Below are 57,671 nucleotides of genomic sequence, written 5' to 3' on the forward strand. Positions count from 1 at the left end.
CACCACCCACCGCAGGAATCGCATCAGGCGTACCGGTATGCCAATTGGCAAGGTCGCCATTGGCCGCCACTTGGAATGCGCCCAATACAGCAATATCCAGATGTCCACCACGCATCATGGCAAAGGAATCACCGTGATGGAAAAACGAACCACCCGTTAGCATGGTGACATATTCTTTGCCTGCATTAATCAACTCAGGATCTTCTTCACCTTTGGCGGGTGGAGGACCAAAAGCCAATAAACCATTTTCAGAATGCAGGAATACATCTTTATCTGTTGGCAGATATTTTGAAATCTTGGTCGGTAAACCAATGCCTAAATTGACATAAGCCCCATCRGGAATATCTTGGGCAACACGTTCAGCAATTTGGTCACGGCTTAGTTTTTGGTAGCTCATTGTTATTCTCCATTACCATTGGCTGCATCAACTGCAACCACATGCTGAACAAAAATTCCTGGGGTAATAATGTGTTCAGGATCGAGTTGACCYAATTCAACCACCTCTGAAACCTGYGCAATGGTGACATCTGCAGCCATCGCCATGATTGGACCAAAGTTACGTGCTGATTTGTTATAAACCAAGTTGCCCCAACGGTCGCCTTGATGTGCTTTAATCAGTGCGAAGTCTGCTTTAATTGGATATTCGAGCACGTAGTCTTTGCCATCGATATGACGGGTTTCTTTGCCATCTGCCAATAAGGTGCCAAAGCCTGTTGGGGTAAACACTGCACCTAAACCCATTCCTGCGGCTTGAATACGACACGCGAGATTACCTTGAGGAACCAGTTCCAGTTCGATCTTGCCCGCATGATAGAGTTCGTCAAATACCCAAGAATCAGACTGACGTGGGAAAGAACAAATGATTTTACGGACTGCACCYGATTTAAGCAGTTTAGCCAGACCGTAATCGCCATTGCCTGCACATCTGCAGCCATCGCCATGATTGGACCAAAGTTACGTGCTGATTTGTTATAAACCAAGTTGCCCCAACGGTCGCCTTGATGTGCTTTAATCAGTGCAAAGTCTGCTTTAATTGGATATTCAAGCACGTAGTCTTTGCCATCGATATGACGAGTTTCTTTGCCGTCTGCCAATAAGGTGCCAAAACCTGTTGGGGTAAACACTGCACCTAAACCCATCCCAGCAGCTTGAATACGACACGCGAGATTACCTTGAGGAACCAGTTCCAGTTCGATCTTGCCCGCATGATAGAGTTCGTCAAATACCCAAGAATCAGACTGACGNGCTTGAATACGACACGCGAGATTACCTTGAGGAACCAGTTCCAGTTCGATCTTGCCCGCATGATAGAGTTCGTCAAATACCCAAGAATCAGACTGACGTGGGAAAGAACAAATGATTTTACGGACTGCACCTGATTTAAGCAGTTTAGCCAGACCGTAATCGCCATTGCCTGCATTGTTATTGACAATCACCAGATCTTTAACGCCAAGTTCAATCAGCCCATCGATCAGCTCTGCGGGTTGTCCTGCTGTTCCAAAGCCACCAATCATAATGGTTGCACCATCTTTGATNAAGAATCAGACTGACGTGGGAAAGAACAAATGATTTTACGGACTGCACCCGATTTAAGCAGTTTAGCCAGACCGTAATCGCCATTGCCTGCATTGTTATTGACAATCACCAGATCTTTAACGCCAAGTTCAATCAGCCCATCGATCAGCTCTGCGGGTTGTCCTGCTGTTCCAAAGCCACCAATCATAATGGTTGCACCATCTTTGATGTGGGACAGAACCTCAGACAACGAGAGCTTACTTTTATCAATCATAAGACGAACCTTTTATCCATGTTTTTAAATTTCTATACATACCGCATTAGCAAAGATAGACATGTATAGAAACTTAAAAAAACTGTGAGAAAGAACTTATCTCACAGTTATTTAGTCAATGAATTTACACCCGCTGCTTAATGGTCATCTTCTCGAATTGAAGACGGATGACGGTTTAAGGCAGTCACTTCGATATTCATATAAGGATATAAAGGCAATCCCTGTAAAATATTGTGGAGTTCTTCATTGCTCTCTACATCAAAAATACTGGTGTTTGAGTATTGGCCTGTAATACGCCAGATATGACGCCATTTCCCTTGACGTTGTAAATCTTGTGAATAAGCCTTTTCAATTGCTTTAATTTCATTGGCTTTTTCGACGGGCATATCGAGGGGGATGTGTACATCCATTCGTACTTGGAAAAGCATGTCAGCTCCTTGAATTATTGACGACGTAGGTTGTCGATTTTGTCTTCATCTAGTTCAATGCCGAGGCCCGGACCAGTTGGAATTTTGAGCTCAAAATTGCCATATTGAAGCGGTGTTTTTAAAATTTCTTCAGTCAGTAGCAGTGGGCCAAATAATTCAGTTCCCGCTGCGAGATTGCTAAATGTAGAGAAGGCATGTGCTGAGGCAATTGTTCCAACAGGACCTTCAAGCATAGTGCCACCATAAAGATCAATACCTGCCAGATTGGCGATTTTACCGACTTCGCATGCTTCAATCAGACCACCAGATTGCGCAACTTTTACCGCAAAGACTGAGGCTGCATTGGTTTTTGCCAAGTTATAAGCACTTTGTGGACCTGTTAACGACTCATCTGCCATGATCGCGATATCAAACTTACGGCTAAGACGTTGCATGGCATCAATATTATGTATTGCGCAAGGCTGTTCAATCAGGTCAACGCCACCATCTTGAAGCATTTGAATCCCTTTAATTGCATTCAGTTCAGACCAAGCACGGTTAACGTCTACACGAATTGAGATGTCTGCACCCAAGGCTTTTTTGATTGACAATACATGCTCAACATCTTGTTCAACAGGACGTGAACCGATTTTTAACTTAAAGACATTGTGACGTTTTAACGCAATCATTTTTTCTGCTTCGGCAATGTCTTTTTCGGTATTACCCGATGCCAAAACCCAAAGCACAGGAATACTGTCACGTAAGCGACCGCCTAGAATCTCACTCAGGGGTTGACCTAAACGTTGTGCTTGAATATCTAATAATGCAGTTTGAACAGCACATTTCGCAAAACGATTACCGTTGATATTACGATGGATCACTTGCATTGTTTGGGCAATATTGGCACCAGACAGTGTTTTTAACAATGGCGCAAAATAGGTTTCGATATTGGTCTTTACACTTTCAGGACTTTCTTCGCCATAACCTAAACCGCCAATTGTGGTCGCTTCACCCCAGCCAATTAAACCATCTTCAGTCGTGACTTTAATCAGGACCAAGGTTTGGGTTTGCATTGTCGCAACGGCCATCTTGTGAGGACGTATCGTTGGAATTTCGATTAACAGCGTTTCTATGGACTTGTACATCGTGGTTATTTCTTAAGTATCAATCTATTTATATACCCTAATTTAATGTAATATCTTTAACTAGGCCGATTTTGGTATTTTTAGATACTTAAAAGGTATATAAAAGGGATTTAGAGAGATGGAATTAAGATATCTTCGTTATTTCGTTACGGTGGTCGAAGAGCAGAGTATTACCAAAGCTGCAGAGAAACTATGTATTGCTCAACCGCCATTGAGCCGTCAGATTCAAAAGTTAGAAGAAGAACTCGGTATTCTTCTATTTGAGCGTGGCACACGTCCAGTAAGAACAACTGAAGCAGGGCAATTCTTTTACCAACATGCGGTACAAATTTTGACTCATACTGCGCAAGCCACCTCTATGGCGAAGCGTATTAGTTCAATGAATACAATTGTCCGTATTGGTTATGTCAGTTCATTGCTATATGCATTACTGCCTCAGGTAATTTATTTATTTCGTCAAAATAACCCTGACATTCAGGTTGAGCTGATTGAGCACAGTACCAAGGATCAAATCGAAGCACTCAAACTCGGTAAAATAGATTTAGGCTTTGGTCGTTTAAGAATTAGTGATCCATCGATTAAGCGCATTTTATTGTACAAAGAGAAATTAAAATTAGCCGCGCATAAAAATCATCATTTAACCAGTTATATTGATAAAGGTATTTATTTATCGCAAATCATCAATGAACCTATTTTTTCTTATCCAGCCACACAGAAGCCCAATTTCTCAACCTTGATTCAATCCATTTTTACCGAATTAGGCTTGGTACCGAAAGATATGGTTGAAGTTCGAGAAATCCATATGGCTTTGGGTTTGGTGTCGTCAGGGGAAGGGATATGCATTATTCCTGAAAGCGCCAGTGAAATAGGCATGAAAAATCTGGTCTATATTCCGATTTTGGATATAGAGGCCTATAGTCCTATTTCATTAGCCGTGAGAAATATGGATCAAAGTCCTTATTTACCTAAGATTTTAGAATGTATTCGACAGGTCTTTGAAGAAGAAGGGATTCCACTTCAACTGGACGGGGATTAATCGAGTATAGGTCTGAGCTGAGATCAATATAAAATCCCCTCATCCTCGCCTTCTCCCAACGGGAGAAGGGACTTTCAATACCAATATGATTCACTCAACATGATCATTTTTTTGATTTATGCATGAGATCTATTGAGTTAATGATTTGAAAACAATGATTTTAAAATGACATTTTCGGTGTTTATCCTTTCATTCTTAATGAATTCGCAATGTATTGTAGTTCCTGTTCGTCATTGATTAAGCCTTGCTGGATGGTGGCAATTTGCTCTTGAAGATTGCTTAGCAGTTCTTGGCATTGTGCAATAACTTCATCGCTATATTGATCAAGCTTTTGCCACAAACTATGTGAGATCTCGCTATATAAACGGTCATGCCCAATGGCCAAGATCTCGGTTGCATCATCAGCATAAATCACTTCATACGCCAGATGCTCAGCAAACTGTAACGGACTGAGAGGGGCATATTGCAGTTGATAATCCGATAAAGTATTTGCAATATGTTGTAATAGAAGCTGTTGAGCCTGTTGGGTCAGTGCACTATACAATTCATCCACCGCTTGCTGCTCGGCATGTTGCTCTAATAAGCTTGGCAGGGTTGCAATCATACTGCGCCATGTTTGCGTAATGATCTGCTGTTTATGTTGCAGCAAAGCGCTTATAGCATTGCTGAGCTGCTGCTGTAATTGATGCAGTTGTGGCACAACCTCAAGTTGTAAAGGCGTTAGAATTTGTTCTTGTAAATGATGTAACAAGGCTTCCGCAGGTTTACGCTGTTTATAAGCCAGAGCAGGTTGGATCAAATGTAAAAGTGCATCAAATAAACGATTAAAACCTGTCATTTGCATAGCCTGATCATTGAAATCCGCATTTTTCAACATCTGAGAGGAGGTTGAAATTGGCGATTGCAACAGCACAGGATCAACTCGCATTGCGATCAGTTGGTCAATAGCACGGGTTTGAACATCGGTTTCTTGCAGATAACGTTGGTCAGAGGTTTTATTGCATAGAATCTGGCAAATGTCGCCATCGACTTCATCTTCTTCAAAATAATCACTTCGTGTAAGCACTGGCAATAACGGTTTATGTCGGCGTAATTCCTGCCCCAAAGCCGCTAATTCTTTGACCTGACCGGGTGAGGAGGAACTACTGAGCCAAAGGACACCATCCGCACTATCCATAAAGCGTTGGGTCAATGTGGCATTTTCTGGCGTAACGGAATGGAGTCCTGGCGTATCCAGCAGGATGAGATTATTCGCTAAACAAACGCCTTGTAAGCGTGTGGTGGTTTCTGTGGCACCTTCTTTAAAACGCTCCTGACTATGGATAATTTGACCTGAGTCGAGATAAAAATATTCAACGCTTTGCTGGCGTCTGTGAAAACACTCTGCCAATACATTACAGAATGAACTTTTACCCGCATTGAATTTTCCGAAAATCAGCAAAATAATCTTATCGTCAAAATGATCTGCGATGGATTGTGCCGCATGTAGGGTCTCTAATTGTGTTTCCCAATGGCTGAGATAGCTTTCAAGCTGCGAATTGAGTACTGCGATGTCTTGGGCAATCTGACAATGTGATGTCAGTCCAATGGGATTGATACGTTGTTTATTAAGATTGATCGCCAGTTGTTGATGCCACGTGTGCATCTTATTTAAATGCAGGATGATGTCCTGTTCATGCTGATCAAAAGCTTTGCTACTCGCAATCAGCGTCTGAATCGAATCATGCGAATCATGGACGGTCATTATACCTGCTCCAAAGTGGTTGATGCCTGTTGGGCTTGTATGATGAGCTGCTGTTGCTGCTGCAAATTAAGTAATTGCTGTTGCAACTGCATTCGATCAGAAGACAATTCAAAATAATGGGCAAATTCACCACGTAAACGCTGACGACCTGATTCTTCGACAAAAATAAGATTGAGATCCTTACGCAGTTTGACCGAGACACCCATCACCGCAACCATGACCGTATCTAGACTGCGTACATTACTTTTTTGCGTATCAGGTAAACCCACCACACCATAGCGCACCAGATGGCTATTGATTTCGATACAGGCACGAGAATAAGCCACTTGAATACGGTTACGATCACGTTTGCCTGCGGTTACTTTATACATATTGGCAAAAGAATCTGGTTCTAGCGAATTATCCTGCCCAGAGACATGTAGGACCGATTGTAAATCTTGACGCACTTTATCTAATATTTGATTGAGATCACGCTCAAAATTTTGGCGTTGTTGCTGTAAGGTTGCTGTAAGTTGCTGAATGTTGCTTTGAATGGTTTCTAGGTGCTGGGATAAGCGCGTTTTTAGATCAACAATGATCTGTTTTTTTTCAAATTGACGTATTGCGGGGACTTGCTCAAGCATCCGATGAAGTGTGTGTTGTAGTTCGGGGATACCACTGCGTTGTACCAGTACGGGTTTGGAATTTTCGATACCTTGACGGTGCCGTGTAGCTGATACAGGTAGTACAGTTGCAGTTGGTGCTTGATTTTGAATGCTGCCAATAATCTGCGCTAAAATGGTTTGATCTGGAATCTGGTCAATTTGGGTAAGCAGCAGTAAGCTTTGTCGTTGGGTTTGCTTTGCATCTTGCTCGAATTGCTGGAATAAGTGTAATTCATAAGGATCAAACTCACCCTCACGTACCGAATGCACCATTAGGCGAATATCTGCTTTATTCCACATCGCATCTTGAGCAAGTTGATCATCGATTGTCGCCACATCAGCATCCAAACCCGGTGCATCTAACCAACGGATATGATGTTGCAGATGTTCGGAGAGGGCCACCGTTTCTCGTTTATCCGCAACTGAGAAAATATCTTGACCAATAAGCTCATTTAACAGCCGGCTTTTACCATGATTATATTTGCCAATCACTGTAACCGTCGGAAATTGACCTGCCTGTAGAATGGCACGCAGTCGAGCCAGAGCTTTCGCATCTTCAGGAACAACGGTCAAAATAGTATTGCGTGCTGCATCAAAAGTATGAATATCCATCTAAATATCTTTTCCATAAAATAAATCAGGCTAAACCGTTACAGCTCGCCTGATTTCTAGATTCACAAAATGACTTTTAGCTGAATTAAGCTTGTAGGCGAGGGCGGTCAACCACATGGTTATCAACACCATCTACAAGGCGGCTAAGTCTGAGGTCAAATACCATTTCGGCAAATGGACCTTCAACACCGTTGGCTTGGATCGCTGCTGCATCTGTATGTTCGATTGCGTCAACCACAAGGCCTTCACGTGTTGCGTAGGCGAAGTCATCATAAGTGTACGGGTCGCCAGCAACGTTAATTTGCGTGGTTAGTTTGCGATGACCATCTGCAGATACAAAGAAATGAATATGTGCAGGACGATTACCATGACGGCCTAATTGATTTAACAATTGTTGAGTTGGGCCTTCTGGTGGACAGCCATAACCTGCAGGCAGAATCGTTTGTACACGGTATTGACCTTGAGCATCTGTCATAATGGTACGACGCATATTAAAAGGCTGTTGTTCGCCAGTTGGGTCAAAGTGTGAATAAAAACCTTTGGTATTGGCATGCCAGATTTCAACTTGTGCATTTGGCAGTGGTTGACCATCTGCAGCGTAAATTGTACCGTGCAAAATCAGGGTATGACCATTTGGATCACTGCCATCATCCATACGAGCAAAACCTTGGGCAACAGGTGCACCTGCGACATAAAGTGGGCCTTCAATGGTACGCGGGGTTGGGTTCTCAATACCCAAAGCGGCATCAATTGCATCCATACGCATATCAAGGAAGTGGTCAAAGCCTAAACCAGGAGAAAGTAAGCCTGCTTCATGACTGGTACCTAACTGGTTTAAATATGCAATTGCAGCCCAATATTCGTCAGAAGAAATCTCTAAATCTTCAATGGTCTTAAATAAGTCAGAAACCACCCGATGAATGATTTGCTTAGTACGAGGATTTCCACCGTCTTGCTCAAGTCCGCTGAGTAGGTTAATGAAATTCTGTACTTCTTCCGTCTCGAAAATTCTAATATTATTGGCTGTCATGGCTATCTCCTTAATCTTGCCATAATGCTGGCTTGCGTCATATCTTTTAAGATATGTTGTGCGTTGAGCCAGCATCATTCCTAATCTTGCTTGGTTCATAAATCCTTCTATATACCTTAATTGAATGTAATCCCCTTATCTAGACTGAATTCGGTATCTTTAAATACTTAAAAGGTATATTTAACCTACTCAAATGATAAAACTGTGATGCTGTCATGCTATAGCTAGAAAATAACAATGTTGTTAGATCATTAAAAAACAGTAAAAATATTTATTTTTCAATATCTTAGCTTGGTTGTTATACAGCCAAAAATTGTTTATCTAGGTTTAAAATAGCAGTGGTATGACTGAAAAGGTATAAACATATACCACATTATACATGGAAAATTACATTAATAATTCTGATAATGAGTGATGCTGATGTATTCCCTTAATTATATCATTTTGAATTTATTTATATTTTAAGGAAGTGCAAAAGTTTTTGTCTGGAGGATAAGACAAAGAACACCCTAGAACTTACACAACAAGAATTTCAAAGATTCAGGAAAGGATTTCCCATGTTAAAGCTAAATCTGCTTTATAGAACTCAACGAGTTGCACTTTATACGCTGTTCGGATGTCTGAGTATAGATGCCGCTTATGCCGAGTTTTTAGAAGAGAGTAACACCAGTATTTATTTACGTAATTTCTATAATGAACGTGACTACGAAGATACCAAACATGACCTCGGCAGTTGGTCGCAGGCGGCATCTGGGCGCTTTGAATCGGGTTATAGCGACACTGCGCTACAAGTCGGTTTGGATTTTGGTTTTCAATATGCCCTACGTTTAAATGATCGTTATGATGAACGTTTAGATACCGTTTTTAAATATGACAAAAGTGAAGCCCAACAAGCACGGGATTATTTAAAATTAGGGGCCACCTTAAAACTTAAATATCAAAATACAGAGCTTAAAGTGGGGGAGCTTTTTCCAAAAACACCAGTTTTATTTATTGATGATTCTCGACAATTGGTGACAACCTATGCTGGGGTAATGTTAGAAAGCCAAGACATTCAAAATTTAAAACTGTCCGTAGGCCGTTTTACTCATGTCAATGCCCGAGATGATGATGAATATAGAAAATTCACTTTGGGCAACTCCACAGATCCCAACAAAAGAAGTGATGGTTTAAATTTTATCGGATTAGACTATAAGCTCACCCCAAACTTCACTGGTTCATACTGGTTTGGTCAGTTGGAAGATATTTACCAACAACACTATTTCAATGCGGTTTATACAGAAAAAGTCAATGAGACCAAGCTAAAAGTAGATGCACGCTATTTTAATTATAAAGAGGATGGCGATGCTTATTTTGGAAATATCGATGTCCAGTCTGTAGGATTACAAGCGAGTGCACAACATGGGCCAAATACCTTTTTAGCGGGTGTGCAAAAGCATATGGGTGAGGACAATATTCCACTTTTAAATGGTTATGTCCCGCAAGGATATTTACAAACTTGGTCTGCAATTGCATTTTATAAAGCGAAAGAGTTTACTTGGCATGCCTTATATAGTTATGACTTTAAAGATCATGGCGTACCAGGCTTGAAACTGACCTTGCGTTATTTGAATGGTAGTGACATTTATCGGGCTGGCTTTAAGGATAATAAAGAAACCGAGAAAAATTTGATTGTAAACTATACTGTTCCAGAAGGATGGTTAAAGGGACTTGGAGTGGAATGGCGCTATATTGATGCTGATATTAAATATGGTGTTGGAAACCTTCCAGGTAGAGATTTTGTGGAAAATCGTTTTATCACAACCTATACCTTTAAATTCTAATTTTTGCTTAATCCGATAAATCGAATGATGCCTCCTATTAAAAATAAGGGGCATCATCTTTAGCAGTCAGGATATTTAAGAGTCCAAATATAGTTAACCTGTCAAAAAACTCAGGCACAAGAATATAATTTCTCTTAATTAACATTTTTAATTAAATCAATTGTATGAGGAAAATAAATTGTTTGATTCTAAAAAGCTAGCAATGCCACACATTACATTCAAAGTTTAAATATCTTTGCGTAGGCGATGCCTCCCTTTTTAGAGATAAAAAGGGACAAAAATCTTTTATTGAGCGAGGGGTGCATCCTATACCCCCGCTCAACGGCGACATCCTTGTCGCCCCACGGTAGGATAACCATCTATGATTCAAAAGCACAAAAAGCGAATTGATAACCAGCAGTTTCTAAAAGTTTATACAAATACTTAAGCTTCATTTCTGATCAATGACTTGATGAAAATCAGTTGTATAAATAATTAGGTGGTTTGGCTATAAATAAGGATAAGCATAGTTAAATGCTTATCCTTTCTTCGCTAGTCAGATCATCAACAGGTATATGCCTAATAGGCAAAACTAAGCATTAATCTAAACAACCCCGCAATTAGAGCCAATGCTGCAAAACCGAAACACCACAACAAAATAAACCATGTTGCAGGGTTGAGTTGTTTGATGTATTTGTTCATCTAAAACTCCTTGATCAATGGTAGCCTTCATCACCAATACGGACTTTGTCTCGGAAAACCCAGTAAGACAAGAAGGTATAAGCGATAATAATTGGGATCAGAATTGCCGCGCCGACCAAGGTAAATTTAAGACTTGATTCTGGTGCAGCGGCTTGCCAAATTGAAACTGAAGGTGGAATGATATTGGGCCATAAACTAATTACAAATCCAGTAAATGCTAGAAAAACCAATGCCAGCGTATAGACAAAAGGTTTGACCTCGTGTCGTTGCTTACAAGCATGTAAAATTAAACCAGAAAAGAGTACAACTAAAATAGGCACAGGGCTGAAATATATAAGGTTTGGTAATGCAAACCAGCGCTGGGCAATTTCAGGATGTGTGATCGGGGTATAGATACTGACGGCAGCAAAAATAATCATTAACGTAATTAACAGCTTTGGCATCAGCGTATACATGATATCTTGTAAACGCGCTTCCGTTTTTAAAATCAACCAGCCACAACCTAAAGTGGCATACATGACAACAACACCTAAACCAGTGAAAAGTGAAAAAGGGGTAAACCAATCCCATACACCGCCACTATAAATACCCGCAGTGGTTTGAATACCTTGGATATATGCACCAAGGATAACCCCTTGGAAAAAGCTAGATAAGATCGATCCCCAAATAAAGGCTTGATCCCATAAGTATTTGGTTCGAGTTGCTTTAAAGCGGAACTCGAAGGCAACACCACGGAAAATCAATGCGACCACCATAAATATAATGGGAAGGTATAAAGCGGAGAGTACCGTAGAATAGACCAGCGGAAAGGCTGCAAATAATCCCGCGCCGCCAAGCACCATCCATGTTTCGTTACCATCCCAGACAGGGGCGACCGTATTCATCATGACATCACGTTCTTGTCGGTCTGGAATAAATGGAAAGAGAATTCCAATGCCTAAATCAAAGCCATCCATCACTACATAAATCAGTACACCTAAACCGATAATGCCGACCCATATTAAAGCGAGATCAATCATGATGTTTCTCCTTATTTTGATCTAGCGGCGCTTGTTGTCCATCGATTGGATCATCCACAGCACTGAGGGGGCGTAATGGGGTTTTAAAATGCCCTAAACCGGTTATTTCAGGATCTAAATGAGTTAAAAACTCAGGTCCAGATTTCATGAGTCTGAACATATAATAAATCCCTGCACCAAATACAACGGTATACACCAGTACAAAAATGATCAGACTGAGTCCCACTTGGTCTGCTGTTACCGTATGCGATAACGCATCTTTGGTACGTAATACGCCATAAACCACCCAAGGCTGTCTTCCTACTTCTGTTGTAACCCAACCTGCGAGTAAAGCGATATAACCCGTTGGGCCCATCACAATGGCGAATTTATGAAACCATGTAGACTCGTATAGCCGATTCTTTTTGCGTAGCCATAAGGCTGTTAAAGACAGCAATACCATTAACATGCCAAGACCCACCATGACACGGAAGCTCCAGAACACGATGGCTACATTTGGACGATCTTCAGCTGCAAAGTCCTTTAATCCAGTGACTTCGCCATCTAAGGAGTGGGTTAGAATCAAACTGCCTAAATAGGGAATACCGAATTCAGTTGTATTTTTTTCTTGTTGCATGTTTGGTGTCGCAAAAAGCAGAAGTGGCATCGCATGGTCACGGTTGGTCTCCCAGTGTCCTTCAATTGCTGCCAATTTCGCTGGTTGGTGTTTTAAGGTATTTAAACCATGGTTGTCGCCAATAACTACCTGTAAACAAGAAGTTACCAGTACCATCCATAAACCCATAGAGAATGATTTTTTAATTAATTCATCACGACGACCTTTAAGCAGATGCCAGCCAGCTGTGCCCACAACCAATAATGAAGACACTAAAAATGCAGCTGTTGCCATATGTGCAAAGCGATAGGGGAACGATGGGTTAAATACAATTGCCCACCAGTCTGTCGGGACAATGATGCCATTTTCTATTGCAAAGCCTTGTGGTGTTTGCATCCAACTGTTGGAGGACAAAATCCAGAACATTGAAATACAGGTTCCAATGGCGACCATGAGTGTGGCAAAAAAATGGGCTTTTGCGGTGACTCGGCCCCAACCAAAAAGCATGATTCCTAAGAAGCCTGCTTCTAAGAAAAATGCGCTTAAAACCTCATAGGTGAGCAATGGCCCCGTCACACTCCCTGAGATACGCGAGAACTCACTCCAGTTGGTACCAAACTGGTAGGCCATGACAATGCCTGAAACAACACCCATAGCAAATGCAACAGCAAAAATCTTAATCCAGTATTTGAATAGGTCTTTGTAAACAGGGTTTTGTGTCCGCAACCACTTCCATTCCAGCAGTGCAAGGAAACAGGCTAAACCAATAGAGGTTGCAGGGAAAATAATGTGAAAAGACACAGTGAAAGCAAACTGAATTCTTGCCAGTTCTAGTGCAGTTAATCCGAGACTCATTGCATGCCCCATCGTTGCTTGAGGCATTGGACCACTATAGACCCATGACCGTCATGATTAAGTTTGGAAAAAACCATAGATCGTTCCATAAAAACTACCTACTTAGAAATAATTATTATGATCTTGCACCATTATTTAGTTGGGATGTAGGTACAGAAAATGAGGAGAAAAAATATAACAGATTTTTAAAATATAGCTGAACTGTTATATTTTTATCGGCTGATTTTGTAGCTATTTTTTTTCTTTAATGCACTGCAAACTACGGATATATCACTCAATTTCAAGTTGAAAAAAGGTATGTACCGTTAAATTTAGCTTGAGTCATGATGAATATACGGATGTAAATGACAGTGTTTTATACAATATCTGAGTTAACCACCATTAAGCGCGCGAGCTACCAAATCAGCTTGATTATAGCGATTTGGGGTTTTGCATATATGTTGCAAAAACTGTTGAATTTACCCATTGCATCAGGTGTTTTAGGTTTTTTTATATTGCTGATTTTATTGCAAATGCAATGGCTTAATTTGGAAAAGGTGAGTCTAGGTGCCGATATTCTGTTGGGTGAGCTGTTGCTGTTTTTTATTCCACCAGTGGTCGGTGTGATTCAGTATCAGCAATTGCTTTTGATCAGTGGTTGGAAAATATTTCTGGTGATTTTACTCAGTACCGCTTTGGTGATGGCAAGCTCTGTGTTGATGGTGAAAATATTCTTGCAACAGGATGATATGGAATGACGGAGTTGTGGGGAATTTTTTACTTGCTTTGGACGGTACTGTGTTACTTCTTGGCAAAGCGCTTATTTGTTTTTACCCAGAAAATATATTTTTCTCCGATTATTGTAGTGCCGAGTCTCAGTATTATTTTGATCTTTATATTTCAGCATCGCTTTCAAGACTATTACCAATACACCCAATATTTGGTTGTCATGTTAGGATCAATTACAGTGGCATTTGCGATTCCTGTATTTCGTTATAGAGCGATCGTCAAACAGTATTTTTTCGTTTTAATCGTCAGTTCTAGTGTGTCTATGCTGGTGGGGATCTTAAGTAGCTGGCTATTGGCAAGTATGTTCAATTTCGACGAAATTTTGAAAAATAGTCTTTTGGCACGTTCGATTTCTATTCCATTTGCTTTGGAGTTGACTGAAAAAATTGGCGGCTCAATCAGTTTAATTCCCTTGTTTACGGTCATAACAGGCTTAGTGGGGATGTTATTTGGTGATTTTTTACTGTTATGGATGCGCTATAAAAACCGTATTGCACAAGGCGCTGCTCTAGGAAATGCCGCTCATGCGATGGGGATTGCGCGAGCAAGACAACGTCATGAGTTAGAAGGGGTGATTGCCAGTCTATCCATGATTATTTCAGGAATCATCATGGTGTTATTTGCGCCCTTTATGATTTCATTGATTAAACATATTGTTTGATTTCATTTTATTTAGATTGAAAAATAACATTTAAGAATGAAGTCTAGACTGCATTTAAAGACAGTATGCAATGTGTAATATAATTGATTTACATGAGTATTTATTTTAAATCTCCGTATGGAATTTTGTGATGGTGCTGGTTTTGCGCTACATATTTAATTGTATTTAGCCCTTGTCATATTCTAGAGAGGGTGATTTTATATTGGGATCATCAAAGGGATGATCGAAAGCAACTGCTGGATTTGGAATAGGCTTATGGATGGGTTATCTGAATTTTCTTGGCAAAATATTAAATATAACTTTTACAATACTGGCGAACTGCCAGAGCTTGTGCAACGAGATTCACCCATCTTACAGCTTTGGGAAAGTGCGAAAAATTCAGGCTTAAGTCCTTTCTCAAAAATCACTGACTTAGACGAGTTTCCTGTCGCTGACCTTTCACAGGGCGATATAAAATTAGCCGCATTGGCTGAAGGTGTATTAAATGATGTCTGGCGCTTATTTGGGCAACAGGATGTTATCGTTTTCTTAATTAATCATCAGCTTAAAATTATTGCTGAACGTCACAATCCTGATTTAGATGACCAATATCATTATTTATGCACGGGTCGTATTATTGAGCCCTCTGTGTTTGGTGCGATTGCACCGACATGTAGTGTGATGTCTAAACAGCCTATGATCATGACAGGGCATCAACATTATCTCGATGAATTTTCAAATTATTCATGTGCATCGGTTCCGATATTTAATGGCTGTGGTGATGTACTCGGTGCTTTAGATATCACTTCACCACAAGGGCTTTTGGCGAGCAATTGGTTGCGTCACTTACTTTACCAAAGTTATATTTTGGAAAATAAGATTATTCAGGCAGCACTACAACCTGATCAACGGGTCCTTTATTTTCAACATTCCAAAGATTTGCTGAACAATGCCTATACGGGCATGATCGTACTGGATCAATCAGGAAAAATCCTCAAAGCCAACCAAATGGCGTTGAAATTGCTGAATTGTTCTATTGAGCAATTGTTGCAGCAACCAATGGATCATTTTTTGCTAACCGAGCATTTGAATCCATTAAATTCGAGTGATTGTTTTTTAATTCAAAGTTTTGACCATGCATTTTTTTATGCCCAGCTACGTAGTGTGAATGGGCAGTTGCAGAATAAAACAAGCAAAATCACGACACAGCATTTGCTTGATCAGGCGCTGAAAGCATTAAAAGCCGATATTCCTGTATTGATTACCGGAGAAACCGGCACAGGTAAGGATCATTTTGCTCAGCAGTTACATCAGAAGCTCGATGTAGATTTACCTTTTATTTCGATTAATTGCGGTGCAATACCAGATCATTTGCTTGAAGCAGAATTATTTGGTTATGAAGGCGGTGCTTTTACAGGTGCTAAACGGCAAGGCGAAAAAGGTTTAATTGAACTGGCAGATCAAGGCATACTCTTTCTTGATGAGATTGGTGATTTGCCTTTACATTTACAAGTGAAAATTTTAAGAGTGTTACAAGATCAGCAGTTTTATCGGGTCGGAGGACGTAAACCGATCAAGTCAGCATTTAAACTGTTATGTGCAACACATCAGGATTTAAAAAGTAAAATACAACAGCAGTCATTCCGCCGTGATTTATATTATCGTATTTGCGGTTTTCAGGTACATTTACAACCCTTACGCTTACGTCAAGATAAACAGATCATTTTACATCACATTCTGGATCAATTTGGCATAGCGCAATGGTCGAGCCATGTAGAACAACAATTTGATAGGCACACATGGGAAGGAAATATTCGTGAATTAATTCATGTGGTGAAGCTATCCGCAGCGTTTAAAGACAGTGAAATTTTAAATCATTTATATTTACCTGAAGCTGATTTAGCGATTCAGCAGCAAAGTAAGCAACTGATATTAGATGAAAATAAAAACTTAAATAGCTTGACCAAGCAAATGATTGTGCAGGTGTTACAAGAAGAACATGGCAATATCGCAAGGACAGCGAAGCGCTTAAATATTTCAAGAACAACGATTTATAAATATATTGGCAATTAATACTGATTTTATTGCAACGTTTACTCCATCCAAAACTTGATCTTGAGACTGTATATTAGGTCTTGTCGGAACAGCTTGGGCTTTTTTCCTGATTGTTCATCATGCTAGGGCAACTCAACGTTGCCTGAATATACACTTATTACGTACACATTATTTTTAAACTTAACTAACCCTTATTCTCGTTTTTAATCCTTATTCATATTTAACCCTCATCCTTGTTTTAGGCTCTCAGTGATTGTCCATTGATTGGACAGTGTATTCTTAATGCTGTCCATTTATTGGACATTGGAAAGGTAAAATTGTTTTAAGTCTATGATTATTAATTATAAAAATATTGGCACGCTAACTGCAAATATTCTGTGGCTCATATTTGATTAAAAATTTAAACAAGTTCAATGAGCAGTGAAAAGGATGCTTGAAACTAAAGGGAATAGATGATGCGTTTTAGCAATAAAAATAGCCTGCTTCTTATGTTGAGTGGCATGTTTGTACAGTATAGCCATGCGATAGATGTAAATGTGGGGGATTATACAGCGTTGCCAAAAGGCACCAATGCAGGTGTGTTCTATTATCAACATAGTCAAATGGAGGGTTATTACCAAAATGGCGATAAAACCAGAGCTGAATCTAAATCGGATATCGCTATCACGCGCTTAATTCATTACACCGATATCGCTGGTTTACGTGCAACACCTCAAATAATTTTACCATTTGGAACAATACGGCATACGCAAATTGGCGATACTGATTTGAACAATGCCTCAGGTTTTGCAGATCCAGTGATTGCTTCTGCTTTTTGGCTGATTAATCAACCTGAACAAGGTTCATCGGGTCGTTATCTGGCATTTACCCCATTTATTTATCTGCCACTTGGGCAATATGATCGAAATGACGCGGTGAATTTAGGCGAAAATCGATTTAAGTATGATCTTCAACTGGCATGGGTACAGCCGCTATATGGCAAGCTTGCTTTTGAACTTTATCAAGATGTGATTTGGTATGGAGACAACGATGAAGCGGGAAAGGGCGATCAAACACTTTCACAAGCGACCAGCTATCAAACTCAATTTAACTTACGTTACGACTTGAATTCTAAACAGAAAATCGCCCTCGGTTATGCCGCAAATTATGGGGGTGAACAACAATTGGATGGAATCAAACTGGATCAGAACATGGAAAAGCAACAAGCGCGATTGGAGTTTCAGCAAATGCTGAATGCCAAAACTCAATTAAGTGCACAGTTGCTTTCAGACACACGAACAGAAAGCGGATTTAAGAAAGATTACGGTCTAAATTTTCGTGTGTTTTACATTTTTTAATTTAAAGCAGGTGTAACACATTGATTGCGTCATTTTTACAAGGATGCAGTTGGAACAGTAAAGCAATTGTCTAAATAAATTTTGAAGAGGTCATCATGTCTATATTCACAAAAGAGCTTTGGGATAAAAAATTATTTAACGGTTCATGGCAGTCAGCCCAAGACACCTACAGTGTGATTGAGGTTGCAACAGGTCAAGTGCTTGGTGAAATCGGTTATGCCACTGCCGCTGATGTGGTGAGTGCTGCACAACAAGCCAAAGCCGCTCAACAACAGTGGTGGGCTTTAAATTATCAAGAGCGTCAGGCAGTGTTTGAGCGAGCTGCTGCTTTACTGACAGAAAATCAAGCGGAAGTGATTGAGTGGCTGGTTAAGGAAAGTGGCTCATTACAACTGAAAGCAGGCTTTGAAGTGAGTATTGCGATTCAAGTGCTTAAACATTGTATTGCTTCACCTGCAATTGAACAGGGCACATTATTACCTACGCAAAATGGCAAACTAAGTATAGCGAAACGCTTGCCCTTAGGTGTTGTTGGGATCATTTCTCCATTTAACTTTCCACTGTACTTAGCTTTACGTGCTGTGGCACCTGCTTTGGCCTTTGGTAATGCGGTGGTGTTAAAACCTGATGAGCGTACAGCAGTGTGTAGTGGCTATGTGATTGCACGGATTTTTGAACTTGCAGGATTGCCAAAGGGGCTGCTGCATGTATTGCCAGGTGGGGCCGAAGTTGGTGAAGCACTGACTTTGGATAAAAATATTGCCAGTATCCAATTTACGGGATCAACCCAAGTTGGACGGATTGTTGGGGCGAATGCGGCAAAGACATTAAAGAAAGTCTCTCTAGAACTGGGTGGGAAAAACTCACTGATTATTTTGGATGATGCGGATATTGAGTTGGCAGCAGAAAATATTGCATGGGGTGCATTTTTACATTCTGGGCAGATATGTATGACCTCAGGCAAGATTTTGATTCACCAAAAAATTTATCAACAGGTCAAACAGCGTGTAATTGAAAAAGTGCAGAATTTTGTGGTAGGGAATCCTTGTGACAAGAATGTCACCATTGGGCCATTGATCAATGCCAAACAAGCGCAACGTGTAGAACAATTGGTCAGTGCTGCGGTTAATGAAGGCGCAACATTGGAAATCGGCGGGCATGCCGATGGGGTATTTTTTCAACCGACTGTACTGACAGATGTGACTGCAAACAATTCGATTTTTAGTGAAGAGATTTTTGGTCCTGTTGCGGTATTGATCCCGTTTAGCTCAGATGAACAGGCCATTGAATTAGCCAATGACGGCGATTATGGGCTTTCAGCAGGCATTATTACCTCCAATGTGGGACGAGGTATGCAACTCGGTGCGCAGCTCAAAGTGGGCTTGCTACATATCAACGATCAGACCGTAAATGATGAAACGGTCAATCCATTTGGTGGTTTTGGTTCATCAGGTAATGGTACGCGTATTGGCGGCCCTGCCAATGCCGATGAATTTACTCAGTGGCAATGGATTACAGTACAGGCTCAAGCGCCACATTATCCTTTTTAAACAATTAAATAAATCATGACAGGACGTTATACCATGAGTGAATTAAAAGATATTATTGCCGCAGTGACCCCATGTAAAGGTGCTGACTTTGAGCTGCAAGCTTTAAAAATACGTCAGCCGCAAGGTGATGAAGTATTGGTAAAAGTGGTTGCTACAGGAATGTGCCACACCGATTTGATTGTACGTGATCAATATTATCCGGTACCGCTGCCTGCCGTCCTTGGACATGAAGGGTCAGGAATTATTGAGGCGATTGGCCCTAACGTAACCGAGCTTCAAGTCGGCGATCATGTGGTTTTAAGCTATGGTTATTGTGGGAAATGTACCCAATGTAATACTGGTAATCCTGCCTATTGTTCAGAGTTTTTTGGACGAAATTTTAGTGGGGCAGATTCAGAAGGGAATCATGCGCTTTGTACCCATGATCAAGGCGTGGTAAATGATCATTTTTTTGCCCAATCCTCCTTTGCAACCTATGCTTTAAGTCGTGAAAATAACACGGTTAAAGTGACTAAAGATGTACCAATCGAACTATTAGGACCATTAGGTTGTGGTATTCAAACAGGTGCTGGTGCCTGTATAAATGCTTTAAAAGTGACACCTGCCAGTAGTTTTGTGACTTGGGGTGCTGGTGCTGTTGGTCTGAGTGCTTTGCTTGCGGCAAAAGTGTGTGGTGCTTCGATCATTATCGCTGTTGATATTGTTGAATCTCGTTTGGAACTGGCAAAACAATTGGGTGCAACTCATGTGATCAATAGTAAAACTCAAGATCCTGTGGAGGTGATTAAAGAGATTACTGATGGTGGAGTCAACTTTGCATTGGAATCTACTGGGCGACCTGAGATATTAAAACAAGGCGTTGATGCGCTGGGGATTTTAGGCAAAATCGCCGTGGTAGGTGCACCTCAATTAGGCACAACTGCACAATTTGATGTAAATGATCTGTTATTGGGTGGGAAAACCATTTTAGGTGTTGTTGAGGGGAGTGGTTCACCCAAGAAATTTATCCCTGAGTTAGTCCGCTTATATCAACAAGGGAAATTTCCCTTTGACCAACTTGTAAAATTTTATGCATTTGATGAAATCAATCAAGCTGCGATAGATAGTCACAAGGGCATTACACTCAAACCGATTATTAAAATTGCATAATCTTGCATGGCATGCTCATTGATGAGCATGCCATTTCTTTGATTTTAAGCATTTTGGGGTTTAAATTTTGGGTTTAGTTTTTTAAGGTGGTAGGATGAGTTTAGCGCTTTCTTCGCTTTTCCAGTAATTTTCCAAACAATAAACCCAGCTCAAACAATAACCACATTGGGATCGCAAGCATAATCATGGAAATTGCATCAGGTGGTGTTACAAACATAGCGATAAAAAAACAGCCCACTATAATAAAGCGGCGTTTTGCAATTAAACTCTGAGTGCTAACCACACCAATTAAAATCAATAAAAGTGTGATCATTGGAATTTCAAAAGTTACCCCAAACACCAAAAATAACTTTAAACAAAAGCTGAGATAACTATTGATATCGGTCATGGGTGCGACGGTTTCGGGAGAGACGCTGATGAAAAAGTGCAGAATAGAAGGCAGTACAATAAAGTAAGCGAAGGCAATCCCTGCGTAAAATAATAGGATGCTACCTAACAACAAGGGAAGTGCCAGTGATCTTTCTTTTTCATAAAGTGCGGGTTTAATAAAGCTCCAGAGCTGATAAATAATAAAAGGCATTGCCAGCAGAATCGCCACAAAAAAGTTAAGCTTAAATGGCGCCATAAATGTTGCGGTGACATCTGTTGCAATCATGGATGAATTGGCAGGAAGTTGTGCTCTTAACGGTTCTGAGAGTAGTTGATACGTTCGATTGGCAAAAGGCAATAAACAAAAAAATAGTGCGAATAGAACCCCTACCGTTTTAAACAAATGTTGACGAAGCGCCACCAAATGTTCAATCAGTGGCATTTGCTGTAGTTCTTCAGATGGTAGGTCTTTTGCAATCACAGCGGGTGATGAAGATTGAGGGAGCTGTGTATTCATGCGATCACCTTTAATTTTACCGGAGATGAGGCTTTAGGCTCTGTCTGATAATCATTAGATAGTGGTTGATGCTGTAAAAATTTTTGCAAATAATGGGATGTAAATACTGCGTAATACGCTTGATTACTCAACAAATCACAATAAATCAAACTGTTAAACTTTGCTGTTTTTTCAATAGCGCTGCTCTGTAGCTGTTGTTTAGCGTCGCTTGCCTCTGTTTGCTGCCGAAGTTCAGCAAGTTGGGATTGCATTTTTTGTTCAAGCTCTGCCATACGCTGCATTTCTTGTTGGACTTGCTCACGTAGTTCGAATAACCCGAGTTCACGGTCAATATCTTGTTTGGCATTGTTCACAAAATGCATGAGTTTAGCATACCATTTCCCCGCGAAACGAGCGGCCTCTGGCAGTTTTTCTGGTCCAAGTACCAGAAGAGCGATAATGCCAAACACAAAAAGTTCAGACATTCCAACATTAAACATCTATATCATCCCTAAACTTAGCTGTTAATGGTTGAGTCGGATGGTTTCTTGGTCTCCTCATGTTCAAGCGTGTTGGTTTCTTTTAATGCGATGTTTTCTTCCTCACGCATTGATTTTTTAAAGTCTTTGACTGCGCCGCCAACATCTTTACCAATATTTTTAAGCTTAGAGGTTCCGAATAATAAAATAACCACAATTGCAAAAATGATTACATGCCAAATTGATAAACCAGCCATAGTGTTCTCCCTTGTTATTCCTGTCCATGAGAATTGATTTTACTGTATTGAGATCAACATCCATTGATTCAATTCATTGTTTTAAATAACCTAATCATTTAAGGTCTTACATTTAAAAGCAGTGCATTTAAAATGAATAGGTTTTGAGCGAGTAGGTTATAAGTTAAGTTTTTAAAAGAGAAAATTTCAATAAATTCACAAGAATTTTTTTCTCTTTCAGCATCATTTTCACTTTGTTTGTCCAGTCAATTAAATTCCATTTAATCTTTGGAATATTCTTATTTAAATCGTCTTTTAATATCGAAATAGCGTTGAAAATAATCATTGCTATGTTTCAGTGGTTGTTTTAGTCATCTCTCCTGTAATGGATAAAGTAAGCAGATGAGGCTTGAGTTGCTTTGGTCTATTCGGCTTGATTAAACAACAAGCCGCTCAACTGGATTGCTGATTCACTATATCTGTACCATACCCCATAATCTGATTCTGTTCCAATGCTTGAATAAGATCATCTTCCTTTATTTTCGAGTTAGGCCCAAGCTTAATAGATCGCATTGAGCGTGTTGATTTTAAATACAGGTATAGCCAGCATCCGCCGTAATGATTGAACCTGTGATTAGACTTGAGGCATCTGAAGCCAGAAATTGTACAATAGACGCAATTTCATGAGCTTGCCCCATACGTTTAGCCGGTGTCATATCCAGCCATTGATTGACTAAGTGATCTTGGTTTTCAAGGTTTTTTAATAACGGTGTTTCAATATAGGTGGGGGCAACAGCGTTCACCCGAATATGACGTTGAGCCCATTCAACCGCAAGAGATTTCGTTAAATGATGCACGCCTGCTTTTGAGGCATTGTAGTGACATTGCGGTTGTGGCACGTTGACAATCTGTCCTGACATTGAACCAATATTGATAATCGATCCTCGTCCAGCATCCAGCATTTGACGGGCAAAGCCACGACAAGTCTTAAAGATGCCAGTCAAGTTGATGTTGATGACTTTATCCCATTCTTCATCTGTCATGTGCTCAGCTGGGGTATTCGTCACAATGCCCGCATTACATACCAATATATCCAGTGCTGGTAATGCTTGAGCAAGCGCGTTAATCGCTGCACTATCCGTGACATCTAAGCTTTCCGCACGCGCAAGATAGCCCTTGGCCTTTAACGCTTGTGCAGTTGTTGTTGCACGATCCAGTAAGATGTCGGTACAAATAACTTCGGCGCCTGTCGCAGCAAGTGCTTCAGCAATTGCTGCACCTATGCCTTGACCTGCACCTGTGACCAGTGCCAGTTTATTGCTTAAGTCCATTTTCTTGCGATAATCCATATCTTTTCTCTTTGTCTTTTCCATTTTATGTGATGAGTGAGCATCGTAACGGTTCACCACGTAAACTGCGTAATGCTTCTTCAGCGGCTAAGCGCTGTAAGGTATCTACCGATGTATCAGAAAAAAACGCTGCATGTGGAGACATGATTAAATGAGGTGCTGTACGTAAAGGCGAGTCTGCTGGTAATGGCTCTTGTGCAAAGACATCGAGTCCTGCGCCTGAGATTTGTCCATTGACCAAGGCTGTGGCTAATGCTGATTCATCAATCAATCCACCTCTTGAGCAATTGATAATGATTGAACCCTGAGGCATTTTTGCCATCGCCTCAGCATCAATCAAATGACGTGTTGCTGGGGTCAGTGGAACATGTAGCGATAAAACATGGGCAGAAGAAATCACTTGATCCTGTGACATCAGGTGAACGCCTAGTATTTTTGCTTGCGCTTCGGTGACATATGGGTCAAAGCCAATTATATGACAACCAAAGGCAGCGAGGCGTGAGGCATAAGCTTTCGCAATACGTCCCAGCCCGATTAAACCTACAGTGGTATTACGCAACGAACGAATTCCTGTAACCATCTGGTCGATCTTCCATTCACCTGCGCGGATACCTTGGTCATACTGATTGAGTTTACGTGCCATCATCAAGGTCATGGCAGCTGCATGATCAGCGACTTCTTCAATACCATAATCAGGTACATTACATACCTGTATCCCAAGTTGTTTTGCGGCGACGAGATCAACATTATCGACACCAACGCCATAACGTACAATGGTTGCACCAGTTGCCATGGCCTGCATCACACGATGGGTCATGGGTGCAAAGTTGTTGAGTACTACATTTGCTCCTGCAACGGCTTGTACTGTTTCTGCTTCACTACGGCATTGAAATTCTGCAAAACTTGCCCCGGCAACTTGCGCGGCTGCTTGCTCATGTCGTGTATTGCCAAAGGCTTGATCAGTGACCACTAATTTCATCAGAGCACACCTCGTTTTACTAAATTACGCATCAGTGCACGGGTTCCATAAGTCCATGGTTGTGCTTGATCAGCATAAACAACAGTATTGCGTAATGTGCCTAAAAGCGGAGTAGAGATTTCGACCACGTCACCTGGTTTATGGGTAAAGCCAGAACCTTGACCTTCTCGATCTTGTGTTGGCGCAAACATTGTGCCTAAAAATAACATAAAGCCATCTGGGTACTGATGCGAGTCATTGTAGGTTTGTGCGACCAGATGCGCGGGTTTACGACTGATTTCCGCCATATTGGAGTGTCCTGACATGCTGAAACCATCTTCTGCACCAATTACAGACATGTGAAGCGTGGCATTCTCAATATCGCTAAGGGTGAAATCTGAGTCAAATAGACGGATAAACGGGCCAATTGAACATGATGCGTTATTGTCTTTTGCCTTGCCGAGTAATAGTGCTGAACGGCCTTCAACATCGCGTAGATTGACATCATTGCCCAGCGTCGCACCACGGATATTGCCTTGGCTATCCACCGCCAACACTATTTCTGGCTCAGGGTTGTTCCATGCTGAAATCCGATTAATTCCCACTTGTGCACCATAACCTACAGCAGACATGGGTTGTGACTTGGTGAAGACTTCTGCATCTGGCCCAATCCCGACTTCGAGATATTGTGACCATAAACCTTCAGCAATCAATGTCGCTTTAACTTCAGCTGCTTGCTCAGAACCCGCTTGAATATTCGATAAACTGCCACCGATCAGTGTACCTATACGTTGACGTAATGCTTCGGCACGAGCAGGATCACCAGAGGTTCGTTCATCGATGACACGTTCAACCATACTTTTGGCAAAAGTAACCCCACAAGCTTTTAAGGATTGAAAGTCACAGGGGGCAAGTAAGCAAGGACGATCTGCGTGGTAACCCATTTCTGCAGGATCAAGCACCAAATCTTCAACTTTCCCAAGCACTTCACCTGTGAGTTTGTCAAAACGACCAGCAGGATCATGGTCAAGAAAATCAGCCATTGAGATGACTGACTCGGTGACATCAAACAATATGTTGTCACGTAAGATGACAACCGATGGCCCTTTGTGAGGAAGCCAAACACGTCCAACCAATTTGGCGCTGTTGAGTGATGTGGGTAACATGGAGAATCCTTCCTTTGTTTATCATTTCTTCTATCTAGTAATACTACTTTTTAATTTTAGCTTTGGTCAAGTAGTGTATTGAGTGTATGCCGCTATTATTCGCATACATCAACATGTTTTTGAGATATTTATTTGTTTTTTAATTATAAAATAATTTATTTTTATTATTGGTTTTGATGTTTTTTCAAAGGATATTCAGCTAATTTATAAATTATTCTTGCATAAAAATAGTATTACTATATATTTTAACAATGAATAACAAGATTACTCGCATAGGAAGGCGTGAAGTAAATGATGAAAAATAATGCTTTAGCTGAATCAATCGCTGTACTCGACAGTACTTTATATATCGACGGAAAATTTTCTAAAGGTAAAGGACCTCGCTTACCTGTGCTAAACCCTGCAATGGGTGAGGTGATTGGTCATATTGCTGCAGCAACAACGGATGAGATTGATGCGGCTGTTTCTGCTGCACGTCATGCATTTGCTTCATGGTCTAAGCTTGTGCCAAAAACGCGTGCGATCGCTTTGCATCGTTTAGGTGATCTTATTGCTGCAGATGCCTTAAATATGGCAATGATCATGACAGCGGAGCAAGGCAAGCCTGTTAATGAAGCAAAAGGTGAAATTCTAAAACTTGCTGAAGCATGTCATTTTTATGCTGAAGAAGCCACGCGAGTGCATGGTGAAATTATTCCCAATGATCAACAGGGATTCCAAAGTTTAGTGGTACGTGAACCGATTGGTGTGGTTGCTGCAATTACACCGTGGAACTATCCCGCTGAGTTGGTTGGATGGAAATTATGTGCCAGCCTTGCTGCTGGATGTAGCATCGTTATTAAACCTGCTGAATTGACGCCATTTACTGCTTTGGCAATTGCACAAAAATGTCATGCAGCGGGTATTCCTGCAGGAGTAGTCAATGTATTGACAGGTAAAGGCTCACAAGTGGGGCAGGCACTGGTCGAGCATCCGCAAGTGGATAAAATTGCATTTACGGGCTCAAGTGCAGTGGGTTTGCATATTCAACAAAGCTGCCCACAAGTGAAACGACTGTCTTTAGAGTTGGGTGGCAATTGCCCGATGATTGTCACTGCAAGTGCCGATCTTGATGCAGCGGTCAAAGGTGCAGCACGTCGTAGCTTCCGTAATTGTGGGCAAATCTGTATTGCGATTAATCGCATCTATGTACATCGCGCAGTATATGAGGAGTTTGTTATTCAACTTGCAGCGGCGGCTGATGCATTGAGTGTCGATAATGGCTTGGAAAATCCAGCTGCTGATCTCGGCGCAATGGCATCTACTGAACCTTTGGATAAAACGCGTATCCATCTCCAAGATGCTTTGGTTAAAGGCGCACGATTGGTGGCTGGTGGTAAAGCACCAGAGGGGGCTCAATATGCCAAAGGACATTTTTTTCGCCCAACTGTGATCGCGGATTGTAAGCATAGTATGCAAGTCATGAGCGAAGAAACGTTCGGTCCTTTGGTTGGAGTTGCACCTTTTGATGATTTGGATGAGGCAATCAGCTATGCCAATGATACGCCTTATGGTTTAGCGGCTTATTGTTATGCTCAAAATTTGACAGAAATTCATCGGGTTTCAGCGGGTCTTGACTATGGCAATGTCGCGATCAATAACGTTGATGCTGGAATTATGAATGCTGTTTATGGTGGTCGTAAGCAGAGTGGTGTTGGCTACGAACATGGTCGTGAAGGATTGCTTGAGTATTTTAATTTCAAACATATTCGTTTACACCACGGCGTGGAGAATTGATTTATGCAAGTACTTCTAGGGATAGATATAGGAACTTCAGGATGTAAGGCTTTATTGATCGATATTGAAGGAAAAGTTGTTTCAGCCGATATCGCAACTTATCCATTGTCTAGACCTCAACTAGGTTGGACAGAGCAAGATCCTGAATTGTGGGTGGAGGGTGCACGTCAGGCTGTCGCAGGGGCATTGGCCAAAGCGCCTCCAGTGCAAATATTATGTATTGGCTTGTCTGGGCAAATGCATGGCTTGGTTCCACTTGATGCTTCACAGCAAGTTTTACGCCCAGCTATTTTATGGAATGATCAACGTAATCAAGCTGAATGTGATGATATTGTCGTGGCTGCTGGTGGCTTAGATGGATTGCTTGCGGCAACCAATAACAGAATGTTGGTGGGCTATACCGGTGGCAAAATTCTTTGGATGCAACGTCATGAGCCTGAGCTGTTTGCGCGTATGCGTAGCATGTTGAACCCGAAAGATTATTTGCGTTTACGTCTGACTGGGGTGATTGCCACTGAGGTTTCTGATGCTTCTGGCACAGGCTTGTTTGATGTGCGTTCACGACAATGGGCGATGGGCTTGATTGAAAAGATAGGAATTGATCCTGAAATACTCCCACCAGTATTTGAATCACAAGTGATTTCAGGATACGTCTCAGCAGCAGGTGCAGCACTCTTCGGTCTTCCAGAGGGATTGCCTGTTGCGGGTGGGGGTGGGGATTCGGTAATTCAGACTTTTGGTTCAGGTGTGATTGAGCCGGGTGAACTGCAAACCACACTTGGTACAGGTGGGATTCTCGCTGCTGCCTTAGATACAGCACAAGAAAACCCAAAAGGTCGTTTGCAGGTTTTCTGCAATGTGGCTGCTGATAAATGGCATTGTATGGGTGTCTCTCTCAATGCTGGCAGTGCAATGAATTGGTTCCGTGAGAATTTTTGTCATATTGCTGACGGGCAACATCTTTCATTTGAGCAAATTGTTGCCAAAGCAACAGCGAGTACGGCGGGTGCAAAGGGTTTACTGTTTTTACCTTATCTGTATGGTGAGCGTTGTCCACATGCTGACCCTAAAGCGCGTGGCGCGCTTATCGGTCTCACTGCACGACATGATTGTGGTGATATTGCTCGTTCTGTGATGGAAGGGGTGGTACATGCCTTGGCGGATATGTATTCCTTAATGAAGCCATTAGGGATTGAAAAGCAAGTGATTAAAGCTTCTGGGGGTGGTGCAAAGTCTACACTTTGGCGACAAATCCAGGCCGATGTATTTGGTTGTGAGGTGGTGACGACCGATGGTGCTGCTGAAGGTGCCGCCTTTGGTGCTGCATTGGTTGCTGGCTTGGCAATGGGGGTTTGGCCCGATGAACAAAGTGCGATCAAAAACTTTAGGGCAATTTCTAGAGAACAGCCAAATTTGGCAGTCGCTGAGGTGTATGCACAAGCGCATGAAATGTATCGCAGTCTCTATCCCGTATTGGGGCAAACGCTTACCGCGTTAAGTTCTCCAATTTTTGACCAATAATTCTCAGGAGTTTTTTATGACTGCTTATTCTGCATTTATCTTTGATTTAGATGGCACGCTGATTGATAGTGCGCCTGATATTGCGGAGGCTTTAAATATTGGCTTTGCTCAAAATGGTTGGCCCAAGCTTGAGGCGCATTTTGTTGAAAAATTTCTTGGCAATGGTCCACGTCGGCTGATTATCGATATTTTAGATGAATTAGATGTTGCGTATGACGAAGTAACATTACAGCAAACTCTACAATGTTACCAACAGGAGTATCTGGCCAATCCTGCGGGGCATACCCGAATTTTTCCACACGTACGTGAAGATCTTGAGGCGTTAAAATCGGCTGGGATAAAATTAGGCATTTGTACCAACAAAACCCATGCAATCACTGCTAAAGTGTTGCAGCAATTGGGCTTGTCTGAATTGTTTGATGTGGCCTTGGGTGCGGATGCGGTACCTGCCTGTAAACCAGATCCAAAACATTTGTTGGCTGTGGCGGACGCGATGAATTTGGTTTCTGGTGGCTGGGCTTATGTTGGTGATACACCCATTGATCAACAAGCCGCAGTGGGTGCCGATGTGCCTTTTTTTGTTGTACCTTGGGGTGGTGGCCCAGAGGTGGAAATTTCTGCCAAGCAACGCTTAAGTCGTTTGGCGGATTTATTACAAGTTTGATTTGATGTGCTGTCAGGTGGCGGCTAGGAGTGTAGTGGTATGACCGTCAGTTTGTTACAGCGGATTCTTCAAGAAAGTGAAAACATGCATCGTGCTGAACGACGTGTGGCTGATTTTGTGGTGACATCACCATCTGAAGTGATTCAGATGAGTATGGCGAGTCTGTCTGAAGTCTGTTCTGTCAGTGATCCAACCATTATGCGCTTTTGCCGCCGTTTTGGTTTTGAGGGTTATCAGGATTTAAAACTTCAGTTGGCGCAGAGCTTAGTGCCATCTGCACCATTTGCTTATGAGCAAATTATTCCCAATGACAGTATTGAAAATATTGTGCGGAAAACCTGTCGTAATTCACTGAATGCAATTCAGCGCTTGGCTGAAGATTTAGTGCCAGAGCAAATCACGGCGGGAGCAGGTTGCCTTCAAGCGGCAAATTGGGTTGGCATTTATGCCACAGGAATGTCTGAAATCAATGCTGTGGATGCAGAACATAAATTTCAACGACTGGGTATCCGCTGTCAGGCCTTGCTTGGTACAAAGCACCAACGTATTCATGCCGATAGTGCCAGACCTGAAGAAGTTATTTTGATTTATTCGCAGTCTGGACATACGCGAAAAATGGTTGAGATTGCCAGCATTGCCCGTAAACGTGGTGCGAAAGTGGTTTCGATTACGGCACATGATAGCCCATTGGCACAGATTTCAGATGTGCTGATTGCTGTGCAGCCTTATGAGCATACCGAGCTTATGACGCCGTTGGCTTCACGCCTGAACCATCATCTGGTGACCAATATGTTAGTCACTGCCATTGCAATCGCAAGTGGTAGCCAATTTCCTGATCAATTGCCGGCGCTTGATTTATGGCACACGGACAAGATTTGATCAATTAAAAAGTAGCAGTGAAGCTGCGTAAGTAACAGGAGTACTGAATGAGTAATCAACAAGATGAAGCAAAAAAAGTAGCAGGACGCCGAGTAATTCAGGATTTTATCCATGATGGTATGAAATTGGGCTTAGGTTCTGGAACGACGTCGCATTTTTTTGTTCGAGAGTTGGGGGCACACATACGAGAACATGGGTTAACCCTGACGTGTACCACCACTTCTCGTTCAACCATTGAGGTGGCACAACAGGTGGGGATTGAAATCACGGATCCCAATGAGATCGGTGAAATTGATCTGACCATTGATGGTCCAGATGAAGTTGATCAGCAGTTTAATATGATCAAAGGTGGTGGTGCTTGTTTGCTTTGGGAGAAGATAATCGCACACGCTTCTAAACAAATGATCTGTATTTGTGATGAAACCAAGATTGTCGATTGTTTGGGTGGCTTTCCGCTTCCAGTTGAGGTGGTGCAATTTGCATGGAAGCAAACCTTAGCAATGGTTGAACGTGTACTTGCAGAACATGGTATTGACAATATACGGATTGAACGTCGAATGCGTGATGGGCAACCCGTCGTGACAGACAGTGGTCATTTTATTCTAGACTGCCATTGTGGGCCAATAATCAAAGATCCATCACCATTAGAGATTGAGCTCAATCGAATTCCGGGTGTGGTCGAAAATGGTCTGTTTACTCGTGAAGCGGTGGGGATGGTGGTGGCGTGTTTTGATGGAACCTCTTACGTCAAAATGAGATAATATAGTAAAACTATATTTTATTGTTATAAAACTAAAATCGATTTACCAAAATAAAATGGTTGATATTTCTCTTAAATATCCGTGTTTATTATATATTTAAGCTTTTATTGTTTAATTTTAAGTATCTATTTATTGTATCTAAAGATTATTTTTTAAATATTCTGTATGGGATGTTATTGACAGTTTAATTAAAAATATAGTATTACTAGATTTAATAAATAAGGAATAAAGGAGATATTCCAATGACAAAATCAAATCAGGGCGGAATAACCCGCCGTAATCTATTTAAAAGCGCAGTTGCAGCAGGTATAGGGCTGAGTTTGGGGGGAGGGCTTATAGGATGTAGTCGTTCTACATCAACCGCAACTCGTCTTTCAATTCCATATTCCAATAAAAGTCTTGATTACTACTTTTTTGTGATTCAGGAAGAAGCTGTTAAACGTGCGGTGCAAGCCAACTCAGGCGAGTTTCAAGCCACCAATGCAAACTTTGACAGTACCCGTCAGCTTGAGCAGTGGCAGAGCTTACTCTTATCAAAACCATCTGCAATTATTTCAGATTCAATAGACAGTCAGGCGATTGTTTCTGCCATCCAGCGCTATAACCAGCAAAAAATTCCTGTCGGTATCATCGATACGCCTGCGGATGGTGGTGATGTCGCAATTACTGTAAGTTTTGATAATTTTCAAGGCGGTGTCATTGCTGCAGAGGAAATTGTAAGTCGTTTGGTCAAAAAGTACGGAAAGCCAAAAGGTAAAGTCTTAAATTGTTTTGGTGCTTTGGCTTCTGTGGCATGGCGTTTACGTAAAGAAGGCATGGATTCAGTTTTTGCGAAATACCCAGAAATTACCTATTTGTCTCGACCGACTGAAGGGCAACTGGAAAAAATGCTGGCGGTAACTTTATCTACCTTATCTGAGCATCCTGATCTAGATGCAGTACATGCACCTTCAGATTCTCCTGCTCGCGGTATTGCGACTGCATTGCAACAAAGAAATCGTTGGAAGAAGGTCGGTGAGGAAGGCCATGTTATTTTCGTGACGATTGATGGTGAACCAATTGCTTTGAAATGGATTCAGGAAGGCTATATGGATGCATGTGTTTCTCAAGACCCAATCGCTTATGGTGAGATTGCGGTTGAAATGCTAACCAAGCATTCATTGAAGAATACAGAAGTGCCTTTGGGTGAATACCAAAACACCAAGTACTTTTGGGAAAAGGGCGTCATCGTAAAAGGTAAAACAGGACCAACACTGATTATTCCTGCTTTTGTCATCAATAAGGACAATGCTGGTGATGCAAGACATTGGGGGGCAGTAGCTGAGAAGGATTGGGGCATTCCCTATGCTTAATTCGCATTGAGTAAAGCAGACTTGTTCCAGTGATGACAAATAAGCAATGTTGAGAGAAAAAATGGGATTACATGAACGGAATATTGATAAGGCAATTAATGAGAAGATCCTAAGCATTGAGAACGTGACTAAAAGTTATGGTGTGGTTCAAGCACTACGCGGTGTCACGGTTGAAATTCGTAAAGGTTCTATTCATGGCTTGCTGGGTGAAAACGGTGCAGGTAAATCCACATTGGTTGGCATTATTTCGGGACAAGTCACCCCTACATCTGGGCGAATTATTTTAAACGGTCGTGTACTTGAGCATGTTGACGTCAAAGCAATGGAAGCCGCTGGGGTTTTCTTGGTGACACAAGAGCCAATGATCATTGACAACATGACCGCAGAAGAAAACCTGATGTTGGGTATCTGGCCGAATAAAAAAGGGTTTATCGATTGGAAAACTTTGCGTGGCAATGCAAGTCGCATGCTTGAAGGAACCAATATCGATGCCAAAGCATTAGCAGGACATTTAAATGCGGTGGCACGTCGTAAGTTAAATATTCTACGGGCGATGTTCTCTGGTGGTCGAGTGATTATTTTGGATGAGCCAACAGCGGCATTAACCGTTGCTGATCGCCGTCAGTTATTTGATTTTATGCATAAATTAAAAGCCACGGGGGTAACGTTTATCTTTATCTCACACTACAACGACGAAATTCTTGAAATTTGTGATGCGGTGACTGTATTACGTGATGGCAGTTTGGCAGGTGGTTCTGACAATGTGAGTAACATGAGTGCTGAACAACTGACTGAGTTGGTGATCGGGAGAGATCTTGCGCTTTTTCAACGGGAGCGATGTGATTACACCGGTCAAATCCCTGCTGTTTGTTTAAAAAATATATATGGCAAAGATTTGGCCTTGCAACAACTGAACATTGGTCCAGGCGAAGTGATTGGATTTACAGGTTTGCCTGGCGCAGGCGCCAAAGAAATTGCTCGGGCAATCTTTGGATTGCATCCTGCAAAAGGCTCAATCTCAATGCATGGCGAAGATGCGCAACCTTTAGCAACGTCTCCACATGAAGCCTTTGATATGGGAATAGCTTATCTTTCTGATGATCGTCGTCATGATGGGGCGGTTGGACAGATGTCAATTGGATCGAATATTGCGCTTTCTTCTTTATCACAACGCTCAAAATTGGGATTTATCGATCAACAGGCAGAACATTCGGTGATTCAGCATTATTTTAACGCAATGGGGGTGAAAGCCCCCAATGCTGAATATGCAGTGGATACATTGAGTGGTGGTAATCAACAAAAAGTGTGCTTAGGACGAGTGTTGGCAGCAAAGCCACGATTGTTGATGGTGGATGAACCGACACGTGGAATTGATATTGGGGTGAAACAAGATGTATTGCGCATCATTGATGAACTTAGTCGTGCTGGTGTTGCGGTCATCATTGTTTCAACCGATATGGACGAATTGGTTCGTGTGGTCGACCGGGTGTGTATTTTTGATCAAGGGACTGTAAAAGAAACATTGACGGGTCAGGAGATTACCGTCGACCGTCTACGCGCATCCGTTCAGGCGTGATGTCACGAGGCAATAATAAGGATAGATGCAATGAGTAAGGAGAGATGCAATGGGTAATGAAATAGCAGCAGACAATAAGATCACCAACATTACAGCAAAGAAAAATACCCGCGAAATTTTAGGTTGGGTGCTCCACAACGTGGTCTGGATTTGGTTGATCGCTTTGGTCATCATTTTTGGTGCATTTAATGAATACTTTCTTACCGTGTTTAATTTGCAAAATATCATGGTGCAGGCAACCGTTTTAGGGCTTTTGGGTTTGGCTGTTGCATTGCCATTGTTGATTGCTGAAATCGATCTTTCAATTCCAGCAAATGCAGGTTTTTCCGCTGCTGTGGGTGCACTTGCTTATTCTGATTGGGGATTACCTTGGTTTGCCGCGATTTTACTGGGCTTATTGGTCGGTACTTTTATTGGGTTCTTTAACGGTTGGTGTATCACCCAATTAAAAATGGTTGCGTTGATCCAAACTCTAGCAATGATGATCATCCTTCAAGGTGCACTTTTGGCCTTAACACAAGGCAAAACACTGAATAATTTTGCAGAAGCTTATACCTGGATTGGGCAAGCAACCCTCGGGACTTGGCCATTAATGCCGGTGGTATTTCTGATCATGTTGTTGATTATTGGTGTGATATTGAAACATACCGTTTTAGGTCGTTCAATCTATGCTGTAGGTGGAAATCCTGCTGCTTCACTCTCTGCGGGAATCCGAGTGAAGCGTATCAAAATTATGACCTATACCATTTCTGGGTTTCTTGCTGCTCTTGCGGGATTCTTACTGGCTTCATGGCAAATGGCGATTACATCAAATCAAGGCTCAAGCTATCTACTCTATGCGATTGCGGCGCCCATTATTGGTGGTGTCAGTGTATTTGGTGGGCGTGGCAATGTGAAAGGCGTATTGGGTGGTGTATTGCTACTCACGATCATTCAGGTCGGACTTGCAATTATCAATGTGCCTTCTTTTTATGTCGGAATGATTGGAGGAATTATGATTTTTATTGCAGTACTGATTGATGCTTTCCGCGTCCGTTATTTTGGTTAATTTACTCAACTTGATCGAGGAAAAAGCACAATGTCTTTTCAACCACATGGTCAGCACTTAATCGCAGGGAAGTGGATTGCGACTGATCAGACTTTTACCAATAACCCTATTGATGGTTCAGTATCTCGTTTTTCTGTCGGCCATCGTCAACTTGTCAATCAAGCGTGCCAAGCGGCAGAAGATGCTTTTTGTACTTATGGTTACTCAACGCTTGAGGAGCGCGCGACTTTTCTCAATGTCATTGCTGATGAAATCGAAGTCCGAGCAGATGCGATTACCCAGATTGGAACCCAAGAAACAGGGTTGCCCAAGGTTCGACTGGAAGGAGAACGTGGACGTACTGTGGGGCAGCTGCGACTTTTTGCTACGCATATCTTGAAAGGTGAGTTTTTAGATCGCCGTCATGATGTTGCGCTTGCAGATCGAAAGCCACTGCCACGTCCAGATATTCGTTTGATGCAACGCCCAATCGGACCAGTTGCAGTGTTTGGTGCATCAAATTTTCCGCTGGCATTTTCAACAGCAGGCGGGGATACAGCATCGGCATTGGCCGCAGGGTGTCCAGTTGTGGTTAAAGGACATGAGGCACATCCAGGTACAGCGGAGATTGTTGCTGAAGCGATTCATGCTGCGATTGAAAAATGTGGACTGCACGCTGGTGTATTTAGTTTAGTCCACGGTGGAGCATTAGATGTTGGTCAAAGCTTAGTACAACATCCGTTGATTAAAGCGGTTGGATTTACAGGTTCATTGCGTGGTGGACGTGCTTTATATGATCTTTGTGTTGCACGTCCAGAACCGATCCCGTTCTTTGGTGAACTGGGTTCTGTCAATCCAATGTTTATTTTGCCCAATGCGATTGCCAATCGTGGTGCTGAAATTGCCAAAGGCTGGGCTGAATCATTGACATTAGATGCAGGTCAATTCTGCACCAATCCTGGGGTCGCCGTGTTGATCGAAGGTTTAGCAGCAGATGCGTATATTCAAACTGTTGTAAAAACACTTGAATCTGTTCCAGCACAAGTCATGTTAACCGATGCGATTGCCGAGGCTTATCGTGAAGGGCAAAAACGTTTGGCAAATACAGCAGATGTAAGTCAAGTCTTTAGTTCAAGCAGTGATTTGCGTAATGCGAGTCCTTATCTGTTTGTTACAACAGGCAAAGCATGGCTGGAAAATAAGACCTTAGAACAAGAAGTATTTGGACCGCTGGGTTTAGTGGTTATTGTTAAAAATATTGATGAATTGATGCACGTGGCGAAGTCCCTTGAGGGGCAGATTACCTGTACGCTTCATCTTGATCAAGCAGATCATCATGTTGCAAGTCAATTACTGCCTGTACTGGAACGTAAAGCAGGTCGTATTCTTGCAAATAGTTTCCCGACTGGGGTTGAGGTATGTGATGCCATGGTTCATGGCGGACCCTATCCAGCTTCAACAAACTTTGGTGCAAGCTCTGTAGGCACGCTGGCGATTCGTCGCTTTATGCGTCCTGTGTGTTATCAAAATATTGCGGAAGACTTACTTCCTGTGGATTTACGTTAAGTAAAAATCAAGCGCAATGTGCTTGAAAATAAAGGCAATGAGATGAATTAAAGGAGATGGTTTTATCTCATCATTAAACTCTAACCCGAATTGAAATAAATATAATTTTAATGAGTGCGCTCTTTACTCCATCCAACTGAATGAATCAGAGGGATAAGGCAAACTCATGCTTAAAAAAGGAATTTAACATGAAAACAAACGTATGGATTGTTGGAACAGCGGTTTTTTTATTGTCGCAAATTGTATCTGCGATTGAATTTGGTGGTTATTTTCGTACGGGAATCGGTGCAACTGAAAATGGCAAAACACAAGAGTGTTTTCAACTCACGGGAGCGCCGACCAAGTATCGTCTTGGAAATGAATGTGAACAATACGGTGAGTTTTTTGCCCAACAAAACCTGATCAAATTAAAAGATAATTCCGAACTGAACATCAACGGAATGCTTCAGTTCTATAACCAATATGGGCAAACATTAAGTTTTAATGACGACAATGGTTTTACCCGAATGAATCAAATTTATTTGGATTGGAGAAATATTTCCTATCTGAATGGGGCAAATGTCTGGGCAGGTAGGCGATTTTATCAACGTAATGACATTCACATGACTGATTTCTTTTATTGGAATCAGAGTGCTACTGGCTTCGGTATTGATGATTATAAAATCAATGACTTGTCCTTAAGTTATGTGTTTTCCCGAAAAGATAATGTATTTCAGGAAAAATATATCAATCGACATGATGTGACAGTGAAAGGGATTCCAATCGGTTCTAAAAATACAATCAATACAGGTTTGTCATTGATTGATGCAGATGAGATGGGCTGGGCATTAACCGTGCAAAATGTCACGGCTGAGGTATTGAATGGTAAAAATACCGTGGCGCTACAATATGGTCAAGGCGCTGGGATCGGGCTGAGTTATACCGGTAACCCTGAGCTGGATCGTGATACTTCTTCACTGCGCTTTCTTGAAATCTTGGATTGGAGCTCAGACAGTAAGAAATTCAATGGACAAGCTCAATTTATTTACCAAAAAGACCAACTGAAGAATCAACAAGATCGTGATTGGATTTCAGTGGGCTCTCGGGTGGCGTATGTGGTTCAAGATCATTTTAAAATTTCCACTGAAATTGGCTATGACCAAATTAAGGCCAATGACCAAACCCGTAATCTAACCAAATTGACACTGGCACCAACCTGGTCGATAAAAGGCACAGGCTATTATGATCGTCCAGAACTTCGCCTTTATTATACTTATGCATTTTGGAACGATAATGAACAAAAAATGCGTGACTTGGTGATGCCGAATAACAATTTTCACAGTGTGAATCGTGGTTCAAACTTTGGTGCTCAATTGGAATATTGGTGGTAAGGCTTTAATTGATTATTCAAAAATGAGTGGTCTTTTAAGATCGCTCGTTTTTAACAATGTGACTCAATTGAAAATATGACTCAATTAAAAATGACATCAACCATTGCAATACAACCACAGTGGAATACGTCAGCAGCAGAAGAAGGTCAAAACAAAAAAAAGCAACAACGGAAAACAACACCCAAGGAAGCAATCACAATGAAAGCATTGGTACTGGAAGAAAAAGACAAACTGCAAATTCGTGATATTGAGATCAATGAATATCTAAGCGCAACAGATGTACGTATTAAAATTGCCAAAGTGGGTATTTGTGGCAGTGACGTGCATTATTATCAGTATGGTCGAATTGGTGATTTTATTGTCAATGCACCAATGATTCTGGGGCATGAGGCGAGCGGAGTCATCGTTGAAGTGGGTTCGGCAGTTCAACATTTAAGAATAGGCGATCGTGTATGTATGGAGCCTGGGGTTTTTGAGCTAAATTCTCCAGAAGCGATGCAGGGTCTGTATCATCTTGATCCGAATATTCAGTTTTGGGCAACACCGCCTGTACATGGTGTATTGCGTGAGTCTGTGGTTCATCCTGCAAACTTAACCTTTAAGGTACCAGATCATGTCAGTCTGGAAGAAGCAGTGTTGGTTGAACCTTTGGCTTCAGGTGTACATGTGGCTCGCAAAGTGGGTATTTCACCTGGAGATACTGCCGTGGTTACTGGTGCAGGGACGATTGGTACTTTAATGGCATTGGCATTACTCGCATCAGGTTGTAGTCGAGTTATCATTACGGATATAAAACAACAGAAGCTGGATTTTTTAGTCCAGCATTATGGTGAGCGTTTAATTGCATGTAATGTCGCACAGGAAGATTTAAAGTGCTTTGTGCAACGGCACTTTGTCGGTGGTGTCGACCTATTTGTTGACTGTAGTGGTCATGCAAGCGCAATTGCAGCAGCACCCGATTGTCTAAAACCTGCGGGCAAACTGGTTTTTGTTGGAATGCCACAACACGCTGTGCCTATGGATATTGTTGCCATGCAGGTCAAAGAGATTGAGACGATTTCAATTTTCCGTTACGCAAATGATTATGAGCGTTCTATTGCGTTGATTGCTTCTGGTCAAATCAATGTGAAGCCTCTAATTTCAAAAAAAATTCATTTTAATCAAAGTATTGAGGCATTTAAGTTAGCGGCATCGGCACCTCCAGATGTGATTAAAATTATTATCGATTTTGATCTGTAATTTATTAATTATTAGTCACTTAGATATGTGAGGTGGGATATTTATATTTAAAAATGAAGTGTTTAAAAATGAAGCATATTAAAAATATGTACTCCCACCCAACAGCGACATTCATGTCGCCCTATGGTAGGACAACCTATGATTCAAAAGTACAAAAAACGAATTAATAACCAATAGTTTCTAAAAGTTTATACAAAAATATATGCTTTATTTATGATCAATGACTAGATATAAATCACTTGTATAAATAATGCGTTGGTTTGGTTGTATTTATTATATTAATCAAATGAAAATTAAATAATAACCTTGGATGGTATGATTTTAATTTTTTATTTATAGTCTGACTTTTTTCATCATCATGAATAATAATTAAGCATTTAAGATAATAAGTTTTTTATTATTCAAGTGATTTTTATTCGTATGTTTAATTCAATTGAATTTACTAAAACCCTAAAAGAAAATACTTTATACATATCGGTCTTTATATTTGTCGTAATTTGTCAATGAATTCGTGGTGAAATGTCAATACGCATATTTCTAAATTTTATACTTTAACACCGTGTTGTGAATATTTATCAATAAAATTCCACAACTTTTATAACTTTAAGAAATGATTTAAATCAATACCAATCGATAAGACAGCACGAAGGATTTGTGAATCTTGGTATGTATTTTAGTTTGAGACGACGATATAGACCATGACAAGAAAATTTTTATAAATTGGAGTACGTATGCAAGATTTTACTTTATCCAAGTGGGTATTTTTAATTTCAACAGTAGTTTACTCAAGCCATTCTTTTGCGGGTTTTAATGTAAATCCAATTGTAGACAGCTATGAAAATAAAAATAGTCCTCAACCAATTGTGCTTGTACATGGCTTAGCAGGGGCAGAACATGTAAAGTTTTTAGGAAAATTTTCTATTTATGACTACTGGGGTTCAACATTAACTCAATTGGCTGAACAGTCCACACCAGCGATAGCAGTTTCTATAAGTCCTTTAAATAGCAATGAATATCGTGGTGAAGAATTAATCAAGCATTTACAGTATATTCAAACGACTTACTATCGTGATGACGTTAAATTTAATTTAGTAGGACATAGTCAAGGTGGACCGACATCTCGTTATGCGCTTGGGGTTAAACCTGAGTTGGTGTCCTCCATCGCGACTGTTGGTTCTCCACATCGGGGAAGTCCATTTGCTGATCAAAATATCCAAGAATATGAAGCAACTGGAAAATTAGATATTAGCAGTATGTTGCCTTATTCTTCGCTACAGTCTGTGTTGAATTTTTTGCAAAATATCATTTATAGACATGATTTTTTAAGTGCACTTCATAAAATTATAATTGATGGCAGATTAGATGAAAATGATATTAAAACCTTTAATGCCAACACCTCGTTCTGGGTGTGGGGCGGTGAGGGTGTTAGAAAATTACCAGATGAAGATTATCGTCGTAACAGTCTAAATTATATTAATTTGCTTGAAGGGATCCGAGCCAATAGTGCCAAAAGTATGCAAGATTTTAATACTTTATTCCCTGAAGGTATTCCCATTTCTGCTCAATGCCTAAAACAGACAGCTAACCCAAGCGATTATAATCTACCCAATACACCTGATCGATATTTTATCAAAGGATCCAATGGACATTCCTATCCTGTTTATATGACATCATGGACGGGGAAAATTGATGAAGTGGTAAATTTATTTCCCAATCAAGCACATGATGGTACGGTCTCGGTATGTAGTAGTCGTCTAGGAAACTTAAAAGGAATTTATAACTGGAAACATAGAGAACAGTCAGGAACGTTTAGTAAATACGATGAATCATTCTCAGTTTCAGGCTGGCCTTGGAATTGGGGTTGGATTCAAACACCGACGAAATGGGCAACAATTCCAAACCCAATTGATGTTTTAAAAGATCATGCAAATTATTTAAAGGAAAATAATATGTGATTGACTTTGGGCTATATTGATCTATAAAGAATAAATATAGCCTGATTTTATTTAAAACAAAAAATCAGGGATTTTAAATGAAAAAAAGTATTTTAGTTTCATCTTTTTTTCTAGTGGTTATTGTTTGTTTTCTATGGCTTGTGTTTAAGCAAACAGATAAACAAATAAGTAATCAGGAGGATTTAAAGCCAGATCAAGCGACCGCTTTAAATATAGGTAACATAAAACCAAGCAGCGGTTTTATACCCATTGCAGTTGATGCATTTGGAGGGAATATTTACTGTGAATTAAGTTTTGATACAAATCAAACTTTTGTTTTAGACAATATGACCAAGGATTGTTTTGATAAGCTGTTAAAAAATAATCCAACTGAATCTGATCCTACCAATTTTGGTTTAAATTTTTTCAATAAGCTGTTGGTTGATCCGACTCAAAGTATCGTAAAGGATTTATGGATTAGGTATGTCAAATATACCGATCAGGTCATTTTAACGCATAAGGCACATTCGAAAAATCAAGCGAATTATAAAAATGCGAAAAGACTTGTAGATGCGATTCGATCTATCCGAGAAAGATTTTTTACCCCCTTTGAGATAAAGGCATTATTTGGTGCAAGTGACAAAATTGAAGATTATGAGTTGGTTGTTTTAAAAATAAATGAATCTACAGGGATGACAGATGATGAAATCGAACAGGAACTCAATACAGCGATAAACAACCTGCCCGAAAAATCGAGAAAGGCAATAAAGTTTAATAAAGACTTTAACGATGTATCTCGTAAAGTTCAGGAAATAAAAAATAGAGGAGGTTCACAGGAAGAGATCCGCAAGGAGCGGTTAAAAGTGTTTGGTCCTGAAGTGACCGAGCGGATGGAATCTGTTGATAAATCAAGAGTGCAATTTAAAAACCAAGCAGAAATATATATGCAAAAGCGAGGTGAAATTTTGCAACGTGATTTAAATATGCTTGATCAGGAAAAATCAATTGAAGCGCTTAGAAAAGAAATTTTTAGTGACAGATATGATAAGCGGAGAATTATCAGTTTGGAAAAAATTTATGATACGGAAAAATCGCTAGATATTCTCAATTAATGTAAGTGTATTCAATGAATCAATCTAGTTAATGGGACCGTAGAGAATAAATAAATTTAGGTCTTATTTAGTATTTGTAATCTAGCCATAGTTTAAGGAGTAAAGTATGACAGCCAAAATTACACGACGAGAACTTATTCAAAAAAGCCTATTCGGTTTTGGTGCACTGTCTTTATCTGCGGGTTTTACGGGATGTAATGACAGTTCAGATCGAGAATCAACAATACTACAAGTCAATTTTGAACATGGGGTTGCCAGTGGAGACCCTTTACAAGATCGCGTGATTTTATGGACACGCTTAACGCCCAATGATAGCAGCGCACGTTTGCAAGTGACTTGGGAAATTGCTTTAGATGATCAATTCAAGCAAATCATTAAAACAGACAAAGTCACCACAGCAAAGGCACAAGACTTCACGGTGAAAGTTGATGCCACAAACTTAAAACCAGATCAACGCTATTTCTATCGTTTTAGCTTTGGCAATAAAGTTTCACCAGTTGGACAAACCAAAACGCTACCAATCAACCCCAGCAAAGTCAGTTTTGCGGTATGTTCTTGCGCGAATTATCCAGCAGGGTATTTCTATGTTTATCGTGAAATGGCTAAGCAAGATGTTGATGTGGTAATTCATTTGGGTGACTATATTTATGAATATGGTCAAGGTGGTTATGCAACAGAAGATGCAGTGAAGTTGGGACGTACTTTGGCTGCGGACAATAATCAAGAAATTATCAAGTTAGATGATTATCGCAAACGCTATGCGTTATATCGTAAAGACAAAGATTTACAAACATTGCATCACCGTCATCCATTTATTGTGATTTGGGATGATCACGAGCTGGCAAATGATACATGGCGAGAAGGCGCTGAAAATCACCAAGCCAATGAAGGGGCTTTCCTCGATCGTAAACTTGCTGCATTACAAGCATACTTTGAATGGATGCCGATTCGTCCTATTTCCGCAAATGATCATCTCAATATTTATCGCCAGTTTGACTTTGGTTCACTGGTGCAATTGACCATGTTAGATACCCGTATCCTTGCCAGAGATAAGCAACTGGAATATACCGATTATATCACCGCTTCTGGTATGGATTTTCAACGTTTTCAGACTGACTTAACCAATCAGAATCGAACCTTGATGGGGTATACCCAACGTGAATGGTTACAGCAAAAGTTGGCTCAATCCAAGGCAACGTGGAATGTATTGGGTCAGCAAGTGTTGATGGGTAAGATATTAATCCCTGCTGAATTACTGGTACCGTTGAGTGCAGTTCTGAGTGGAAACGCAACTCAAGAGGTTTTAAATCAAATCAATACGATGATCATGGAGTTAGTGCAACTGAAAATGCGTGTGCTACAGGGCGATCCAACATTGACAGCAATTGAAAAGGCACGTTTAACCACTGTCGCACCTTATAATTTAGATGCTTGGGATGGTTATTATGTTGAACGAGAAATTCTATATAACACTTTAAAAGCATTGAACAAGAAGGTCGTAGTACTGGCAGGTGATACCCATAATGCATGGTCATCAGAGTTGTATAGTCAGGCGGGTGATTTTGTCGGTGTTGAGCTGGCGACAAGTTCAGTGTCATCGCCGGGAATTGAAAAGTATCTCAATATTCCAGTGGAACAGTTACAGCAGTTTGAAATGGCGTTTACCACACTGATTGATGAATTGGATTATACCAACCTAAATCAACGTGGTTATCTGAATGTCAGCTTTACTGCAACGCAGGTTCAAGCGGACTGGATCTATGTCGATACCATTAAAGAGCCGCAATATACTGTAGATACAAAACGTGGGCATCAAGTGGTGTTGAATAATCAATTGGTCAATGCCCGCTCGATTAAGAAAACTGCTTAACAAAAGACTATTTAATTTTATATCGCCTGACTACTGAAGAAGATTTAGATGCTATTGCTATCGCATCATTTCTTCAGTAGTACATGGCTAAACTGTCTTTGTACACATAATGATTGAAATAACACAAGAATATCAGGAGTAAAAAACCATGGCTGGATTATCGATTTGGCACGTACTTATTTTTGCAATTGTGGTGATCTTACTTTTTGGCACATCTAAATTAAAAAATTTAGGTAAAGATGTCGGCGGTGCGGTGAAGGATTTTAAAAAATCAATTCAAGATGATGAAACAACCACTGCTGCACTGAATGAACCAAGAACACAGGAACATCAAAATAGCAATGCTGATGTGAACTCTACTGTAAAGCACTAAAACTGGAGAACTAACACATGCTTGATGTCGGATTTTCTGAATTATTGGTTTTTGGGATTATTGCGCTGTTAGTGTTAGGACCTGATAAACTCCCTGAAGCTGCGCGTTTTGTTGCGAAATGGTACAGTAAATTGAAACGTCTCATCAGCAATGTTCAGAACGACATTGACCGTGAATTACGCTTATCTGAATTGCGCGAACAGATGCAGAATGAGATGCAGCGTATTCAAGAATTAGAGCAAAAAATGCAGGCGCAGATGCATGAGCTACAGCAATTATCGGCTATGCCTGGAGATGCTATACAGCAAGAGCAAGCGCCAGCACGATTAGAGAAACAGCAATTAGAGCAACCGCAATTAAAAGAACAGCAAATAGCCCAGCTGAGAGTGAAGCAGATTTATCAACCTGTCTCTCTTGATATTCCTACAGTCTATTTGCCAAGTATCTGGCTAAAACAAGTTCAATGTAATGATGAAAAACTCAGTATTGATCTTGTTCAATCCAAGTCAATATCGCAATTGAAGGTGGCCGTATGACATCAATGATACCGCAGCTACAAGAGCAAGTTTCCGAAGAAGCGACTCAGCTTGAAGCAATGCCAATCACCCGACATTTGATGGTGTTGCGTCAGCATTTGTTTAAAATTATCGGGGTATTGATTGTGCTTTTTTTCTGTTTGTTGCCATTTGCAAACAGAACTTATTCAATGTTATCTGAACCACTACGTGCCCAATTACCTGCCAGTTCGACCATGATTGCTACAGATGTAACTGCAACATTTATGGCACCTTTTAAACTGAATTTCTTTATTGCGCTGATGCTGGCGATGCCTTTTATTATTTATCAGATTTGGGCATTCATTAAACCTGCGTTGTATGAAAAAGAAAAGAGTCTGGCATTCCCATTGTTATTGAGCAGTATTTGCTTGTTTTATTCAGGGATTGCCTTTGCCTATTTTATTGCCTTACCTTCGATTCTGCATTTTTTTATCAGTGTTTCACCTGATACCGTTGCACCAATGACGGACATTAACAGTTACTTAAGTTTCTGTTTAAAACTCTTTTTGGTGTTTGGGGTCACTTTTGAAATTCCAATTATTACACTGGTATTGATTTTAATTGGTTTGGTCAGCACGCAAACGCTGGTGGAAAAAAGACGCTTTATTATTGTGGGCTGTTTTTTTATTGCGATGTTTGTCACGCCACCAGATGCTATTTCGATGATCATGTTGGCAATTCCAATGTGGATGTTGTTTGAATTGGGATTGGTATTTGGCAAGATGATTGAAAAACGTGAACGTGTATAAGTGCTGATTTGTAGCGAAAGTGGTTAAGTGTTGCTTTGTTCTATTCAACCCTTCTTTTTTAAAGCAGACGAATTTATATTTAAGTGTATAAATTCGCCAGATCTCTAGATTTTAACCTATCCTTGTCTCATGGGTGAGTTCGTAATACTGTTCTAAACCCCACATGCGTTGCAGCCAAATCAAACTCTTGCGGATATCGACTACTATTTCGATAACGAGAGCAATAACTCGAAGCACATAAGAAAGAACCACCTTTAATCACATATTGGGTTGCTGCGATGCTTTGCTGACGCAGATCAGTATAATTTCCCATATGTTGATCATGCGCGCCTTGATATACAGAAGAGGTCCACTCCCAGACATTCCCAATCATATCGAACAATTGGAACGCATTGGCAGGGTAGCAGCCGACAGGTGCCACACCTGCAAAATGGTCTTCAACAGAATTATGCATTGGAAATTCACCTTGCCAATAATTGGCTTGTGGATGTTGATGGGCATCCTGAGGCGCTTGATGCAGTGGCGTATCGGTTTTTGAGCCCGCCTTTGCAGCATATTCCCATTCTTGTTCGGTAGGTAAATCTCGTCCTAACCAAACTGCGTAATGTTCAGCATCATTTTTGGTCACATAGCGAACAGGTTCAGCAGGGCGTGGAGCTTGACCCGAAGCGCCATTGGGCGTTTTCCAAGTGTAATCAGACTTGAGTTGCCACCACTGATTAGGCTTATTGGCATCTGGTGAAAATACAGCTGCCTGTTTCTGTTGCTCTGCGTCGGTTACATAGCCGGTTGCTTTTACAAAACTACTAAACTGCGCCACAGTCACTTCGGTTTGATCGATCCAGAAACCCTCAACTTGACGTTGTTTTTGCCCAAAATTGAGTTCATCGGGATAGGCTTTATCGGAGCCGAGCTGAAATGAACCTTTGGCAATCCAAACCATACCTGCTGTTGGCTTTTTTTGCCATGCATTGGGTAAACCTGAATAGTGTTCGCATTGCTGCAATGAACCAAGTGGTATAGAAGCTTTGCTGGTTTGTTTGGGAGAATGGTGCGAGTCGGGCGTAGCTTTATTGCAGCCTGTTACAAGGAACAGGCTACATAGTGAAATTAAAAGAGGGCTAAACTTCATTGAATGTTGTATTCCTTCACCCCATTTTGTTGGGTATATTTGTTATACACATCAAGTAGTTCTTGTAGTTTTACTGGGTTATTTTGTGCAAGGTTTTGGGTTTCACCACGGTCATTTTTTAAGTTATATAATTCCCAAGCTCCCGTTCCTAGCTCTGCTTTACCTTGTAAAGCAATTTTCCATTCGCCTTGACGCGCATATTTACTGCCATGCAATTCATCTGCAAAACTAAAGTTTACAGGACGAATCGCCTGTGCTTTATTTTCAAGCACCGATTTCCACGAGTAACCGCTTGGGGTATTAATCTGACGACCTTTATATTGACTTTGTGGGACAGCAATATTGGCATAATCTAAAACAGTTGGGAAAACATCGAGCACTGAAGCAAAACCATGATAGGTTGCTTGCGCTTTATTTTGATGAGGAAGTTTAACAATGGCTGGTGCTGTGGTTGCACCTTCACCCGCAGTATCTTTCCATAAATGGAAAGGTGCAGCACTGACTTCAGCCCAACGCGGACCGACATAGTGATAAGAACTGGATGTACCGACATTATTCACCCGATTATCAAAACCTGATTCAGCCCCATAACTACCACGAATAAAGCCTTCAGCTCCATTATCTGAAACAAAGAAAATTAAAGTATTGTCGTATAAGTTATTGCGTTTTAAATACTCAATCACGCGTCCAATATTGGCATCAAGGTTTTCGACCATACCCGCATAGATTTCCATTCTGCGTGCTTCTAAGACTTTTTGCTCTGTGGAAAGTTCATTCCATTTGCCATATTTTTGTGGTACATTTTTTGTCGCAATCGGTTCGGCTGCAGTAAAGTTAGCTGGAATTAGACCAAGTTGTTTTTGGCGGGCAATACGACCATTACGGATCACATCATAACCAGCATCGTAAACGCCACGATAACGGTCACGATATTCAGCTGGGGCTTGTAATGGCCAATGAGGTGCGGTGTAAGCAGCATAGGCAAAGAATGGTTTTCCTGAATTTTTACCTGACTCTAAATAACTAATTAGCTTATCGGTGAAGTAATTGGTTGAGAAAAAGTCATCGGGTAATGCTGAAATTGGAACAACTTTACCATCCTCCGTATAGGTGGCATTACGTTTATATGCACTAGGCGCTTGTTTAAAGTGTAAATCTAGACCTTGCAATAGCGTAAATGAATGATCGAAGCCTCTTACATGTGCGTTAGTTTCAGCGGTTAAACCGAGGTGCCATTTTCCACTGATATAGGTTCGGTAGCCGTTATCTTTAAGCACTTCTGCTATTGAGAGTGAGCGCTCATTTAAGTAGCCCTCATAACCCGGCTGGCCTTTTAAGTGGGCAGGAGTGAGCTCAGCCATAGCCCCAATGCCAGCTAAGTGATGGTCTGTACCCGAAATCAATTGTGAACGCGTCGGTGAGCAGGTCGGGGCAGTATGGTAGTCCGTTAAAATACGACCTTCTTTGGTCAGTGCGTCAATATTTGGAGTGTGTATTTCTCCACCAAATGCCCCTAAATCCGAATAACCTAAATCATCAGCCATGATAAATAAAATATTCGGTTGTTTCTTGGTTTCCACCACAGTATTTGAATGGTCTGAATCATTATTACATGCTGAAATAGAAAGACTGATTAATGCAATAGAAAGTGTTGTAAGCAGATTTTTATGAGACATATGTGTCGACTTGGTTTTTTAAAAAATTAGGCTGAGTTTAGAGTGTTAATTTTTATGGTAAAAATAATTAAAATTTGATTGTTAATCTGAAAAAAAGAAAAGCCCTCAATATGCTTCCGAATAGATGTTGAAATCATTTAAAAGTAAGTATGTTGAGCTGTTTAATAAAACCAAAATACTTCTAGGCTTAAAAAAATGAGCACCATCAGCTTATAGCAAGGCCTTGGATATGCTTTAGGCATATTAGGAAAGTTTTATATTCGTGATAGTTTAATACATGATATTCAAATACACCTTTGTAATATCATTGGTTTTAGCATAGCAACAATTTGAATTTATCCAGTTCTACAATTTAATCTGATTAAACTTTAAACGCCGATGTAAATAAACCAGTCACTTTGATTGCGAATGAATGTTTTTTAAACAAAAATATACAGAACTGTCTGTTTTTATGTTGATGGTGTATTGATTAATTGAAGATTATTGTGATAAATTCTACAGAATTAGAGGGAGATCTTTTTTAAAGATTCTTGATGCCTTGATCCTATTTCCCTTCCCCAAGGGAAATAGGAGTTTTTAAGGATTAATAAAAAACAACAGATAAAGATGTTTATAAAAGACTGAAAATACATTATCTCAATGGGAACATAGATAAATTTTATAAAATAACGCATTTGTATGAATTCTACTTTTAAGAGTGAAAATACAAATCTATAGGTAAGTATTACGATGAAAATTTATGAAATGATATTTCATAAAGGAACTTATGAACAAACACGCTTATTTTATATTCAGAATAATAAAGCTTCACGTCAGCATTTTATTGAAAATATGCGTTTAGAACTTGAGCAAGAACTCAAGGACTTCAATCTCAGTTGTAAGTCTCAGTATAAGCATGATTTATTTGCCTTGTACAAAAAAGTCCAAAAAGAAAGCCACTTACATTTAGATGCGATGGAAGATGAATTTATACAAAATTCAAAAGCCATTTTTGATCAATGTATTTGTTTAATTGTTAAAAGTCATGAGGTTTTAAATGTTGTAAAACCGCTGATTTAAAAAAGTATCAGTCAAAATAAATAATCATTAAAAATCAATTCTATAAATTGGTAAGTTGGTAGTTTTATTGTCTTCAATCATAGTACAGTCAATTGCCGTTGTGCTAATTCATAGCCTTGATCTGCGGCTTTTTTCAGCCATTCTTTTGCTTTATTGATATCTTGAGGTAGACCTAAATTTCCATCTAAGTATAGAGATCCCAATTTAAATTGTGCTGTCACATCACCATTTTCAGCCGACTTAAGATACCAATAATTTGCAAGATCTAGATCTTTCTTGATATTTTTCCCATCTGAATATTCTTCAGCTAAATTGTATTGTGCCATCGCATTGTTCTGATTTGCAGATTTGGTCAGCCATTCAATACCTTTACGGGTATTTTTACCGACACCTGAGCCCCATAAATAACTCATTGCTAAACTGAGTTGAGATTCTGAATCACCCGCTTCGGCGGCTTTTTTAAACCAAAAAACACCTTTTTCTTCATCAAAGGACACACCCTGATTGCCACTGCTATAAAGATAACCCACTTGGTATTGCGCTTTTACGTCCCCATTGTTGGCTTTTTCGAGTAGCGCTTCAAAACTTTCTGCAAATACAAGTGTAGTGGGAAAAAATGTAACTATAATCAGAGGGTACATCAGCTTTTTAATTTTAAATTTCATCATTTTTTCAATCATTTGTATCTTTTAATCATTAAAATTAAAGTGCAAAATTAAGTTATAGTCAACTTAATTTGAGCCAAGATTTATTCTATTTTGTCTTTCAAGCTTAGCTCCCTTGGGAACTAAGCTTACCTAAATAATGAAAATGAAGAGCTTATATCACTCGACAAATTGGGGTAAAAGACGCTGTTAATACTACACAAAATTATCTAAACACTCGCATGTTTAGTGGTGAGCAGCATTAAAGCATCGTCCTAAGTATCCAGCTTACATATTTGGATAGTTAGGCCCACCACCACCTTCCGGTGTTACCCATGTGATATTCTGAGATGGATCTTTGATATCACAAGTCTTACAGTGAACACAATTTGCAGCATTAATCTGGAAGCGCTTAGAACCATCATCATTTTCCATAATCTCGTAAACACCAGCAGGGCAGTAACGTTGAGCTGGCTCATCCCATTTTGGTAAGTTGACATTGATTGGAATCGAAGCATCGGTCAGCTTTAAGTGAGCTGGCTGATTCTCTTCATGTACGGTATTCGATACAAATACAGAAGATAAACGATCAAAGGTTAATTTACCGTCTGGCTTTGGATAGGTCGGTTTAAATGTCGCAGCATCTACAGTTTTTAATGCACTAAAGTCAGGTGCAAGGTCATGTAGGGTAAATGGCACTTTAAAGATATTTTGATCGATAAAGTTAAATGCACCACCCATCCATAAACCGAATTTATGCATTGCTGGGCCAAAGTTACGTGAACGATGTAACTCTTCTTTTAACCAACTGTTGTTGAATTTGTCAGTATAGGCAGTCAATTCTTTGGCAAAGAAATCTTCGCCTTCAGCGACACGCGCAACCGCTAAATCGCCACCTTTCTCATGACCTGCTTGAATTGCTTCAAATACAGCTTCACCACACAACATACCCGATTTCATCGCAGTATGAGAGCCTTTGATTTTAGCAAAGTTTAAGAAACCTGCATCATCACCAATTAAGCAACCGCCAGGGAAGGTCAGTTTAGGTAGAGAGTTTAGACCGCCTTTAACAACTGCACGTGCGCCATAAGAAATACGCTTACCACCTTCAAGATATTGCTTGATCAGTGGATGTGTTTTCCAACGTTGCATTTCAGCAAAAGGATACATGTGTGGATTTTCATAAGATAAATCGACAATCATACCCAAGGTCACTTGGTTATTTTCAGCGTGATATAACCACCAGCCGCCCGAAGAACCCGTTTCTGCCAAAGGCCAGCCTGAACCATGCATCACTAAACCTGGTTTATGTTTTGCAGGGTCGATTTCCCAAAGTTCTTTGATCCCGATACCGTAATGTTGCGGATCAGCATCTTGATCTAAGTTGTATTTTGCAATCAGACGTTTACCAAGGTGTCCACGGCAACCTTCTGCAAAAATTGTGTATTTTGCATGAAGCTCGTAACCAGGGGTAAAGTTATGAGTAGGTTCACCATCTTTACCAATACCCATATCACCAGTTTGGATGCCTTTTACAGAACCATCTTCATGATAAAGGATTTCTGAGGCAGCAAAGCCAGGAAAGATAGAAACTTCTAACTCTTCTGCTTTTTGACCTAACCAACGCACTACATTACCCAATGAAATAACATAGTTACCATCATTGTGCATGGTTTTAGGAACCATCCAATGCGGTGCTTCTTGTGACTTTTCAGCAGACATGAGGAAATAAGTTTTGTCCTCTGTCACAGGTACATTTAAAGGTGCACCTTGTTCTTTCCAGTCAGGGAAAAGTTCATTGATTGCACGAGGTTCAAGTACAGCACCAGAAAGGATATGCGCACCAACTTCAGAGCCTTTTTCAACCACACAGACAGAAAGGTCTGGAAGATTGTTTTCAAGCGCTAATTGACGAATTTTAATCGCAGCAGAAAGACCCGCAGGGCCTGCGCCTACGATGACTACGTCAAACTCCATTGACTCTCGTTGTAAATCTTTCATAAAAAGAAATCCTATTTCGCTTGGCGGTATTTTAATTTATTGGGCTAAAAATATCAAATAAAAAAGCATCAAAAAAGGGCTGCTTGATGAGCAAATTCAAAATGATACCCACAAAAAAGCCAGCTAGATTTAGCTGGCTTTAAAATGGGATAACTGATTTTACAAGGTTACTTTTACGATTTTTGCGGATCGTAGAGTTTTTCCTTGATGAAGAGGGCAGGAATAACGCCGCAAATTAAATAAGCAGCTCCCATCACCACAAAACCTAAACCAATAGAACCACCCGATGCCAAGTAGCCAATCGTTGCAGGCGCAAGTGCTGCACCAAGACGCCCCACGTTATAGGCACCACCAATCGCTGTACCACGAATCGCTGTCGGGAAACTTTCCGTCATATAGGTGGCATTTACACCATAAGGAATACCGTATAAAAATCCGAAAGCGATCAATAAATATAAAATGTTGCTGGGTGAGTTATAAAAAACAATCAGTGGTAGAAAAATAGCAGTCCCAATCGCACCAAAGGCATAAGTAAAGCGACGACCAAGTTTATCAGCCATCATCCCCGCAAGGACTTTACCGAGGATCATGGCGGTATAGGTACCGACCATATATGCGGTCATTTCCTTAAACTTCATGCCTAATTCACTTTCTAGATATGAAGGCATCCAGTTATTTACCCCATAATAACCAAATTGCAAGAAGCCTGCTGTGAGCGCCCACAAGATAAACATATTACGATTTCGTTTATCTTTAAAAATCAGTTTAAATGCTGAAGTTTCCTCAGAATTTTTATCGCGTGTTGGTTGTTGTAAACGAGACTGTTGCCATGCGAGTGGTTCTGGTACCAAAAGATGCATTAAAACAGCAATCAATACAGGTACAATGGCAACATAAAACAGCATACGCCAGCCATGATCTGGAATAATCCATCCAGCGAGTAGCGTTGCAACAATATAGCCAACTGTCCAACCTGCTTGTAAGGTACCCAATACCGTTGTACGGTAACGTGTAGGTACATATTCCGCCATCAAGGTATTGCAGGCAATATAAAGCGAGCCTAGTCCGAGAGAAGCAAAAAAGCGTAATAGCCCAAATTCAAGAAAGCTTTGGGTAAAGCCTAGTCCACATGTAAGTAGTGAGAAGGTGAGAATAGAAATAACCACGATCCGTACTCGACCAAATTTGTCACATGCCCATCCCCCAAATATTCCACCGACAGCCATACCCGCCAAGGTAAAACTACCCAGCATACCTGCCTGCACGGAACTTAAACCAAAATCTGCCTTAATACTGTTGAGACTATAAGACAACAGCATCAGATCGGCACCATCCACCAACAAGGCTAAAAATGCAAAAACAAATGCAATTTTCCAAGTGTGAGGTTGTATTGAAGAGAGATGTGTATTGTAGTTTGTCGCCATAATCCATTACCTACATTTGATTTACAGCACTTCAAATCGTTTTAAAGTGCCTAAAAATTAATTAAGACGCAGCGCGAATCATATTTCGAGCAATAATCATTTGTTGAATTTGGGTGGTGCCTTCATAGAGACGGAATAAACGCACATCTCGGTAAAAACGCTCAATGGCATATTCACTGATATAGCCAGAGCCACCATGAATCTGTACGCAACGATCGGCTACGCGACCACACATTTCAGTGGCAAACATTTTTGCGCATGATGCTTCAGTGCTGACGTTCAGCCCAGCATCACGTTGTCTTGCCGCATCTAAAACCATACATTGCGCTGCATAAATTTCTGCTTTGGAGTCAGCAAGCATGGCTTGAATCAATTGAAATTCAGCAATCGCTTGTCCAAATTGCTTACGCTCAAGGGCGAACTTTAAGGTATCGTCTAACATGCGTATGGCAGCACCGACACTGATTGCGGCTATATGTAAACGACCTTTATCCAAGACTTTCATTGCGGTTTTAAATCCTACACCTTCGACACCACCAATCAGTGCTGAGGCAGGAACCCGACAGTTTTCAAAAATCACATCACAGGTATGGGCACCTTTTTGCCCCATTTTTTTATCTGTTTTACCTAGAGAGATTCCTGCGGTTTTGCGATCTACGATAAAAGCAGAAATTCCACCAGCACCTTTAATGTCTGGATTGGTTCGTGCCATCACCGTAAACACCCCTGCATGAGGTGCATTGGTAATAAAGCGTTTGGTGCCATTTAAAATATAAAACTCACCTTCTTTTACTGCGCTGGTTTTTAAAGAGGCAGCATCTGAACCTGCATCTGGTTCAGTTAAGCAAAAAGAGCTGATCACTTCGCCACGTGCTAAACGGGGCAAGAAAAATGATTTTTGAGTTTCGGTACCATCAATAATCAGGCCACTCGAACCGATTCCATTATTGGTGCCGATCAGTGAACGAAAGGCAGGCGAAGTACGTCCAAGTTCAAAAGCGATGGACACCTCTTCTTCCATGGTCAAGCCAAGACCTTCGTATTCTTCTGGAATCGTCAGCCCAAACAAACCCAAAGCTTTCATTTGCTCAATGATGGCTTGAGGGATTTGATCTGTTTCCGCGACTTCATTCTCATGAGGAATAAGGACACCATCTACAAACTGTCGAATCATATCTACCAGTTGTTTGAGTGTTTCCTGATCTCGAATCATAGTCTTGTCCTTTGTACAACATGTTGAAAACATCGAGCTGATGTTGCTAAAACCCTGCATATTGATGCGATAGTAATCAAAGGATCAGTAGAAAACAATATATTTTGAAAATTAATTTCGCAATGCGGTATATTGTGCTTGTTTTTCAGTTGGCTAATTATTTGATTTAATTAATCTATATTTGTTGAATAAAAATCATCACTTTTGATGAAAAAATTAAGTTTTATTTTTAAAGTTTTCTGTGTATATTAAAAATATATATCGCTATGCGAAATTTATATTAAATAAATTTTCCTGTAGGAAATTAATCAAAGGTTAGTGGAATAAACATGGGTGCTTTAAATGGAATTCGTGTACTTGACTTAAGTCGAGTACTGGCTGGACCGTGGTGTGGACAGATTCTTGCCGATTTAGGCGCAGAAGTGATTAAGGTTGAAAGACCGAAACTAGGTGATGATACGCGTTCTTGGGGACCACCTTGGATGAAAGATGACGCCGGACAAGAGACACGAGAAGCCGCTTATTATCAGTCGACCAATCGTAATAAACTTTCTGTTGCAATTGATATTGCAAATCCTGAAGGGCAGGCGCTCATCAAAGCACTTATTCAAGATACCGATGTGGTCATTGAAAACTACAAAGCTGGTTCTTTGAAAAAATATGGCTTGGATTATGCTTCTTTATCAGAAATTAATCCTAAACTGGTTTATTGCTCGATTACGGGTTTTGGTCAAAATGGACCGAGAGCAGAAGAACCTGGCTATGATTTTATCATTCAAGGAATGGGTGGACTGATGTCCATCACGGGTGAAAAAGATGATTTACCCGGTGGTGGTCCGCAAAAAGTAGGTGTCGCATTTTCAGACTTATCAACGGGATTATATTCAACCATTGCCATACAAGCGGCTTTGCTCAATCGTCATATGACGGGTTTAGGGCAACATATAGATATGGCTTTACTTGATGTGCAAATTGCCACAATGGCAAATCAAGGAATGAATTATCTTTCATCTGGAAAAGTGCCGGTACGTTATGGCAATGCACATGCCAATATTGTGCCTTATCAATTATTTAAAGCCGCTGATCGAGAGTTTATCATTGCTTGTGGTAATGACACCCAGTTTATTCAACTGTGCAGAAGTATTGGTTTGCCAGAGTTACCCAATGATGTTCGATTTACCCGTAATGCAGATCGTGTTAAGCATCGTGATGAAGTAATAGAAATTTTATCAAAGCATTTTTTAAGCAAGACTGCCGATGAGTGGGTGAGTGCAATTTATGCTGCTAAAGTGCCTGTTGGTGTGATTAATAATCTAGAGCAAGCTTTTAATGAACCTCAAGTAATTGCGCGAGAGATGCTGGTAGAAATGCAACATCCTCAACGTGAAAAACTTACTGTAGTCGGTTCTCCGATTAAGCTTTCACGTACACCTGTAGAGTATAGAAATGCGCCTCCTTTATTAGGCGAACATACTCAAACAATCTTAGGCCGTATTATTTCTCCTGCTAAACTTGATGAGTTAAAAGCCAAAGGCGTGATAGGATAGTTTTTAAATAGATGATGTGAGCAGTCTAAAGCCATTTTTTTCAATAAAATAAGCAAATTTAGACTTTTCACATCGAGATAGATGCATCGTTTTATTTTCAAAGTGAATCAGATGATTGCTTTTTGCTATTTATAGAAAAAATAGATTATAATTTTCGCAGTGCGAAACAAATATGTGAATTGGTATAACCATGAATGATGCCGTAGATGCAGAACAAACAGAAAAATTATTAGCGCCTTTGAGGCATGAGTTATTGCATCCGATTGAAGATATGCAAGATGAAAATGATCGTCAATTTATTACAGCTTTAGGACGTGGTTTAGAACTCTTACGTTGCTTTACCCCAAAACATCAGCATTTGGGTAATCAAGAGTTATCACAAATGACGGGTTTGCCTAAACCGACCATTACCCGTTTAACGCACACATTGTCACGTTTGGGCTATATCAAGCAGGTCCCAAATTCAAGCAAATTTCAACTTTCAGTTGGGGTTTTGGCGTTTGGTTACTCCATGCTTTCTAATGTGTCTATCCGTAATATTGCACATCCCTATATGAAAAACTTAGCGGATTATGCGGGTGCTGCAGTGGCAATGGCAACGCGTGATCGTCTAAATATGATTTATTTGGATGTGGTACAAGGCAAGGGCAATATGACCATGCGTCGCCAAGTCGGTACTTATTTACCGATTCATTTAAGTTCAATGGGACGTGCATG

At 40.6% G+C, this 57,671-nt stretch carries 49 protein-coding genes and 4 pseudogenes (1 of these 53 running past the window's edge); 28 read left to right on the top strand and 25 right to left on the bottom strand.

Features of this window, described 5'->3' with window-relative positions; all coding sequences use genetic code 11:
• The 7 genes and pseudogenes from ASC84_RS06675 to ASC84_RS06700 form a co-directional block, all read right to left on the bottom strand.
• On the bottom strand, positions 1-397 hold a 397-nt coding region (locus ASC84_RS06675), incomplete at its 3' end, for a CoA-transferase (RefSeq protein ID WP_319822752.1).
• Between the two features lie 2 nt (positions 398-399).
• Positions 400-921, bottom strand: a pseudogene (locus ASC84_RS22180) (3-oxoacid CoA-transferase subunit A); the annotation flags it as partial.
• Positions 921-1,244 (bottom strand): annotated as a pseudogene (locus ASC84_RS22630) (3-oxoacid CoA-transferase subunit A); the annotation flags it as partial. The pseudogenes ASC84_RS22180 and ASC84_RS22630, both read right to left, overlap by 1 nt.
• A 1-nt stretch (position 1,245) precedes the next feature.
• A pseudogene (locus ASC84_RS22635) lies at positions 1,246-1,535 on the bottom strand (3-oxoacid CoA-transferase subunit A); the annotation flags it as partial.
• 1 nt (position 1,536) lies between these two features.
• Positions 1,537-1,789: pseudogene (locus tag ASC84_RS06690) on the bottom strand (CoA-transferase); the annotation flags it as partial.
• A 137-nt stretch (positions 1,790-1,926) separates the two neighbouring features.
• Entirely contained in the window at positions 1,927-2,217 is a 291-nt protein-coding gene (catC, locus tag ASC84_RS06695; RefSeq protein ID WP_004820442.1) for a muconolactone Delta-isomerase, read from the bottom strand.
• A gap of 14 nt (positions 2,218-2,231) precedes the next feature.
• A complete protein-coding gene (locus tag ASC84_RS06700; protein ID WP_056512849.1) occupies positions 2,232-3,341 on the bottom strand; it encodes a muconate/chloromuconate family cycloisomerase in 1,110 nt (369 codons plus the stop codon).
• Between the two features lie 118 nt (positions 3,342-3,459).
• Here ASC84_RS06700 and catM point away from each other — a divergent pair, with 118 nt between their 5' ends.
• Positions 3,460-4,377: a cis,cis-muconate-binding transcription regulator CatM gene (gene catM / locus ASC84_RS06705; protein ID WP_004721564.1), complete on the top strand. Its 918-nt coding sequence runs from the start codon at positions 3,460-3,462 to the stop codon at positions 4,375-4,377.
• A 181-nt stretch (positions 4,378-4,558) separates the two neighbouring features.
• Here the strand turns inward: catM and ASC84_RS06710 are convergent, their stop codons facing one another.
• The 3 genes from ASC84_RS06710 to catA all read right to left on the bottom strand — a co-directional run bounded on the left by ASC84_RS06710 (position 4,559) and on the right by catA (position 8,407).
• Positions 4,559-6,121: a dynamin family protein gene (locus ASC84_RS06710; protein ID WP_056512852.1), complete on the bottom strand. Its 1,563-nt coding sequence runs from the start codon at positions 6,119-6,121 to the stop codon at positions 4,559-4,561.
• Entirely contained in the window at positions 6,121-7,377 is a 1,257-nt protein-coding gene (locus ASC84_RS06715; protein WP_056512856.1) for a GTPase, read from the bottom strand. The genes ASC84_RS06710 and ASC84_RS06715 overlap by 1 nt, the downstream gene beginning before the upstream one ends.
• A gap of 85 nt (positions 7,378-7,462) precedes the next feature.
• Positions 7,463-8,407 (bottom strand): catechol 1,2-dioxygenase, encoded by a 945-nt coding sequence (gene catA, locus ASC84_RS06720; RefSeq protein WP_004721555.1) that lies wholly within the window; start codon positions 8,405-8,407, stop codon positions 7,463-7,465.
• 557 nt (positions 8,408-8,964) lie between these two features.
• Between catA and ASC84_RS06725 the strand changes: the two genes are divergently transcribed.
• Positions 8,965-10,230 (top strand): OprD family outer membrane porin, encoded by a 1,266-nt coding sequence (locus ASC84_RS06725; protein ID WP_056512858.1) that lies wholly within the window; start codon positions 8,965-8,967, stop codon positions 10,228-10,230.
• A 558-nt stretch (positions 10,231-10,788) separates the two neighbouring features.
• On the opposite strand, the gene ASC84_RS22190 is transcribed toward ASC84_RS06725, so the two are convergent.
• The 3 genes from ASC84_RS22190 to ASC84_RS06735 are packed head-to-tail and all read right to left on the bottom strand — an operon-like array spanning position 10,789 to position 13,380.
• The gene (locus ASC84_RS22190) at positions 10,789-10,911 is read right to left on the bottom strand and encodes a DUF2474 family protein (protein WP_004721553.1); all 123 of its coding nucleotides are present in this window, start codon (positions 10,909-10,911) and stop codon (positions 10,789-10,791) included.
• A 14-nt stretch (positions 10,912-10,925) separates the two neighbouring features.
• Complete coding sequence (cydB, locus tag ASC84_RS06730; protein ID WP_056512861.1) at positions 10,926-11,930, bottom strand: cytochrome d ubiquinol oxidase subunit II; 1,005 nt, start codon at positions 11,928-11,930, stop codon at positions 10,926-10,928.
• A complete protein-coding gene (locus ASC84_RS06735; protein ID WP_056513011.1) occupies positions 11,923-13,380 on the bottom strand; it encodes a cytochrome ubiquinol oxidase subunit I in 1,458 nt (485 codons plus the stop codon). Before ASC84_RS06735 ends, cydB begins: the two co-directional genes overlap by 8 nt.
• 344 nt (positions 13,381-13,724) lie before the next feature.
• Between ASC84_RS06735 and ASC84_RS06740 the strand changes: the two genes are divergently transcribed.
• The 6 genes from ASC84_RS06740 to ASC84_RS06765 all read left to right on the top strand — a co-directional run bounded on the left by ASC84_RS06740 (position 13,725) and on the right by ASC84_RS06765 (position 20,879).
• Entirely contained in the window at positions 13,725-14,117 is a 393-nt protein-coding gene (locus ASC84_RS06740) for a CidA/LrgA family protein (protein ID WP_081409330.1), read from the top strand.
• The gene (locus ASC84_RS06745; RefSeq protein WP_056512864.1) at positions 14,114-14,809 is read left to right on the top strand and encodes an LrgB family protein; all 696 of its coding nucleotides are present in this window, start codon (positions 14,114-14,116) and stop codon (positions 14,807-14,809) included. The genes ASC84_RS06740 and ASC84_RS06745 overlap by 4 nt, the downstream gene beginning before the upstream one ends.
• 255 nt (positions 14,810-15,064) lie before the next feature.
• Complete coding sequence (locus ASC84_RS06750; RefSeq protein WP_056512867.1) at positions 15,065-16,861, top strand: sigma-54-dependent Fis family transcriptional regulator; 1,797 nt, start codon at positions 15,065-15,067, stop codon at positions 16,859-16,861.
• Between the two features lie 437 nt (positions 16,862-17,298).
• Positions 17,299-18,180 (top strand): transporter, encoded by an 882-nt coding sequence (locus ASC84_RS06755; protein WP_056512869.1) that lies wholly within the window; start codon positions 17,299-17,301, stop codon positions 18,178-18,180.
• Between the two features lie 95 nt (positions 18,181-18,275).
• Positions 18,276-19,730, top strand: coding sequence for a benzaldehyde dehydrogenase (locus ASC84_RS06760; RefSeq protein WP_056512872.1), 1,455 nt, complete (start codon positions 18,276-18,278; stop codon positions 19,728-19,730).
• A 33-nt stretch (positions 19,731-19,763) separates the two neighbouring features.
• Positions 19,764-20,879 (top strand): NAD(P)-dependent alcohol dehydrogenase, encoded by a 1,116-nt coding sequence (locus ASC84_RS06765; RefSeq protein WP_056512875.1) that lies wholly within the window; start codon positions 19,764-19,766, stop codon positions 20,877-20,879.
• 100 nt (positions 20,880-20,979) lie between these two features.
• Here the strand turns inward: ASC84_RS06765 and tatC (ASC84_RS06770) are convergent, their stop codons facing one another.
• The 6 genes from tatC (ASC84_RS06770) to ASC84_RS06795 all read right to left on the bottom strand — a co-directional run bounded on the left by tatC (ASC84_RS06770) (position 20,980) and on the right by ASC84_RS06795 (position 25,932).
• The gene (tatC, locus tag ASC84_RS06770) at positions 20,980-21,765 is read right to left on the bottom strand and encodes a twin-arginine translocase subunit TatC (protein WP_034616039.1); all 786 of its coding nucleotides are present in this window, start codon (positions 21,763-21,765) and stop codon (positions 20,980-20,982) included.
• Positions 21,762-22,244: a Sec-independent protein translocase protein TatB gene (tatB, locus tag ASC84_RS06775; protein ID WP_056512879.1), complete on the bottom strand. Its 483-nt coding sequence runs from the start codon at positions 22,242-22,244 to the stop codon at positions 21,762-21,764. The genes tatC (ASC84_RS06770) and tatB (ASC84_RS06775) overlap by 4 nt, the downstream gene beginning before the upstream one ends.
• A 17-nt stretch (positions 22,245-22,261) precedes the next feature.
• On the bottom strand, positions 22,262-22,480 hold the full coding sequence (tatA, locus tag ASC84_RS06780; protein WP_004721526.1) for a Sec-independent protein translocase subunit TatA: 219 nt from the start codon (positions 22,478-22,480) through the stop codon (positions 22,262-22,264).
• Positions 22,481-23,046: 566 nt separating this feature from the next.
• Positions 23,047-23,808 (bottom strand): SDR family NAD(P)-dependent oxidoreductase, encoded by a 762-nt coding sequence (locus ASC84_RS06785; RefSeq protein ID WP_056512881.1) that lies wholly within the window; start codon positions 23,806-23,808, stop codon positions 23,047-23,049.
• 25 nt (positions 23,809-23,833) lie between these two features.
• Positions 23,834-24,787, bottom strand: a complete 954-nt coding sequence (locus tag ASC84_RS06790) for a C-terminal binding protein (protein WP_056512884.1) — start codon at positions 24,785-24,787, stop codon at positions 23,834-23,836.
• On the bottom strand, positions 24,787-25,932 hold the full coding sequence (locus ASC84_RS06795; RefSeq protein ID WP_056512886.1) for a fumarylacetoacetate hydrolase family protein: 1,146 nt from the start codon (positions 25,930-25,932) through the stop codon (positions 24,787-24,789). The genes ASC84_RS06790 and ASC84_RS06795 overlap by 1 nt, the downstream gene beginning before the upstream one ends.
• 291 nt (positions 25,933-26,223) lie before the next feature.
• Between ASC84_RS06795 and ASC84_RS06800 the strand changes: the two genes are divergently transcribed.
• From ASC84_RS06800 to tatC (ASC84_RS06880), 17 genes are all read left to right on the top strand, one after another.
• Positions 26,224-27,708 carry an aldehyde dehydrogenase gene (locus ASC84_RS06800; protein WP_056512889.1) on the top strand — a complete coding sequence of 495 codons (1,485 nt, stop codon included), beginning with the start codon at positions 26,224-26,226 and terminating at the stop codon, positions 27,706-27,708.
• A 3-nt stretch (positions 27,709-27,711) separates the two neighbouring features.
• Entirely contained in the window at positions 27,712-29,229 is a 1,518-nt protein-coding gene (gene xylB / locus ASC84_RS06805) for a xylulokinase (RefSeq protein WP_056512893.1), read from the top strand.
• A gap of 16 nt (positions 29,230-29,245) precedes the next feature.
• The gene (locus ASC84_RS06810; RefSeq protein WP_056512895.1) at positions 29,246-29,893 is read left to right on the top strand and encodes an HAD family hydrolase; all 648 of its coding nucleotides are present in this window, start codon (positions 29,246-29,248) and stop codon (positions 29,891-29,893) included.
• A gap of 39 nt (positions 29,894-29,932) precedes the next feature.
• A complete protein-coding gene (locus ASC84_RS06815; protein WP_004721513.1) occupies positions 29,933-30,772 on the top strand; it encodes a MurR/RpiR family transcriptional regulator in 840 nt (279 codons plus the stop codon).
• A gap of 47 nt (positions 30,773-30,819) precedes the next feature.
• Positions 30,820-31,533, top strand: coding sequence for a ribose 5-phosphate isomerase A (gene rpiA, locus ASC84_RS06820; protein ID WP_056512900.1), 714 nt, complete (start codon positions 30,820-30,822; stop codon positions 31,531-31,533).
• A gap of 242 nt (positions 31,534-31,775) precedes the next feature.
• On the top strand, positions 31,776-32,885 hold the full coding sequence (locus tag ASC84_RS06825) for a sugar ABC transporter substrate-binding protein (RefSeq protein WP_056512903.1): 1,110 nt from the start codon (positions 31,776-31,778) through the stop codon (positions 32,883-32,885).
• Positions 32,886-32,946: 61 nt separating this feature from the next.
• The gene (locus ASC84_RS06830) at positions 32,947-34,461 is read left to right on the top strand and encodes a sugar ABC transporter ATP-binding protein (protein WP_056512907.1); all 1,515 of its coding nucleotides are present in this window, start codon (positions 32,947-32,949) and stop codon (positions 34,459-34,461) included.
• 49 nt (positions 34,462-34,510) lie between these two features.
• Entirely contained in the window at positions 34,511-35,509 is a 999-nt protein-coding gene (locus ASC84_RS06835; RefSeq protein ID WP_056512910.1) for an ABC transporter permease, read from the top strand.
• A gap of 30 nt (positions 35,510-35,539) precedes the next feature.
• Positions 35,540-37,054, top strand: a complete 1,515-nt coding sequence (locus ASC84_RS06840; protein ID WP_056512911.1) for an aldehyde dehydrogenase (NADP(+)) — start codon at positions 35,540-35,542, stop codon at positions 37,052-37,054.
• A gap of 188 nt (positions 37,055-37,242) precedes the next feature.
• Positions 37,243-38,424 (top strand): carbohydrate porin, encoded by a 1,182-nt coding sequence (locus ASC84_RS06845; RefSeq protein ID WP_056512915.1) that lies wholly within the window; start codon positions 37,243-37,245, stop codon positions 38,422-38,424.
• A gap of 75 nt (positions 38,425-38,499) precedes the next feature.
• Positions 38,500-39,663, top strand: a complete 1,164-nt coding sequence (locus ASC84_RS06850) for an NAD(P)-dependent alcohol dehydrogenase (protein WP_264753248.1) — start codon at positions 38,500-38,502, stop codon at positions 39,661-39,663.
• Between the two features lie 731 nt (positions 39,664-40,394).
• Entirely contained in the window at positions 40,395-41,618 is a 1,224-nt protein-coding gene (locus tag ASC84_RS06855; RefSeq protein WP_056512918.1) for an alpha/beta fold hydrolase, read from the top strand.
• Between the two features lie 77 nt (positions 41,619-41,695).
• Positions 41,696-42,709, top strand: coding sequence for a lipase secretion chaperone (locus ASC84_RS06860; protein ID WP_056512924.1), 1,014 nt, complete (start codon positions 41,696-41,698; stop codon positions 42,707-42,709).
• A 106-nt stretch (positions 42,710-42,815) separates the two neighbouring features.
• The gene (locus ASC84_RS06865) at positions 42,816-44,579 is read left to right on the top strand and encodes an alkaline phosphatase (protein WP_056512927.1); all 1,764 of its coding nucleotides are present in this window, start codon (positions 42,816-42,818) and stop codon (positions 44,577-44,579) included.
• Positions 44,580-44,727: 148 nt separating this feature from the next.
• The gene (gene tatA, locus ASC84_RS06870; protein ID WP_056512930.1) at positions 44,728-44,952 is read left to right on the top strand and encodes a Sec-independent protein translocase subunit TatA; all 225 of its coding nucleotides are present in this window, start codon (positions 44,728-44,730) and stop codon (positions 44,950-44,952) included.
• A 17-nt stretch (positions 44,953-44,969) separates the two neighbouring features.
• Positions 44,970-45,488, top strand: a complete 519-nt coding sequence (gene tatB, locus ASC84_RS06875) for a Sec-independent protein translocase protein TatB (protein ID WP_056512933.1) — start codon at positions 44,970-44,972, stop codon at positions 45,486-45,488.
• The gene (gene tatC / locus ASC84_RS06880) at positions 45,485-46,258 is read left to right on the top strand and encodes a twin-arginine translocase subunit TatC (RefSeq protein WP_056512934.1); all 774 of its coding nucleotides are present in this window, start codon (positions 45,485-45,487) and stop codon (positions 46,256-46,258) included. The genes tatB (ASC84_RS06875) and tatC (ASC84_RS06880) overlap by 4 nt, the downstream gene beginning before the upstream one ends.
• 127 nt (positions 46,259-46,385) lie before the next feature.
• Here the strand turns inward: tatC (ASC84_RS06880) and ASC84_RS06885 are convergent, their stop codons facing one another.
• On the bottom strand, positions 46,386-47,390 hold the full coding sequence (locus tag ASC84_RS06885) for an SUMF1/EgtB/PvdO family nonheme iron enzyme (RefSeq protein ID WP_056512937.1): 1,005 nt from the start codon (positions 47,388-47,390) through the stop codon (positions 46,386-46,388).
• Positions 47,387-49,066 (bottom strand): arylsulfatase, encoded by a 1,680-nt coding sequence (locus tag ASC84_RS06890; protein ID WP_056512940.1) that lies wholly within the window; start codon positions 49,064-49,066, stop codon positions 47,387-47,389. The genes ASC84_RS06885 and ASC84_RS06890 overlap by 4 nt, the downstream gene beginning before the upstream one ends.
• Before the next feature lie 729 nt (positions 49,067-49,795).
• On the opposite strand from ASC84_RS06890, the gene ASC84_RS06895 reads away from it, so the two are divergent.
• Positions 49,796-50,125 carry a hypothetical protein gene (locus ASC84_RS06895; RefSeq protein ID WP_004721480.1) on the top strand — a complete coding sequence of 110 codons (330 nt, stop codon included), beginning with the start codon at positions 49,796-49,798 and terminating at the stop codon, positions 50,123-50,125.
• A gap of 77 nt (positions 50,126-50,202) precedes the next feature.
• On the opposite strand, the gene ASC84_RS06900 is transcribed toward ASC84_RS06895, so the two are convergent.
• The 4 genes from ASC84_RS06900 to ASC84_RS06915 form a co-directional block, all read right to left on the bottom strand.
• Positions 50,203-50,790, bottom strand: a complete 588-nt coding sequence (locus ASC84_RS06900; RefSeq protein WP_227515103.1) for a tetratricopeptide repeat protein — start codon at positions 50,788-50,790, stop codon at positions 50,203-50,205.
• Between the two features lie 267 nt (positions 50,791-51,057).
• A complete protein-coding gene (locus ASC84_RS06905) occupies positions 51,058-52,770 on the bottom strand; it encodes an electron transfer flavoprotein-ubiquinone oxidoreductase (protein ID WP_056512943.1) in 1,713 nt (570 codons plus the stop codon).
• Positions 52,771-52,943: 173 nt separating this feature from the next.
• Complete coding sequence (locus tag ASC84_RS06910) at positions 52,944-54,194, bottom strand: MFS transporter (protein ID WP_004721472.1); 1,251 nt, start codon at positions 54,192-54,194, stop codon at positions 52,944-52,946.
• Between the two features lie 61 nt (positions 54,195-54,255).
• Complete coding sequence (locus ASC84_RS06915) at positions 54,256-55,407, bottom strand: acyl-CoA dehydrogenase family protein (protein WP_056512946.1); 1,152 nt, start codon at positions 55,405-55,407, stop codon at positions 54,256-54,258.
• A gap of 329 nt (positions 55,408-55,736) precedes the next feature.
• Between ASC84_RS06915 and ASC84_RS06920 the strand changes: the two genes are divergently transcribed.
• Both ASC84_RS06920 and ASC84_RS06925 read left to right on the top strand, forming a co-directional pair.
• Entirely contained in the window at positions 55,737-56,954 is a 1,218-nt protein-coding gene (locus ASC84_RS06920; protein ID WP_004721468.1) for a CaiB/BaiF CoA-transferase family protein, read from the top strand.
• A gap of 190 nt (positions 56,955-57,144) precedes the next feature.
• Positions 57,145-57,671, top strand: partial view of an IclR family transcriptional regulator gene (locus ASC84_RS06925; RefSeq protein ID WP_004721467.1) — the 5' portion only. Its footprint extends 319 nt past the window's final position; only the first 527 of its 846 coding nucleotides appear in the window; its start codon is at positions 57,145-57,147; its stop codon lies off the right edge, out of view.

It is taken from the genome of Acinetobacter sp. Root1280, assembly GCF_001425285.1.
GTDB classification, from domain to species: Bacteria; Pseudomonadota; Gammaproteobacteria; order Pseudomonadales; family Moraxellaceae; genus Acinetobacter; species Acinetobacter guillouiae.

Coding starts and splice junctions, on each gene's coding strand:
- catC (WP_004820442.1), bottom strand. CDS start 2,217: ATGCTTTTCCAAGTACGAATGGATGTACACATCCCCCTCGATATGCCC.
- ASC84_RS06700 (WP_056512849.1), bottom strand. CDS start 3,341: ATGTACAAGTCCATAGAAACGCTGTTAATCGAAATTCCAACGATACGT.
- catM (WP_004721564.1), top strand. CDS start 3,460: ATGGAATTAAGATATCTTCGTTATTTCGTTACGGTGGTCGAAGAGCAG.
- ASC84_RS06710 (WP_056512852.1), bottom strand. CDS start 6,121: ATGACCGTCCATGATTCGCATGATTCGATTCAGACGCTGATTGCGAGT.
- ASC84_RS06715 (WP_056512856.1), bottom strand. CDS start 7,377: ATGGATATTCATACTTTTGATGCAGCACGCAATACTATTTTGACCGTT.
- catA (WP_004721555.1), bottom strand. CDS start 8,407: ATGACAGCCAATAATATTAGAATTTTCGAGACGGAAGAAGTACAGAAT.
- ASC84_RS06725 (WP_056512858.1), top strand. CDS start 8,965: ATGTTAAAGCTAAATCTGCTTTATAGAACTCAACGAGTTGCACTTTAT.
- ASC84_RS22190 (WP_004721553.1), bottom strand. CDS start 10,911: ATGAACAAATACATCAAACAACTCAACCCTGCAACATGGTTTATTTTG.
- cydB (WP_056512861.1), bottom strand. CDS start 11,930: ATGATTGATCTCGCTTTAATATGGGTCGGCATTATCGGTTTAGGTGTA.
- ASC84_RS06735 (WP_056513011.1), bottom strand. CDS start 13,380: ATGAGTCTCGGATTAACTGCACTAGAACTGGCAAGAATTCAGTTTGCT.
- ASC84_RS06740 (WP_081409330.1), top strand. CDS start 13,725: ATGACAGTGTTTTATACAATATCTGAGTTAACCACCATTAAGCGCGCG.
- ASC84_RS06745 (WP_056512864.1), top strand. CDS start 14,114: ATGACGGAGTTGTGGGGAATTTTTTACTTGCTTTGGACGGTACTGTGT.
- ASC84_RS06750 (WP_056512867.1), top strand. CDS start 15,065: ATGGATGGGTTATCTGAATTTTCTTGGCAAAATATTAAATATAACTTT.
- ASC84_RS06755 (WP_056512869.1), top strand. CDS start 17,299: ATGCGTTTTAGCAATAAAAATAGCCTGCTTCTTATGTTGAGTGGCATG.
- ASC84_RS06760 (WP_056512872.1), top strand. CDS start 18,276: ATGTCTATATTCACAAAAGAGCTTTGGGATAAAAAATTATTTAACGGT.
- ASC84_RS06765 (WP_056512875.1), top strand. CDS start 19,764: ATGAGTGAATTAAAAGATATTATTGCCGCAGTGACCCCATGTAAAGGT.
- tatC (WP_034616039.1), bottom strand. CDS start 21,765: ATGAATACACAGCTCCCTCAATCTTCATCACCCGCTGTGATTGCAAAA.
- tatB (WP_056512879.1), bottom strand. CDS start 22,244: ATGTTTAATGTTGGAATGTCTGAACTTTTTGTGTTTGGCATTATCGCT.
- tatA (WP_004721526.1), bottom strand. CDS start 22,480: ATGGCTGGTTTATCAATTTGGCATGTAATCATTTTTGCAATTGTGGTT.
- ASC84_RS06785 (WP_056512881.1), bottom strand. CDS start 23,808: ATGGATTATCGCAAGAAAATGGACTTAAGCAATAAACTGGCACTGGTC.
- ASC84_RS06790 (WP_056512884.1), bottom strand. CDS start 24,787: ATGAAATTAGTGGTCACTGATCAAGCCTTTGGCAATACACGACATGAG.
- ASC84_RS06795 (WP_056512886.1), bottom strand. CDS start 25,932: ATGTTACCCACATCACTCAACAGCGCCAAATTGGTTGGACGTGTTTGG.
- ASC84_RS06800 (WP_056512889.1), top strand. CDS start 26,224: ATGATGAAAAATAATGCTTTAGCTGAATCAATCGCTGTACTCGACAGT.
- xylB (WP_056512893.1), top strand. CDS start 27,712: ATGCAAGTACTTCTAGGGATAGATATAGGAACTTCAGGATGTAAGGCT.
- ASC84_RS06810 (WP_056512895.1), top strand. CDS start 29,246: ATGACTGCTTATTCTGCATTTATCTTTGATTTAGATGGCACGCTGATT.
- ASC84_RS06815 (WP_004721513.1), top strand. CDS start 29,933: ATGACCGTCAGTTTGTTACAGCGGATTCTTCAAGAAAGTGAAAACATG.
- rpiA (WP_056512900.1), top strand. CDS start 30,820: ATGAGTAATCAACAAGATGAAGCAAAAAAAGTAGCAGGACGCCGAGTA.
- ASC84_RS06825 (WP_056512903.1), top strand. CDS start 31,776: ATGACAAAATCAAATCAGGGCGGAATAACCCGCCGTAATCTATTTAAA.
- ASC84_RS06830 (WP_056512907.1), top strand. CDS start 32,947: ATGGGATTACATGAACGGAATATTGATAAGGCAATTAATGAGAAGATC.
- ASC84_RS06835 (WP_056512910.1), top strand. CDS start 34,511: ATGGGTAATGAAATAGCAGCAGACAATAAGATCACCAACATTACAGCA.
- ASC84_RS06840 (WP_056512911.1), top strand. CDS start 35,540: ATGTCTTTTCAACCACATGGTCAGCACTTAATCGCAGGGAAGTGGATT.
- ASC84_RS06845 (WP_056512915.1), top strand. CDS start 37,243: ATGAAAACAAACGTATGGATTGTTGGAACAGCGGTTTTTTTATTGTCG.
- ASC84_RS06850 (WP_264753248.1), top strand. CDS start 38,500: ATGACTCAATTAAAAATGACATCAACCATTGCAATACAACCACAGTGG.
- ASC84_RS06855 (WP_056512918.1), top strand. CDS start 40,395: ATGCAAGATTTTACTTTATCCAAGTGGGTATTTTTAATTTCAACAGTA.
- ASC84_RS06860 (WP_056512924.1), top strand. CDS start 41,696: ATGAAAAAAAGTATTTTAGTTTCATCTTTTTTTCTAGTGGTTATTGTT.
- ASC84_RS06865 (WP_056512927.1), top strand. CDS start 42,816: ATGACAGCCAAAATTACACGACGAGAACTTATTCAAAAAAGCCTATTC.
- tatA (WP_056512930.1), top strand. CDS start 44,728: ATGGCTGGATTATCGATTTGGCACGTACTTATTTTTGCAATTGTGGTG.
- tatB (WP_056512933.1), top strand. CDS start 44,970: ATGCTTGATGTCGGATTTTCTGAATTATTGGTTTTTGGGATTATTGCG.
- tatC (WP_056512934.1), top strand. CDS start 45,485: ATGACATCAATGATACCGCAGCTACAAGAGCAAGTTTCCGAAGAAGCG.
- ASC84_RS06885 (WP_056512937.1), bottom strand. CDS start 47,390: ATGAAGTTTAGCCCTCTTTTAATTTCACTATGTAGCCTGTTCCTTGTA.
- ASC84_RS06890 (WP_056512940.1), bottom strand. CDS start 49,066: ATGTCTCATAAAAATCTGCTTACAACACTTTCTATTGCATTAATCAGT.
- ASC84_RS06895 (WP_004721480.1), top strand. CDS start 49,796: ATGAAAATTTATGAAATGATATTTCATAAAGGAACTTATGAACAAACA.
- ASC84_RS06900 (WP_227515103.1), bottom strand. CDS start 50,790: ATGAAATTTAAAATTAAAAAGCTGATGTACCCTCTGATTATAGTTACA.
- ASC84_RS06905 (WP_056512943.1), bottom strand. CDS start 52,770: ATGAAAGATTTACAACGAGAGTCAATGGAGTTTGACGTAGTCATCGTA.
- ASC84_RS06910 (WP_004721472.1), bottom strand. CDS start 54,194: ATGGCGACAAACTACAATACACATCTCTCTTCAATACAACCTCACACT.
- ASC84_RS06915 (WP_056512946.1), bottom strand. CDS start 55,407: ATGATTCGAGATCAGGAAACACTCAAACAACTGGTAGATATGATTCGA.
- ASC84_RS06920 (WP_004721468.1), top strand. CDS start 55,737: ATGGGTGCTTTAAATGGAATTCGTGTACTTGACTTAAGTCGAGTACTG.